The sequence below is a fragment of the Legionella norrlandica genome, assembly GCF_000770585.1.
Lineage (GTDB): Bacteria > Pseudomonadota > Gammaproteobacteria > Legionellales > Legionellaceae > Legionella > Legionella norrlandica.
On record NZ_JNCF01000007.1, the window covers coordinates 1 to 57,671 of the forward strand.

The following is a 57,671-nucleotide window of genomic DNA, read 5'->3' on the forward strand; positions in this document are numbered from 1 at the left end:
AGAAGAATTAAACAAAGTTATTCTAAGTAGACTAAAGAAAAAATTACCATCTATTGAAGAAACAATGAGGAGATTAGATAAACCATTACCAAATTCTCTTTCCAACAAAGAAGAAATGAAAGAGAGGATCCAAACCTATATTGAGCAAATGGATGTATATTCCAAACTAGCAAAGCAATATGATCTTTCTGAAGAAACCAAACAATTAATGCAACGATTAAAAGTGCAAGTATTACTTAACACTCATGATTTAAGTTCGCACAATCCTGATGAAATTTGCCGTATAGGAAATTCTGAATTTGTTAATCTATTAAGAGACAATAAAGTGCTTGATTTGTATGCCAATGCGGTATTGTCATCAGAAAAAAAATGCACCGATTTATTCCGCCACGCCTACGATAAACTTGGAGAAGAGGTAACCAAAAAAGCACTTTGCATTGCAGAAAAATCCAGCGTCTTAGCCGCCCAGGATTATATTGTTTTGGTACAAAACTATTCTCCTGAAAAAGCAGAGCCCTACTTTACTCGAATACAATCCGGAGAGGCTTACGAAGGGATAAAAACAGATTTTAGCAAAGAATGTAAAAAATTATTACAGAGCCTAAAGGATTCTGCCTGGGGGATAAATGATCTCTATCTGAATGAATTTATAAATGAAAAATCCGATCTTCTGGAAAATTATTCTGATCTCCTTGCCTATAGCAATTATGAAAAGCTGTATCAAGAAATTCAAACTGTATATGATGTAATGAATTCACCGGAGATGAAAGCAGTAAAACAGGAAGTCGAGCGGTTTGAACGAAATGCTCAAAATCTATTTAGTATAGGAAATCAAAAGAAAGCCAACCTTATAAAACAGGCGGTCTTCAATGTGCCCTTGCTAGAGAGAATGCACGTTTTTTCTAACACAGAAAATCCACTCATTCAGAAAGTAAGAGAGGCTTTAGCATTTAATAGAGGAATTATATCAAGAACTCCAGTGCATCATGGTGAGATTAATGAAAGCAAAGCGGCTACTTCATTTCATAATGTAAAATCGAAACTGGTAACGGTAAAGCAGGGTTCCGGAAATAATCCAGAAGACCCCAACACGGTGAAAAAAAATATATAACATTAAGAAACCAGCATTTCCAATTCATAACATTCAATTTCGCACCAATTTTTGCATATGAAAATTTATGAACTATATTTTATATACAGATGATAGCCTATATTTGAATATTTTGGTTAATATTTACTCCCATGTTGGGAGATTTGTATGGGATCCAGCCAATAAAGAATAGGTAATTTTAGAAATAAAAGAGCAAAGGAAATGTTATGTTTAAACGAATTGCATTATTTCTTGCTACAAACTTAGCCATTCTCTTAGTGATTTCTTTCATACTAAGTTTATTTAATGTTAGTCCATACCTGACACAATATGGCTTAAATTATCAAGCTCTGTTAATTTATGCCTTAATAATTGGTTTTACCGGCTCATTTATTTCTTTGCTCATTTCTAAATGGATGGCAATTCATGCGTTTAGTATTCAATTAATTGAAAAACCAGCTAATGAAGTAGAATCTTGGCTAATGACTGAAATAAGAAATTTGGCGAAAAAAAGAAATATTGGGATGCCTGACGTGGGTATATATGATAGTCCGGAGCCTAATGCTTTTGCCACTGGATGGAATAAAAACAAAGCCCTTGTCGCTGTATCGACTGAGCTACTGCAAACGATGGATGCAGAAGAGATACAAGGCGTTTTAGGACATGAAATTTCCCATATTGCCAACGGTGACATGGTTACCCTCACTTTAATCCAGGGGGTAGTTAATACTTTCGTAATCTTTTTTGCACGTATTGCTGCATTTTTTGTGACACAATTTTTCAGAAGGGACGGAGAAGAGAGTATCCAAGGTGGTTTTGTTTATTACGGGGTTGCCCTTATATTTGAATTGCTGTTTGGAATTCTTGCTTCACTGATTGTTATGTGGTTCTCCCGTTATCGGGAATTTCGCGCTGACAGAGGCTCAGCGCAATATGTAGGGAAGGATAAAATGATAAAAGCCCTACAGCGTTTACAACAACTTATGGAGAAAGCACCAACTGATGATCGCGCTCCTGCGTTTAATACTATGAAAATATCGGGCCACAAAAGCTGGCTTGCCCTTTTTTCTAGCCATCCCCCACTTGAAAAACGCATTGACGCTTTACAAAAATATAGAGAATAGTTCTATATATAATCGCTCAATCATATAAAACTCGCCTAAATAAAATAGGATCAACCGGAGTAATTAGGGTTAATATAAGCTATCTTTAATAAAAAGATTATTAAAGATTTAATAATCAAAATCTGTAATGATTTAAAATTAAGCTATTACCATTGAGCGGCACAAAGGAGAAAAAGATGTTCATTGAGCCACATAAGATTCAAGAACAATTACAAGGATTTCTTGAATATTCTACTTCTATGGCGTCTCTGTGGTTACAAGGTGTTGATAAAAACCTTGAACAAACAAACCTTATTGCTCAATCTTTAATGAAATTAAATCAACAAGCCGTTTATCCTTCCCCTACAATTTTTAATGATGCTGTTGAATACGCTACTGATTTTATGCAACGAAGTATTCTGTTTTGGGATATCCTTCACAAACGAGGTAATCAGTACCTCAAACATGAACAGGAAGGACAACCACCAGTCCTTATTTTTTCCTATCAGATACTCATGGATGGCCGAAGCTTTGAGAGGCCAGTCAATTATGCTCTGGTCGAAATCATTCCTCCTGAAGGCATTCTGATTGATCCTACCAAAAGGCCTTATGTAATAGTTGATCCTCGAGCTGGTCATGGGGCAGGAATTAGCGGTTTCAAAGACGAATCACAAGTAGGAATTGCTTTAAGAGCAGGGCACCCTGTGTATGTTGTGATCTTTTTCCCTATCCCGGAACCCAACCAGACTCTGATTGATGTGACAGCAGCTCACGAAAAATTTCTAAATGAAGTGGCCATACGTCACCCCCAAAGTCCTAAACCATGCGTAATTGGCAATTGCCAGGGGGGATGGGCCATTTTAACGCTTATGGCTGCAAACCCAGACGTTGCAGGTGTTGCTGTGGTCAATGGAGCTCCTCTTTCTTACTGGGGTGGCGAAAATGGTAAAAACCCCATGCGTTATATTGGAGGCATTTCGGGAGGAAGCTGGATGGCTCAACTGGCCGGAGATTTGGGGAATGGCAAATTTGATGGGGCAAATCTGGTCATGAATTTTGAGATGGCTAACCCAAAAATCACTTACTGGAAAAAATATTACGATCTCTTCGCTAATCTTGATAAAGAAGAAACCCGCTTTCTAAATTTTGAACGTTGGTGGGGTGGATTTTCTCTCCTGAATGCGAATGAAATGAGGGGTATAGTTGATAATTTGTTTATTGGTAATAAATTGGTCCATGGCAAAATCCCATTAGGAGAATCAGGAAGTAATCTGGATTTACGAGATATTAGCGTACCCGTCATTATTTTCTGTTCTGAAGGCGATGCCATTACACCGCCTCAACAAGCCTTAAACTGGATTGCAGACCTTTATTCAAACACACTGGAAATCAAATTAGAAGGACAAGTGATTATCTATCTTATACACCAGAGTGTTGGCCATTTGGGTATTTTCGTCTCCAGTGAGGTCGCTAAAAAAGAACATAACCAGATTATTGATTTATTAAATTACATTGAGCATTTGGCCCCCGGTTTATATGAATTGAAACTACACGAAATAAAAGAAAATCGGGAATCGCCTCCCCACTACCTAGCTCATATTGAAGAACGCTCTATCACTGACATTAGTAATAGACAAAAAAATAGCATCGCAATATTTAACCTTGTTCGCATGGTATCAGAATACAATGCCATGAGTTATGACTTATTCATGGGCCCGATAATTCGCAATCTCAGTAATGAATTTACGGCGGAATTTATTCGAAAATTACATCCGTTGAGGCAGAATCAGTATTTACTAAGCGATCTGAACCCTTTTTTATATCCAGTATCGTGGGTTTCACCTCTTATCCGACAAAATCGGATAAAAATTTCTGAAAATAACCCCTTTTTAGTACAGCAATTCTATTTCTCACAGTTCATTAATTCTTTATGGGACTTTGTAAGCACATCTCGTGATAGCTATGCTGAGTTCATGTTTTATGCGATCTATGGCTATCTTCAGGTATTAGCACCATTTGACCCGAGAAAGGACATGATAGTTCATTACTCTGAGAAAGATTATAACCAAAAAGTGACCCAATCGATTATTGCTCATATAAGTGATGGCGGTATAGCGGATGCTATATTGCGAATACTGCTCTTATTAGTGAAAACCCAAGGCTACATTATTGGTGCGAATTTACCTAATGTCATTCAAAAATTACGTGAGTGCGAGGCACTTAAGCATTTAGATAGGAATGGGTTTAAGCAAATTATTCATACGCAGACTATATTGATAGAATATGATCCTGAACTGGCATTTAATACCCTGCCTCATTTATTAAAATCACAAGAAGAATGCTCAATAGTAATCCGAACTATTGAAGACATCTCAAAATCTCTAAAAATATCCCCTTCTGAAAAATACAAAGAGAAATTTGAAAAAATAAAATGGCTTTTGGAAAATAAGCCTTGATATTGTCGCATAAATCGATATTTTATTAACATCTCCTCCAAGAAAATAGATTTTTTTGGGGGAATAGTGTAAATTATGTCTATTTTAACCAAATAATAGCTTATATGATCTCAATAACTACTTATTGGCAACAATTTAAAGACTGCATTACTCACCTTCAACCATCTGAGGGAAATAAGGAATATTCCAATCAAATTGCCGTTGCGAACCATTTGATCGAAATTGGGCTAACAACAGAACAAATAGGAATTACTGAAATCCAGCATATAGGGGATAAACTGCATGACCAAGCCAAACTATTCGGATATCGAGTATCATTCAATTCTCCTGAAAAAAAATATGAGTTTTACTTACCCAAAATAACAAATACTGAAACCCTGGTTTTTGCAACCGTTTACTATCAACATCTTGCCAATTATGAGAATGTCGATTACCAAGGATCCATCTATTGGTTTAGGAACAGAGTAATTGCTGGCGTCAATGAAAAGAAAATTCCTACTCGGGCTCAGTCAAAAGCAATGCTCGCAGAAATTAAAAACTACTGCACCACTCATCATATTTCTGTAAACGAAGCTGAGTTTTTTAAGAAAGAGACAGAATCCGCAAAAGATTATACTACAAGGTTATTTCAAATTTTTAGCCCAGACGCGGTTGTAAAAAATGAATCAAATGAGCCAACAAATTTAAATCAACCTGACGAATTAGCAAAGCTTGGAACATCGCTTGAAGCGTTAAAGAATAAAAGAAAGCGCTTAATTACACAAATGGATTCCTTTACACAAAAGCTGGCCGAATGTCATCAAACATCAGCAAATTATGTAAAATTGAACACAGAATGGAATAATAAGTGGTTTTTTACAAAATTATTTTACTGGATAACCTCTTGGTTTTCTCAAAATTCATTACTCAACAATTTAAAAGCTGCCCATAAGCAAGTTGTTACAGCCGAAGATGCTCTTAACCAAGAATTTTCTCCTTCCAGCACTGCTGAAACCTATCGAGCTGAATTAAAAAAACAACTGGAGGAAATAACTGTTGAGTGCAACAAAGCTCAAGAGCAAATAAGTCAATATAAACTAAACCAATTAGAGATAAAATTAAAGCAATTAGAACAAAAACAACAAGAAAAAGAACAAAAAACAATTACTGCTGCTTTAGAACCAATAAAAACAATAGAGGCTCCTGAAATTCCAGAAATCAAGCCAAAAACTAATACTAACAGTAATGGCTCAATTTCCAATTTAAGCCATTGTTATAGTTTCTTTAAAGAACATATGCCAAAACCAGAAATTTTAGGGGCTATCGCTGCTGCGGGCGCAGCAATTGTAGTTCAAAATTTTTTATAAACTAGTATTTTAAAGTAAATTGGCAATCCAATGCGGTTGGTAATAGTTTACCCTCAATATCTCTTGTCTCATAGCTAATCACAGCATCCCAAGCCATGAGATGCCTCCTCCGCCAACTCTTTACCCCGGTAACAAAGTATCATCTTTAGGCGGAGGTGGGAGAGTACTAAAAAGAGCGGCATATAATAAAACGAAAAAAAGCACCAAGAAAACATAAAATATGATTTTTGCAATTAAAGTGGACGTGGATTGAGGTCCTTTATACCAATGGATCCCGGCAATGATTGCAATGACTAAACAAATGAAAGCTCCAATTAACATGCTCGATCCTTATCAAACCCAAGATCCAATTTTTAGTCAGGCTTCGTAAACCTCACTGCAATGGAGTTATATAAAGCAATCTATATGTTAATTATACAATAGTTTCTCATTTTATACTTATTAGCATTGGTTCGTCGTGGAAAGATCCTGATGATTGATTGGGCCGTATAGGATTCGAACCTATGACCCTGAGATTAAGAGTCTCCTGCTCTACCAACTGAGCTAACGGCCCGTATTACCAGGATATTTTGATAATTTGGATTCGGAATGAATTGTCAGCATATCCTAAAATGAACTAGCGAATCTAATCGCTAGTTCATAATATAGTAGCATATTGTCAATATTATTGGCTATATGCGGTACGATTTTTCAAGAACCTCGCAATGACGATCTTAAAAAAATGTACTGTACAGGAGGGCATTTTAATAAAATCGTAACTCCCCAGCTTGCTCCGTTCCCAATGACTTGAGTGGAAAATAGTTTAACATCGTTTTTTTGTATTCATATAGGCAAAAAACTTAATTAAATCATCCAGATCATTATCGGATAAAGATTCTATATCCGAGCCGCTCATCCGTCCTTGAGGAAGAGAGCGAACTGATTTTGGATCGCGTATAAATTTTTTCAATACCGTTATTTTTGGATAATAATTCAATGGATTTTTAGGACAATTTAGGTCTGGACCGATACTGCTTTTCCCTATGTGATTAATAGAATGACAACCTTCGCAATGACTAATATACAATCGGTAGCCATTAAGAATCGAACGATTCGTTGTTCGTGGTGGAGCAAGGACGTTTTTATAGTCAAGCTCTCGAGTAATTTTTATTGTAACGACACTCCATGCCCAATACTCATTCGATATATAGGACCGCTCAGGATGAAGCCAAATAACTTCGTAAGGCCCAGCATTGGTTCCTGTATGATTATCAATTACTGGCCATTTTGACGCTGGTTCTATAGCCAGCATTGCTATGGAAGCGTTTTTACTGCAATCCATGATTTTAGTTGAGGGAATATACACATGAAAATTATCTTTGGCTATTAGTTCGATGAAATCTTGTTCACTGACATTGAAGGGAGCAAGTAACTTACATAAAGGGATAGCCTGATGATGCATTGTTTTGTTTGGGTATGCCCGGTCGTTATTAATTGTGACTTGTGTCAGTGCTGGATGGGACAGTAATTCAGATTTAGTCAGAATCATCGATTTATTAGAAGTAATAATCCGGAGTTCTGAATCCGGGGCTGTACTTGTAGCTGATGCAGTTCCAAATATTAAACAGATACAGATTAATAGAAAAATGTATTCTAATTCCTTCACTTTATTTCCTTAATTTTATTATATTATTTTGGTAGCTCACTGCCATTTTTAAGTCTCAGCAATAAATCATGCCCAAGTCTTTATTTGTTCCTGCCTTGTTTCCCTGAAAGAGTAACGGTCGTAAAGATTCGTGCCAAGCTAGACCCTCATTGACGATATGAATATAAATTTTCCTAAACCTAATTAAACGACTCTTTTGATCATATTTATATAATTTTTCAAGCTTTTTTTGAATTTAATTGAAGAGCACCTGGAGAGAGTGGGAGATACAAGTGAAACGTATCTGTCATCATTGTTAAAAAGTGTACGAATGCGGCTTATACTGAAAAAATTATTGCTTGATTAAAGAGCATTTGTTAATGAATGGTTCCTATCGGGCATAGGACAAGATTTTTCGCTATGGAGGAAATGATTACTAGACAATCTTTCTTGACTTTCTCCAGAACAATAATAATTTTTAAATCTCATAATTTAGAATTATAATTATTTTTTGCATGGATATCTTTTACCTACAACAGAGCCCCAAATGATTAAATTATTTGATGCCCATCTTCATATTATTGATTATCGTTTTCCCTTAGTTAGGAACAACTCCTACACTCCCCCAGAGTTTACTATTAAAGATTATCTTCATCGCACGAAAGAATTAAATATTTGTGGTGGAGCAATCGTCTCAGGCTCATTCCAGGCATTTGATCAAAGTTATCTACTGGAAGCATTGCATCATTTGGGTCCCAATTTTGTGGGAGTCACACAATTACCAATTACAGTCAGTGATGAAGAAATCATTCAATTAAATAATCAGGGCATTCGTGCCCTTCGTTTTAATATCAAGCGCGGCGGTTCAGAACATATCAGTCAGTTAAAGAATTTTGCTCATCGTGTTTATGAGGTGGCAGGCTGGCATGTAGAACTTCTCATAGACTCAACTGAACTGGCAGAATTAACTGATATACTATTAGAGCTACCTGCTGTCAGCATCGATCATTTGGGATTAGTTGGCTCAGGATTCTCAAACATACTTCATCTAGTAGAACATGGTATCAAAATTAAAGCGTCTGGTTTTGGACGAGTTGATTTTGATGTGAGAAAAGCATTACAGTCTATTGCTAAAATTAATCCCAATGCCTTGTTATTTGGTACAGATTTACCGTCTACCCGTGCCCAACGACCTTTTCTCGATACAGATATTCAATTAATTACAGATTCATTTGACAACAACGTGGCAGAAAAAATTTTATACAGAAATGCCCTGGATTTTTACGCTTCCAGAAAGGCGGGATGATTTTTTTCTGATGCTTTAAACCTCTTCCTCAAATGCCATCCGCAATGAAATGACATCGAGCAAATCTTTAAGAGTAATAATCCCATATAATGACTGTTTATCCGTGATAATCATTCGAGTAATATTTTGTGTATTCATGATTTGTAAAACTTCAATCACTTTCATATTCCCATCAATAAAAACATCAGAGGAACATTCACGCATAAGATCACGCACTCTTAGTGATGACCACTTTTCTTTGGCAATCGGTTTAATATCATTGAGAAAAATACAGCCAACCAATTCCTCCTTATCAACTACTGGATAAAGCTTGTGATAATAGAGATAAAAATATTTAGTCATAAGCTCATCAATAGTCAAATTACTTTTAACACTAATTGGATTTTGTTTGGCATATTTTTTGATGGGCTCATTGCGAAAAATATCTCTTATAAGTACTTGCTCATAAGAAACTTTGGACATACGCTCAATAAAAAAGCCTAAAACAAACAACCAAAGTCCCGCAATTACCGCTCCGAGAAGAAATTGCATGATACCCAAAATAATCATGGATAATCCCAATACAACTCCTCCTCGGCATGCAATTTTTGTGGCCCATTTTAAATCATCTTTCCACCACCACAGAATAGCACGAAATACTCGACCGCCATCTAAAGGAAAGCCAGGTAATAAATTGAAAATGCCAAGCATTAAATTAATCATACTGAGATAAACGATCACACCAACAATTGGTATCTGCCACTTAAAAGAAAGTGCTACCTGCAAAACTAGAAAAAGGGTATAAGCCAAGCCAATACTGAACAATGGCCCAACAATTGCCATAAAAAATTCGGATTTAGGGTTTGGAGGCATATCGCGCATTTTGGCAATACCGCCAAAGATAAAAAGAGTAATTCCAGCAATTGGAATCCCATAAAAACGACCCACTAATGAATGACAAAGTTCATGTAAAACAATTGAAAAGAACAAGCCTATGGTACCTGCAACCCCCATAATCCAATAAGTTGATTGAGATAGATTAGGGAATCGAAAAGGAAAATATCCAACCGCCAAAGTCCAAGTGACTAAAACTGCCAAAAAAAACCATGACCAATCCAATCGAACCTCGAAACCCACCAGATTAAATAGATGTAGTCCAGATTGATTGTTGATTTTTACTCTATTCATGAGAACTCCTTGTTTGACAGCATCTTTATCACTTTTTCGGCTAAGGCTAATCCAACTACGCCAGCGGCCATAACCGTGCATTCTATACTGTCCATGAGCACTCTCCTGCCAAAACGCATAATTAATTTATCTTATGTACAGGAGTCATTATCACAGTCTTCTGATTGATATAAATAAATTATAAACTGCTTTATATACGATTTGATAATTACAGCTCCCCCGTTGTTACGCCATAAATTATCACAATTCCCAATTACCCCAATATGGCGGATTATATGCCACTTCATGGGTACTTTTTAATGGCGAAACCCAACATGCTAAATGCTCAAATTTATATTCCTAATTGAGAGCCTGTATTTCTACCATAGAAGAACTTGTGATTCCCAGGCGACTTGCAGCCGCATAAGAAAGATCTATAATTCGCGTACTATAAAAGGGGCCTCGATCATTAATACGAACCACCACTGTTCGTCCATTTTTTACATTCTTAACTCGTAGTCGGGTGTTAAATGGAAGCGTAGGATGTGCAGCCGTCATGGAATACATATTGTATCGCTCTCCATTAGATGTCTTATGATGATGGAAGCGTTTACTATAAAACGAAGCTAGTCCTCGTGCTTTATACCCTTTTGCAGATCTAAGAGGTGTATACACTTTACCCTTAACTTTATAGGAAGCTATTTCATGTCCTAGAGGCTTTGTTTTCATACAGGCAGTTAAGCTAAATAACAATCCTATAATGACAAAATATTGCATAGTTTTAATGGCTATTCTCATGCTTATCCTCAAATACCAAATGAGCCTGGAAACATAGCATATTGATTAAAGATTGGCGACCTATTCGTTTAATAAAGATTGTCTACTAAAGGGATGTAATCAAAATTTTATCCAGTTACTCGGTCTAAAATAAAGGATCTTAAAGGCACCCCTTATGGACAAATGATAAAACATACTGACTGGTCAGAAAAACGTATTGAAACATTTAAATTAGATTTATCCACCGATGTTCCTCTAAGTATTTTCTAGAAAATATGTAAGAATAAGATTTGTGATTTGAAATAAACTATTTGTAAATGCGGGCTTCTTGGGAACATACCCCGTGCAATAGTATTCATACTGGAGGATAAAGTGATATGGGATCCTGATCGTTATGTGCTTGGAAACTATATTCAAAATAAAATCAATGAAGCATTCCTAAAAACAATTAAGGTTAAGCTATCTGGAAATATTTTAGATATAGGGTGTGGAGACGGGCAATATACCTACTTGTTGGCCAGGAAGATAAAACACGGCCATATTCTGGGAATTGATAGCTCCGAGAATATGATAAGACATGCCAATCAACAATGGGTGCAGAAAGGTCTTTCCTTTGAAGTCCATAATATTGAGGAATTTCATAGACCGCCATCTTTTGATTTCGTATTCTCTTTTTGGTGTTTACATTGGACAAATATTAATGCTTCGTTTCCTAATATTTTTCATTTACTAAAAAATGAGGGGAAATGGTATGCCGTGATGTCTTCCTTTTCTGATCACAGCATTTTGCAAACCTGGAAGGAATTAGCCAAACAAAATCTCTACAGAGAGTTAACAGAAAAATACATTACCCCAATCAATGAGAAATATTTTTACGACGTGATTAACCTCCTCAAGGAATTACCATTTAAACAGGTGAAACTCAATTTGAAAACCTGCCGTATCCCCCTGCCTCACATCAATTATTATAAAAATTTACTTCTAACCATGCCATTCATAAAAAGAATTCCTTCTGAAATGACTGATGCACTTATTGAAGATATGTTAAAAGCATTCCAAACTATTTGTGCTAGAAAATACAATGGTCGCTTGTATTATGAAACTCGCCCCATATTTTTAGAGGCTATCAAATAATTAAGTACGTTTTGGAGGCAAGACAGTGAATTTAAATTTTAATACAGCTCCCGGCATGAACGTACCAATGGTTATTGCTTCACCTGATAATTTGAAAGTAAGTTCCACTCCGTTATTAAATATTATTTCTGAATACCATGATGAGATAATCAAAATGCTCAATAAACATGGAGCAATTATATTTAGGGGATTTGCCTGTCAAGATGAGGTTTATTTTTCAAAAGCAATAGAATTATGCGCCCTAGGCAAGAGATGCTCTACAAGTGATTATGATTTGCCAAGAACAGTACTAGGGAATGAAATTTACACTTCAAGCGACCTCCCAGCCCATATTCCTCTACCACTACACCATGAAAAACCCAGATCAAAAAATCCACCCAACCATATCTATTTTTGTTGTGTTACTCCACCTCAAGAAGGTGGTGGGACTATTTTTGCAAATGCTGAAAAAATATGGGCAGATATACCCCAAAGTATTCAGGACAAAATGGCTCAATATGGTGTTCTATACAAACAATTTTTTCATGGCCAATCAATAAGATATCATTTATTAAAAAAAATCCTGGGCAATCATTGTGCTCGAAGTTGGTCTGAGTATTTTGACACAGAAGATAAAATCCAAATAGAACAAAATTTAATCAAAAAGCAGGTAAAATGGAAGTGGATAAATCATAGTAACGATTTAATTATATTAAATAACTTACCTGGAGCATTAAAACACCCTTTAACTAACAAAACTGTCTGGTTTAATTCGTCGGCTTATTTAAATTATTATTCAAATTTGAATTATGGTGAGTTAAAAAACTTGCGTTCTTTTAAATACTGGGCCAGCAGGTATCTCATATTAAGAGATATGCTTCCCCTCGTCTGTCATTACGGTCATGGCCAAGCTTTTTCTTCAAAAGAAATATCAGAAATTAACCAAGTGATTCAACATCATACTTGTGTTTTTCATTGGCAAAAAGGAGATTTTATGATCGTCGATAATTTTACCTTCATGCATGGAAAACAACCTCATATTGGAGACAGATTATTGTATTCCTGTATGACGGCTTATTAGGGTGGCCATTTTGACCTAACAGTAAGAGCATTCTAATATGCTCATATTGGATTAAAATGGCACAACCTGCTGTACTATACTTAAGGTAAATAGACCTTCCAGGTTAATTTGTTTATACTCAAATTTACTCTCTATTATGGTTGTTTTTTATTATAACTCTTTGCCAAGACAAATAATTTTGCTGCACACCCAGGCACATTCAGGAGCATTGTAAGTGGTAAACGTAACTATGAAAAACAAAGCAAAAGACCTTTTGAATGAACCCATCGCTATCATTGGAATGAATTGTCAATTTCCAGGGATTGATTCTGACATTGAAGATGTTGATACCTTTTATGAAATGCTAATTAAAGGTCAAACACCAATTAGAGAAGTACCTGAAAATCGCTGGAATATTGAAGAATACTACGACACAGATAGAAAAAAAGCTGATAAAATTATTAGCAAAAAAGGGGGATTTTTAGATAATACTCATTTATTCGATGCTTCCTTTTTTAAAATCTCTTCTGCAGAAGCCAAACAAATAGATCCCCAGCAACGTCTTTTTCTCGAAGTAGCCATTCGAGCTTTAAATCAGGCCAATATCACATTGAACTCATTAAAAGATTCCAATACAGGGGTTTATTGTGGGATTTCCACTCATGAATACAGCCAGCTAAACTATAAAGACCATATCAAATTCAATGCTTATACTCCCATTGGAATAGCTAATAGCGCTGCAGCAGGAAGACTCTGCCACTTTTTAAATTTAAAGGGCCCCAGTATGGCTGTTGATACAGCATGCTCCTCTTCCTTCACAGCACTCTATCTTGCCGCAACCGCATTGAGAAACCAGCAATGCGATATGGCGATTGTTGGAGGGGTTCATCTTAGTCTTTGCCCTGAAAGCTTTATTGGTTTAACGAAGGCCAATATGCTATCCGCAACCGGCCAATGCAGCAGCTTTGACAGTAAAGCAGATGGCTTTGTTCGCAGCGAAGGTTGCGCAGTCGTTATTGTTAAACGTTTAAGTGATGCGATAAGAGACAAAAACAGGATTTATGCGCTTATTAAAAGCATGGTTATCAATCAAAATGGCGATGGCACAGGACTCGCCGCCCCAAATATCAATGCCCAAATTGCTATGCATCAGGCTGCATTAGAACATGCTAATTTAGCCCCAGATGAAATCGATTACATTGAAGCTCATGGAACAGGAACTCCCATAGGTGATCCAATAGAATTTAATGCGATCCAAAGTATCCATCAAGGCCAGCATTCTCAAAACCGCCCCCTGATTGTAGGCGCATTGAAAAGTAATATAGGTCATACTATTTCATCGTCAGGCCTTGCCTCTTTAATTAAAGTACTTTGCTCGTTGAACAATGAAACCATTCCCCCTAATTTACATTATTCAACCCCAAACAACTCGATTGATCCTGAAAGTATTCCTGCTATTTTACCCATTACACCAATATCTTTTCCCAAATTGAAAAACAAAAAAAGATACGTCCAAGTGTCCAATTTTAGCTTTACCGGCACAAATGTTAGTGCCATTTTGGAAGAGGCCCCGGAGCAAGAATGGTATGAGTCAAATCAGAATGACACTGAACTGAAATGCTTTGTTGCTTCAGCCAATAGTGACTATTCATTGAAGCAAATGATGATGCGTTATGTGCATTATTTGAAGAATTCGTCTGCACCCCTAAATGATATATGCCATACTTTGCTTAATTGTCGCGACCATTACAAATTTCGTTGTGCGATTATCGTAAAAGATAAAGAAGAATTAATTAAAAAAATAGAGTCAAAAGATTATGAAATAAAAAAGGTTGTTCTGCAAAATGATCATAAAATCCTATCCAATGATGCCAATCAAATTTATGAAGCCTATCTGTCAGGTAGGCATATCAGCACTGATAGCGAAAATACTTCTTATAACAAGATTGACTTACCACTCTATTATTTTGACAGAAAGCCCTATTGGCATGAATTAAGAAAAGATGTTAACAACAATTATTGGCTGGATTCTTTATACCAACAACCTATAGAACAGCAAATTGAAACCATCAAAGAAGAGCTTATATCACAAATACAAACTCTCTTAAAAAAAGAGAATCGGCATGGTAATAGCGTACTGCCGCAAGGAATCGAGAAGAAACAAACAATTACTATAAACGAACATCAGGATTTGGAAACCCTAGGTTTAACCACACCCTTATTGGAATCCCTGGATCAAATTCTGCAGGACAGGTTTTCTCCCAGGTGCAAAATACCTTCTCTCTTATCTTTACGCTATTTAACCATAGACAAATTGGCAAGGCATTTACAAAAAATCATTATGCCTCCTGTAGTTTACCGACAACCCTCCATTAATGTGCTCAGTATTGAGCCTATCGCAATCATAGGAATGAGTTGTCGTTTCCCCAAAGCCACTAATGTGGATGAATTTTTATCTCTATTAGAAAACGGTGAAAGTGGCATGATCGATATTCCTTTAGAGCGATGGGATAACGAGAAATTTTATGACCCTGATTTGGATGCCCTGGGTAAATTGTATATTAAACAATTAGGGTTTATTAATAATGTAAACCATTTTGATTCAGAATTTTTTAATATCAGTCCCCGTGAAGCCAAGCTCATGTCACCCCAATTGCGTGTTTTCATGGAAACCAGCTATCACGCTCTTGAAGACGCCAATCTATCTCTTGATAGGGTTAAAGATAGTAATACAGGGGTTTTTGTTGGTGTAGGAACTAATGAATATCCTAGAGTATTAGCTTACCAGGGTGTTACTCTAGAGGATTTAAATATCTATTTTGCAACTGGGAATGTTCTCAATGCCTTAGCGGGACGAGTAGCCTATGCCTTTGATTTTCATGGCCCAATCCAGGCAATAGATACCGCCTGTTCTTCGTCCATGACAGCGATACATAATGCCTGTCTAAGCCTACAATCGGGTGATTGTAATATGGCACTCGCTGGCGGCGTGAACATAATACTTAGCCCCGACTCTAACATCACTCTTTCAAAAGCAAGAATGCTATCCCCTGAAAGTCGATGCAAAACCTTCAGTGAAGATGCTGATGGTTATGCTCGAAGTGAAGGTTGCGGTGTTGTTGTGCTAAAGCGCTTGAGTGATGCGATAAAAGACAATGACAATATTCTTGCAGTAATCAAAGGAACATCTATCAACAGCGATGGTAAAAGTGGTGGTTTCACCGTTCCTAATGGTGCTGCTCAAGAAGAAGTCATTTTAAGCGCCCTGGCAAAGGCCAATCTATCGCCTGGTGATATTGATTTTATTGAAGCTCATGGCACTGGTACTCCCTTAGCAGATCCTATTGAAGTTAATACCCTGACTAAAATCTTTAGTGAACATCATAGCAATGAGAATCCTCTTTACATCAGCTCAGTGAAAACCAACATAGGACATTCTGAAAGTGCCTCCGGTGTAGCAAGTGTCATTAAAACCGTTTTGAGTTTGAAAACAAAAAAGATATTTAAACATCTGAATTTCAAGAAACTTAATCCCGCAATCCAATTAATCAATACGGTTATTCCATTAAATAAAACCGATTGGCCTAAGGAACACGGCTTAAGATACGCTGGAGTGAGTTCATTTGGATTCAGTGGTGCTAATGCCCATATAGTAATACAAGAGGCCCCTGACAAGAAAAAAGAAGAGCGTATTCTTCCCACAGAATCTCTCCTGGTTTTATCAGCAAAAAGTAAAGTTTCTCTGGAATCATTGCTTTCAAGTTATCAAAACTACTTATCAAGTACTCAAGAGGAATTTTCTGATATTTGCTACACAGCAGCAACTTGTCGTAATCATTTTATGTATCGAGTAGCAATCAGGCTAATAATGCCACTCAGGCTGCTGAGATCATAGAAAAAAAAGAATACAAGATCTGTCATATCCACAGAGAAAATGAATTAACTCAGCAGCCCGGTACACTTAAAGAACTGCAAGCAGCTTATCAGGACGGATTTATTATACATTGGTCTGAGTTTTATCAATCCATAGGTACCCAATTTGAAAAAGTAAAATTACCTTTATACGAATTTGAGCGGATAGAGCATTGGTTTGGGGATAAAAACAAACTGAAAGATGCCCCCCTTCCCAAGGACTGGTGTTTCCAAACACAATGGCAAAGTGAGCCCTGTGATAAAAGCAATCGCAAGCTACGAGGTAATAGATGGCTTTTAATCGGTCCTAAACACTTGGCTGATGGCTTTAAAACTCAAGGACTGGAAATTATTCTCGAGCAGGAAAAGCATTCCTTTGATAAGCTTGAAGGCATTATTTTTGCCGAGAGTTTATCTTCAGCCTCACCAGAGATTGAGGCCAATATTGACTTCCAAAAGACAACATTAAAAAAACTGTTGAGTTTAATCAAAGAATTAGATCGCAAATCAATTAATTTGCAATTAATAGTCCTTACTACCAATGGAATTGCTGAACTCTCTAATAACAAACACCCTATCAATATCAGCAATAGCTCGCTCATCGGTTTTTGCAAGACGTTGGTCTTGGAATTGCCACAATTTAACACGGTTCTCATCGACCTGGATAAACTGGATGAAGGCTGTTATTCCCAAGTCATTACGGAAATCAATTACAACCATGGTTCACGCTATGAGCACATTATCGCTTATCGTGATGGGAAAAGATTGGCTGCCCGCTTAAAAAGAACTCCTCTGGAAGACAGAAGGCGATTATTGTATGGGATTAAAGGGCGCTATCTTATTACTGGCGGCTGTGGGGGACTAGGATTAGTCACTGCCCAAGCTTTGCTTTCTTCTGGAGCAAGAGAGTTAATTCTCACCTCAAGAAATGTCGATAAACCGAGGATAAAGGACGCTATTAATAAAATAAAATCCAATTACCCTGGCTCAAACATTCAAACAATCAGCTTGGATGTTACTGATAAAGAAAGTTTACGCCATTTATTATCAGATATTAATGCCGATGGTTTGCTAAAAGGTATTATTCATGCTGCAGGAGCTGCTATTAAAGCACCTTTACTTGAACATCAGGACGAAGACATTGATTATTTATTCTCAGCCAAAGTACAAGGCGGATGGTATTTGCATGAACTAAGCCTGGATTGTGACTTGGATTTCTTCGTTGTTTATTCTTCAATTTCATCAGTCTTCGGGAGCAATAAGGAATCCATTTATAGTGGAACAAACAGTTTCTTGGATGCTTTGATCGCAGAACGCCAACGTTTAGGGCTGCCTGGTACCGCTGTTCAATGGGGGCCTTGGGGCGAAGTAGGCATGGCTCAAAAACGATCTCGTGACGAAGGGTTAAAACAATCGCTAATAAGCAACGCTCAGGGCCATATATTGATTAAAATTCTCATCAATGACGAGTTCAAACATGCCACTATTATATCACCAGACTATCTCAAATTTATGCTGGACTTTGTTTCAAAGCCCCTGCCTGCCTTTTATCAACATCTAGAGAATGATCTGAACAATGTAGCGCATAACGCTACTCCAGCAAAAAATCTGTCCCCATGGCTCAATGAATACCTGCAAATCGATGAAGATCAACGATTTAAAGCGTGCCGAATGATGGTGTCTGATATTTGCACGAAAATCCTCGAACTATTAGATCATGAAGATTTAAATGAAGAGGAAGGATTTTTTGAACTCGGTTTCGATTCTCTGATGATCACCGAATTAGCGAGTGAACTAAAGAAAAGATTGGAGCCTGTCCTTAAAGTAACTGTAACAATCGGCTTTAACTATCCTTCAATAAGTAAACTGGCAAAATATATTGAATCAGAACTCAATAAACATTTAGTTACAACACAAACTCCAAATTCTCCTTCCAAACCAGTGGATGATAGTATCGCGATTATAGGTATGAGTTGCTTGTTGCCTAACGCACCCGACATTGCCTCCTTTGAAAAATTACTAGAGGAAGGGTTGAGCGGTATTAAAGACATTCCGAGAGAGCGTTGGGATAATAGCCAATATTACGACCCTAACATGGAAGCACCAGGCAAATCCTACGTTACCAAACTGGGATTAATCGAAAACATTAAATATTTTGATGCCGCCTTCTTTGGTATTAGCCCTCGAGAAGCCAAATTAATGGAGCCTCAGCAACGTGTCTTTCTGGAGTGCTGTTATAAAGCATTAGAAAATGCCAATTATCCCTCTGAATCTTTGCGTGGTAGTTTAACCGGCGTATTCGCTGGAGTTGGCCCTAATGAATACTATGCCCAACTGGAAAAATCAGGATTTTCCAATGAAGAACTTAGCGCCTACTCCATCACCGGTAACGTTTTGAATCTAATACCTGGCCGAGTGGCTTACACCTTTGACTTTAGAGGCCCGTCAATTAGCGTAGATACAGCATGCTCTTCGTCTTTAGTTGCGATTCATTACGCTTGCCAAAGTTTAAAAAACAGGGAAATTGATTATGCTCTTGCCGGTGGGGTAAATATTTTACTCATGCCAGAATCTAATGTGACTTTGTGTAAAGCAAAAGCGTTATCACCCGATGGTCAATGCAAAACCTTTGATGAAAAAGCAGACGGCTATGTCAGAGGTGAAGGTTGTGGTGTGATACTTCTAAAAAGACTCTCTGAGGCACTACGAGATAATGATACTATCCTAGCCGTTATCAAAGGTTCGGCCGTTAATAACGATGGTAAAACCGCCGGCTTAACTGTCCCTAATGGCAAAAGTCAAGAAGAGGTCATGAAAAAAGCTCTGAGTCAAACCGACTTATCAAACGCTGATATCAGTTATATCGAAGCCCATGGCACAGGAACCCCATTAGGTGATCCCATTGAGGTCGATGCGATCAATAAAGTCTATGGGTATCAACGCAAACAAGACAACCCTCTTTACCTAGGCACCGTTAAAACAAATATTGGGCATCTTGAAAGTGCTTCAGGAGTAGCTGGTATTATAAAAACCGTGATCAGTTTGCAAAAGAAAACCATATATAAGAGTTTGAATTTTAATAAATTAAACCCCAATATCAAACTGGACGGCACTCGTCTCGCTTTAGAAAAAATAAATTGGAAAACTGATAAAAAACTCAAATACGCTGCAGTGAATGCTTTTGGTTTTAGTGGCACTAATGCACATGTCATTCTCGCTGAATTTTCGAAAGAAGAAAAACCTAAACAATCAAGCTCCTCTCAAAAACATTTGCTGGCTATCTCAGCCCATTCTAAAACCGCTTTAGACAAATTAGCCCAGCGATACCAACAGTATCTAGAAAATACTGACCATAGTTTTGGTGACATATGCTTTACTGCAGCCACTTGTCGAGAACATTATACTTACCGTTTAGCCTTAACTGCTGAAAACACCGTTGAAGCCAGCCGTCTGTTAAGTACAGGTCAATTCGCATTGTCCTATAATGAAAACATTACTCTTGACTTACAAAATGATAGAGCACTTAACTCTCTATTAATGGATTATCTACAAGGCAAAGCAATTGATTGGAAATCCCACTATAAATCTCTTAAGGACGAGTTTATAAAAGTCTTGTTGCCTAATTATACCTTCGATCAAAGCGAATATTGGCTGGATAAAAAAAGTAATGGCACCCCCCTTCATGGAGATGAACAACATCCGCTTTTAGGACAAATGCTTGCCATGCCAGGAAATGAATATCTGTTTCATCATAAACTGGATTTGGACAATTTAACCTATATCAAACAGCATAGTGTTTTTGAGAAAGTGATTTTTCCAGCGACTGCTTATATTGAATCCGGTTTGGCGGCGGCAAAATCCATATTCCAATCTCAGGCTTTTCAAATTGAGAAGTTCAACATTGAACGTCCTCTATACCCTAAGCAAGGCCAGGATTTTCAATTACAAGTCAAACCCAAAATAGAAGGACAATATAAAATCAACTTGTTCGCTAAACAAGAAGACAGCTGGCAAATTTTCTGCGAAATGGAAATTCTTGCCAGACCTACATCAGTCCGAGAATCCATTAACATTGATGTACTAAAATCATCTTTTAGCAACAAGGCAGAACTTTCTGATATTTATGAGCAATTTCAAAAAAATTCGTTATTATATGGCGAAGAATTTCATGTTCTTCAAGAGGGATATGTCCAAACAAACAGCGTTCTCACCAAAATCGCCTTAACCAAAATAAGCCATGGACAAGGCTATTATTTTCATCCTGTTTTGCTTGACGGTGCCATGCAAAGTATTCTGTTATTCAGCATGAAGGCAGATGACAATACTAGCTTTAATGCTGAAAAGGCCACCTATATACCCTATGCCTTCAAACGCATGACCGTTTTCCAGGAAGCACCTCGAAGCCTATGGGTGCATTTAACTAAACAACATACTGAAGATTCAAGCGATCTTTGCATTAATATGAACTTATATGAGCAATCCGGTTTATTGATTGCTCAAATTGAGGGTCTTAAATTGAGGCAGGTAACGCGAAGACATTTTGTTTCCTATGAGTCTACTTTAAACCATCTGTATTACACCGGATGGAACCTTCTCAATGTAGAGACTGTGCCTCAACAAGAAGTCGTCCCTGAACTCTCGGTCATTACAAAAAACAACACCAAAGCTAAAAAAATACTAGAGAATCTTAATTATCAGATGGTTGAAAATATCAACCAATTGGGAAATATTGAGAATAGCAATATCGTATTTCTATTTGAGCAAGGACAGTTTAATGACCTATTTCACTGCTGTCAGACCCTATTTAGATTACGCCCCAAGAGCTTTGTACTGGTTACAGAAAATGCTTATGCCATTCAAAACCACGATCAAGTCAATCCTTACCATACTATGGCTTGTTCTTTTTGGAAAAGCTTTCGAAATGAATGTGAGCTCAACAAAAATTATGCAGTTGATTTAGGTTCCAATAACACTTTGTCCACCGCTTTAATGTATTTATTTAATACTGATACCTCTGAAACTCAAATAGCAGCCAGAAACTCACTTTATCTACCCAGATTAAAGAAAAAACAATTACCTGCCCCTTCTCTTGACCAGGAGATGTTATTGAGTAGTAACGCCAGTTACCTCATTACTGGAGGGACAGGTGGACTATCGAAGCCATTGATGGAATACCTTATCAGAAGAGGCGCTAAACACATTAGAATTACCAGCCGCTCTCAATGCCCAGATGACATAAAAGAATTAATAGAAAGTGCCAAACAAAAACAGATTCATATTCAACATTATAGGGTTGATGTGGGAAATTATCAGGAAATGGAACATCTCATTGGAGAAATACAGAAAACCTCCACCCCTTTGAAGGGTATATTCCATTTGGCGGGATTGATTCAAGACGGCCTCATTGTCAATTTGAATAACGAGTCGATGCAACAAGTAATCAATGCTAAAATAGATGGCGCTTTAGTATTGCATCAATTAACCCAAAATATCCCATTAGACCTATTTGTCCTGTTTTCCTCTTCGGCTTCTTTGTTAGGCGCTAAAGGGCAAGCAAACTATGCTGCGGCTAATGGATTCCTAGATGGTTTGGCTCATTTAAGGCAGCAACAAGGCCTCCCAGCCATTTCTATCAATTGGGGGCCTTTCCGCGAGCTGGGAATGACGGCCAATCTGACTCACATACTTCAACATTATGGTTTTATACCATTAGAGAAAGACAATATCGATATTCTTGATGTGCTACTAAACAGTAAATTGCCTCAAATTTCGCCTTGCCCCATGAATTGGGACATTTATTTCAAACATACACCAAAACAGATAGGATTATCCGGGCTGGTGAAGGCAAAACCATTACCTGATCGATCTTTTCTGAATACTCTTAGACAACACTCCAAAGAAGAAAGCATCTTGATATTATCACAGGCTTTACGTGAGATTGCGGCCGATGTATTAGACTTGGATGATATGGAACAGATTTCAGTGCATCACAATTTATTTTCAATGGGCATGGATTCTCTTATGTCCATGGACATCAGGAATCGTATTCATGATAAATTGCAATGCCAAACTCTCAGCTTACCTATTGAGTATTTTATTAACACACCTACCATAGATAGAATTGCCCGGTACATTTCAGATGAATTAGAACGTGTTTTTGATACTCCCCGCGATAATCGTCCTTCTGAAAACTCCCCAGAGGGAGAAATCGCATTATGTGACTTTCAATATGTATTCTGGGCACTTAATAAGCTGGATTACTCCTTTAATATTGGGATACAAGTACAATTACATGGCAAACTCAATAAAGATTATGTTCAAAAAGCTTTTGATTTTATTGTGAAACAAAACAACGTCTTCTGGACTCACTTTAACAAGGATAAACCGACGCAAAAATTAAATAAATTGGGTCAATTTGAATTAGTTTATCAAGATATTTCTATGAGTCACGAAACAAGTGCGCTGAATAAGGCATTCCAGAATAATATATTGCACCACATTTCACTAACCAAACAACCATTAATTAAAGTGTATCTTTATAAAATTAATAATGAATTACATGAATTACATATTGTAATACCCCATATCATTGTGGATGATGCCTCATGCGAAATAGTCTTTTGTCAATTCAAAAACCATTATGAAAAACTTATTCTTGGCCAAGAGTTAGTACCTCTTCCTTCAAAAGGCTCTTATTTTAATTATGTAAGACAAAATAATAATCATTATCAAAAAAACCTAAAAAATAAGATTGATTTTTGGCAGCACTACAATAAAGGCTTTAAAATGCTAACTTTTAGCAGCAAGTATCATTTATCAGATACATCACAACAAACAAAGCATTTATTTCATTACACTATTGATCCTCAATATGCTGAAAAATTTATAAATTGGCATAAAGCAAAAAATATAAATGTCAGTACTGGATTGATTGCTGCATGCCAAATTATTTTTTACAAACTAAGCCGTCAAAACAAAATCCCGATCATTTTAATTCACAGTGGTAGAGAAGGCGGGGAATATAAATCGACCATAGGTCTGTTTTCAGAATATAAAAGGATAAACATCACATTAAATGAGAATAGTCGATTTATAGACTGTATCAATACTATCGAAGAACAACTTTTAAAAACTGCGCCTTATCAAAAGTGCTCACATCTCATTAAAGACAGTGGCTTAAAAGGTTCAAGTTTATCTTTTAGCCAGTATTTAACTTGGGTGTTCAATAAGATGTCTTTGCTGAAACACTTTAAAGAAAGTAAGCTTCATTCGATTATCATTGACTATTATATAAAATACTTAAGCCGCTTAGTCTCCTTCAAAAAAAGGACTTCCATGAAGCAGAAGCTGAATCAAATACTTAAATTGAGTATGTCACTGCAAAAACCAGAAAGATTAAGAGTACTGATTAGCGTGACGCCCAGTTTCTTTGCAAAAGAACGTCCTGATATGAGCTTTGCCAATCTTAATTACAGCTATCCTAACCATTTTGGGTGTATGGACAGGCCAATAGGAAATAGAACTCTTTGGATCTACTTCTCCAAAAATCAGTATGGCCAATATCAAATTTCCATTAATGCCCCCTTAACAACAGAATGTAAAGATAAAATTGGAAATGGTCTTAGCCAATTTATTACAACATTGGTAGACAATGATCATTTGAACATTGCTGAATTAATGCAAACAATGGAAGAAACGGATATTAAACCTTTTGTATAATTTTGTATGCTGGAATTTAGCCAGGCGATAAGATGCATGTTATGAATGAATATCAGGCATAACCCCATAGGCATCAAGTAGAGAAAAGTACAAAACCAGAATTCTAGCATTCTCAATAACAAATTGTTTTATTTTTCCTTATACCAAGCGCTTAATGCAATACAAAAAACCAAAGTAGCTATCACAACACCCAATGCAATAAAAATTGGTATTTTAAACCAATATTCAATAAGCATCTTAAAGCCTATAAATACTAAAATAAAAGCAAGACCATGTCTAAGAAAATAAAATCGTCTATGTAAATTGGCAAGCAGAAAATACAAGGCACGCAATCCCAATATTGCAAATATATTAGAAGTAAACACGATAAAAGGATCATTGGTTACAGAAAAAATAGCCGGAATACTATCCACAGCAAAAATAAGATCACTGACCTCGATAAGCACCAAGACCATAAACAGTGGGGTAGCATGCAATAATTGATTTTCAAAAATAAAAAATCTCTCCTTATGCAGCTCCTTAGTGATTCGCAAATGATTTCTCATCCAATGGAGTAAAGGATTCTTAGAGAGTTCTGGTTTTTCATCAGCAAAAACAAACATTTTGATTCCGGTAATCAGTAAGAACAATCCAAAAATATAAAGAACCCAATGAAATTGATTGACTACCCATATCCCTAACAAAATAAGGATTAGGCGCATGACGATGGCGCCAAGTACGCCATAAATGAGCACTCGATGTTGATATTTCGTGGGGATGGCAAAATAACGAAAAATTATAAGAAAAACAAAAATATTATCAAACGATAACGATTTCTCAATGAGATATCCAGTAAAGAATTCTAGTGCCTTCTCATTAGCTACGGAGATAGTAAAATTCTCAATAAGGTACCACCAAAGAAGCAAGTTAAAAATAATGGCTAACGTAAACCACAATATTGTCCATATTAATGCCTCTTTTGAAGTAACTCGATGTGCCTTACGACCACCTAATAGAAACAAATCGATGATTAACATAATGGCTACAAAAGCTAAAAAGCTCAACCACATCCACCACTCGCTGATTGTAGTCATTTAATCCCTGTTCCACGTCTTTGTTTATGATTTTTAATATTCATTATAGCCTACTGAAGATCCATGCTCTTATTATCGAAGCATTCTAACTGACCTCTATTTCGATCCATAAAAATGGTATTTTTTTAATTTTTTGTATAAATAAAACACAAATTTGTATTTTTTTTATATACTTCTTATATAAGATTAATTAAATATGTGGGGAAGATATTTCCTCAAGGAAAAGTGTTTATGGGTGCTGCAAAACAATACTTTTCTTCAGAAACCCAAGTAAAATTGCATTTCCAACGAATGGCACAGTTAAATAACACCCCTCCCCTTACTCTTCAAACACAAAGCGTACGATTAGATTTTATTCAGTATTGTCTTCACCAGGGCAAAAACTTGCAATCCAGTACCCAATCTTTAGATAACTATCTTAAAATAAAAAAAACCTCTGAAGAAGTAAATACCTTAGAGCCGCTCTCGCAAGGAGATGTAAATCGTAAAAAATTATCCCTTCTTTTTTCTCATTTATCTGCATTTAATTACAATATGGAAGGATTAACTATAGAACCAGTTGCTGTTGCAGATTTGATTAGGAAAATGCAAGACATTAACCGGATGACCGATCAAGAAATTGCTGTGTATCTGGATAAATTAATTGGAGAAAAAATACCTGGGCATGAAACAATGTCAATTGATGGTTTTTTAAATAATGTTCATACACTATATCAAAATGAAGGAGTCAATTTTCATTGCTATCTACGTGAAAACTTTTTTAATCCCCTAAAAGCAGACGCTCTTAAAAAAGCAGAGCCTTCGCTCAATTATTTTATGCCCGATTTATTTTGTCAGAAGCATATTAATACCTGTGAACTGGTTACAGCAATGACTGTCTTAAAAAAAATTGTAACTAATTTTAATCAAATGCAGGCTATTTGTCTTGATAGCACTCTTCCCATAGAGGTTACTAAGGCACAAACGAGAATTAAAGAATTAGAACAACAATTCGAAAATTATTTAAAAAATCCTGCTGAATTGAAAGCAAGCAATATAAAAAAATTAGCACATGACTACCAGAAAAACGTTGAAAAGATTCAAATTGAAATGGAGAAAACATTGGGGAAAAAACTTATTCCCGAGGTAACTCCTTATCTTAAAAAATATGATAACCACACCCTCTCCACAATACATCACCTGGTTACGACCAGAATTATCCCTGACGCTTTTGATCTTGGAGAAGAGGAACTTAAGAATATGCTTAATATACTTAAGGATAAATGTACACCATTTCAAAATGAAGTACTCGGTGCTCATCTACCCATGGTTATCGAAAAAGATATAGCAACTAATTTACATAAAAATAATACCAAACCAAAGGAATTCCTAAATGATTTGAAACAACTATTTCTCTATGGCAAATCAAGAGCATATACAGATTTTATTGTTTGTGGTCATGCCTTAGTAATGGACATTTGTAATACCGGTGCCTTAAAAATACTGGAGCATCGAAATGCCAAGAAAGAAACAACTACCTTGTCTCATAATGGTTTGAAAGATTTGGGAATTCCAAGTGTACATAATAAACTCTATGTTAGGAAAAAAAGACAGTGAAATAAGGGACTTATTGGAGGTGGAAAAAAATTTAAAAGCAACACTTAAGGCGGAAAAGCCTCAAGCTTCTCATGCAACCTTTCATCGAATTAAAGAAGAATTTCAAAAATTTAAAGCTGGGATCGTTGGTAAAAATCGAGAGCCCGATAAACAAAAAATCATTGAAAACGATAGTAATGCGTCAAGCAGGATAAGAAGGCCCTAAGATGAAGGAGAAGTCTTCAGTACAGCGTTCATCTGAACAATACCCAGTCCACCGTTTGTCTTTCTCCCCACAATCAATTGAACATCAAGAAATTGCAAGGCTTGTGTTCTATCGTTTTTATAAGTAACTTTTAAGGGCAACGTAATTTTCCATTGATTAATTAGATCTTCGACTAGTCGTGGCTGTCCGTCAATTTGACTGTTCATAGTGAGCCTTTGGGTTTTGATGGCAATGATATTGCCTGATTTATGCATAGCGGCATTAAATTCAATCCATCCATTTTCCGTATAACAGGATTCTAATTTTTGTAACTGAGCTTCTACAACCCGATGATCGAAAGCAAAGGACTGAATTGTAGCCTGTTCTGCCCAGCGCAAAAGGATGTCTTTATCAATTATTGTTTCTGGAGAAATTTTATAGTCACAAGAAATATTGTCTTTTTGTTTTTGCTTATTTAAATCTATTCTGGATTTTACTCGGTAAACCAATGACTTGATATGAGTAGAGGGTGCCAGAGCTGATTTTAGGTATGGTAACATTTTATGCGAAGATACTGCATTTCTCGGCTTATTGAGTAAATCATCTATCATTTGCTGATTTAACGTTACATTAATATCAAGGCGTTGTGTTATCCTTTCTTTATCTTTTTGATAGACTACTTTAATAGGTATTTTAATATCCCATTGATTCTCCTTTAGTTCGATAAGTTTGGGCTCACCTTCTATCTGAGCGCTTACAATTGGATTTTGATTGCTAATCGCATTCCTGGGTACTGATTTTTGCATTACAGATTGATATTTAGCCAAAATTTCCCTTAAGGACCATTTCATTTGAGAAATAAAATAATCCCTTGTTAATTCAGAGTAAAATTTTCCCATCTGTTTTAACCAGCTAATATCGAAGGTTTTATAATTTGTTTTAAAATCATTGGGTATTATTTGGGCACAAGCAATAGCATGAGTCATTCTACTTTGTTCAACTAAAGCAATACCCGTGATTCTTTGAGATTCTGGGATAGGAAATGATAATCTTTGTGCCATCATGTGACCTGGCTCTGATAGTGTTTCGTTTGATATCGGTGGAATAGCATCTATTTTTTGTCTCGATTTATTAAAGACAGCATGTCTTATCAAACGTTTCCTTGTAATCTCATCTTTAGAGAACAAAGGCTCTAAGAAAGACTTTGTGATTTCCTTTGCAGAGTCGAAACCAGCTGCTTTTCTCTCAGCAAAGATTACAGCAACACTTTTAATTGCTTCATTGACTGGAGTTATTTTTTGAGACAAAGGGGCTAAACGAGGCGTAGCTATCATTTGTACGATGCCAAGGCTATCTGTATTTTTCCAACCTATTACTAAATAAACATTGAGGAAATGAATCACTTTTTTTTCATCATTTTGATAACTCACTTTAAAAGGCATTATGATTTTCCATCGATTATCCCTGGCTTCAATGATTTGAGACTCACCATCTCTCTCACCTTTTACTATCAAATTTTCTGCTTTGATGGTCTCTATGTTATTAGATTTACGCAAAGCATTTTGCAATTGCTCCCACCCCTTTTGGTATAACAAGATTGCAATTTATTCAATTGAGTATCCAGTGATGCAAAATCTAAATTAAAGGATTGAATAGTGGCATATTCTGCCCAACTCACAATAATAGCCGGATCAACATGTGACATTTCAGGAGAAATTTTATAGTTACAATCGATAAAATTTGATGAAACAGTGTTCTTTTTTTCAGCACTCAATAGTTCATTAGTTTTTATTGCAATGGTCTTATTAATTGTGTCCTGAGAAAATATTTTTGTACTCAGTAAAATAAGAAATAGGCTATAAAATAGATGTTTTGCCATACACCGATTCCTTTCTGATGCGTCTATCTCAGACAGTATGCCAATAAGAAACTTTTATGAGTATTTAAATAAAATTTTAATTTAGTATTTTGGTCTTGATTGCCTAGTTTTTCAAGGTCCTAAGCAATAAAGCAAAAATAAAGTTCCAAAATAAAGAAAAAGAGGTTTCACTATAAAATTAATAATGACAATGAAACGTAAAAACACATCGCCAGACAACCATAAAACATGGGCTACGGATAAAAGCGGAAGAGTTTGGTATTGAGGAGTAAGATACAATAATACTGTTACTATTTTTATCAAGTAGAGACCGGTTAGCATAATGAACAAGGCCATCAAATGCCGAGCCGCATAGAGAAGAGATAAAAAGAAATCCTTTTTCATAAATTATTGCATCAGTCCAATCATTATTTTTAAATTAATTAATGGAAAATACGGTTCCCAGATTATTTTTTAATGCATTTTGAAAAACAACTTCAGCAACACTTAAATCCTGAATAGCCAGACCGACTGATTTAAACACCGTTAGCTTATCTTTATAGTCAGTATTTTTTTCTAATAACCAGTGCCCTATTTCAATGATTGATTCCTGTTGTAATTGGCCTTCTCCTATAGCACTGATAATTTCACCTGATTCCGCTAACACGGCTTCCAATTGATCAACGATAACAATCCCTGGTTTTAAAACATCATTTCCAATTTCTTTCATAGAGGGGCTATGGGAGCCTATCGCATTAATATGCGCATGTGGTTGGATATCAGCAAAATGAACTAATGGCTCTGTACTATTAGTTGCAGTACAAATAATATCGGCTTCCTTTACTGCTGATGCGATAGATGAACAGACCCTTACGTCAAATTGATTTTCGAATTCTTTTGCAAATTTTTCAGCATTTTTAATATTACGCGACCAAACATACACATGCTGAATATCACGTACAGTTGAAACTGCCTCCAACTGAGTCCTTGCTTGCGTCCCTGCCCCAATGAGAGCGACCTGATGGGCATCATCACGAGCAAAATACTGGGTTGCTAACCCAGAAACTGCTCCTGTTCTTAAGGCTGTCAAATAAGCAGCATCCATTAACACTTTGGCTTCTCCAGTGGTTGCATCGAGTAGCATAATAAAGCCAGTAATAGAAGGCTTATTCCTAGCTGTATTGTTAGGGAAAATAGAAACCACTTTCAACCCCAATGCTTTTTCTTGAGTAAGAAAACCTGGCATAGTCAGCATTAATGCCTTTTCTTCTTCAATCGTAACACCAGTTCTTAAGGGTAACTTCACATCGTGACGCGCCAGTTGAATAAAAGCACTTTCCATAGCACTAATAGCTTGTTTCATGGAAATGCACTGCTTCAAATCTGCTAAAGATAATATCCTAAGACTCATGCTAATACCTTATGATTTATAAATTGAGAGATGGCAACGATTATAAAAGCTACCCCTATAATAAAACAATCACTACTTATGGCTTTAAATCAAATAGGGGGGTTCCTGTTTTCATATCAAAAGGAACAGAGTAGTGCTCATGAATGATTTTCCATTTTTCATCGATTTTGCGATGTACCATTGTACCGCGCATCCATCCTCCCTGCGCTTCGTCTTTTTCGTTGGTCCCGCCGCAATAAGTCAAATAATAGGAAACTGCTAAATCGCCATCAACCACAGTCTCTAGCTCTTGTACTTCAAACAATGGAGCACCCTGGCAGAAAGAGAGGCATGTTTCCCAATGCCTTTTATAATCATTAACTCCTTTAAACTGGAGTTGAGAAACAGCATCAAAAGAACGAATATTTGGAGCATATTGGGACATGATTTTATTGATATCTTTAGCATGCACTCCTTTAACATAATCTTCAATAAGCTTATGAATTATCGCCACCTCATTTTCCCTATGAGTATTAGAATTCATGGTCATCTCCTATATACGCTTTCTTCCTAATTTTACTGCAATGAGGAATAATTGTTTCGTCAATAGCACTCGAATCCTCTTGCGGAAAAGTATAATTACAGTTCTCTGCCCTACCTTTTTATCACACTGCTCACTGCAGTCAGTCTAATGAATTGTTGATTTATAAGAGTATAGTATAAACAATCTACACCATTCTCAACTTTTTATGGTTTAACCAACAACTCAAATTGAAAAGTAGAGTTAGTTCCTTTCTGTACAAAGCTGTTGGAGCAAACAAAAATATGAAGCCATGGGAATCGGGTCAAAATAAACTGATGCCTACGGTGTCTGGTTTACCCTGCATCGTCCGATAAAAAATTCCCGGCTAGGTTTTTCATTTGCAATACGACACTGCGGCTTGCTAACATGAGTTCGATATAAGCAAAATCGGAGGTTTTGTTTATATCGAACCAGATTATTTGAATTAATTATTTAATGACATTCTACAGGGTTGTTGAAACTCAAATTCTTCCAGACGATTCTTAACATCCATATAAATTTTAGGATTGTGCTGAGACAGGCGTGAAAATATAGCCTGAGAGAATTTTTCCTTTGCATGTTCTCGGTTCTCTGCGTCTTCAATACGGCATACTTCATTAAGTAAATCCCAAAACTCTCTATAATGTAGCTGCATGGGTTCCCATTCGGATAAGCTTCTTATATACATATCTACTTTGCTAGCATAGCCTTTTATCCTATCGAGCAAATTAACATGGTTTTCCATCATTTTTGTATCGATTGGTTCTAATATATTGTATGGTTGGGCTAGAATCTTACAAAGCTCATTATAAAACACAGCCAAACCTAACGTATTTTTATCAACCCTAAACGATATAATGGCAGCTCGAATCTCATTTAACTTATTTATAAAATCTGGAGGCAATTCTGGCATTGAGGTAATATCTCTTAGCCAGACCGGACTCTTTTTCCATCGATCGATTGGATTGCAAACTAATTGCTTCTCCTTTAATTGCTTCTTAATTTCCATAAATTGTTGTTCACTAATAGTTGGTCGCATAGTTTCTTCTCTTATTAAATTAAAATTCAAAATATACCCAAAAAAAATTTAGGCATACCTTCTAGAATTAGGGCAGTTATTTGTATAGAAACCTAAAGTTGTCCAGACCAAATGATATATTATTTGACAATTGATTTCAAATAAATCAGACTGATCTCAATTTAAAAATTAAGAGGATTAAATGATCAGAAACCAACTAACCTATTGACTTCGATTACAGATTAAAGCGGCATTCCCATTCCTGGTCCTTCCCTTTCTGGCATTTTAAAATGGCTAAAATCTTCTTTTGATGCTTGGAATTCACCGCCTTGATAAACACTACCATTGCCATTGTATAATTTTCCATCGCCATTAGAATATGCGAGAACTTTATTTGTAGCGCCATCAACAACAATAAAAGATCTATTTTTTTCAGCCTGATCTTTAAAGAAATTACTGGCAGCTTCTTGAGAAGGAAACGATAAATGAGTTTTCCCATCTTTTATTTCAGGTTCTTTATACCAACTTTCCTTACTATAAAGTTTTTTATAGTCTTCAATAATTGGATCCAGATCTTCACTTCTAACTTCAACCTCTTTGACAGGACCTCTTTTCTTTAATTCTTCTTCCATTTGCTGACTATTCATCTGCAAAAATTCCAGATATTTGTTCTCAAGCTTGATTCGCTCCAGCATGTCCTTTTGATTTAAAACTTGCAGTTCTTCCTGTTTTTTCTTTAATTCAAGCAGTCTTTCAAGTTCTTTTTGCTTCGCACTCATTTTAAATACCTCTCACTATCATTTGAACTAAATTTTAGATTAAAAATTTGACAAATCTTATTCTAAATTTAATTTTTTACAGATTCCTTACAATAATAGAAGAATTAATTTTCCAGGAGCTCCTAACCTTTAACACAGATAATAGGAATTAATTGAGCTACCTTTTTTGCCAATCCAGACTGCTCGGCAGCATCAACAATAGAATCAACATCCTTATATGCTCCAGGAGCCTCTTCTGCAACGCCTCGATATGAGCCGCTGCGAATTAAAATCCCTTGTTGAGCCAATTTATCTATAATATCCCTTCCATTCCATTTTTTCATAGCTTGATGCCGACTCATGGCACGACCAGCACCATGGCATGCGGAACTAAAAGATTTTTGTGCGGAGCTCTCTGTCCCTACCAATACATAAGAACTGGTCCCCATGCTGCCACCAATAATCACAGGTTGACCAATATGCGATATAGCTTTCGATAATTTGGGGTGACCAGGGCCTAAGGCACGAGTAGCACCTTTACGATGAACAAATAAGTGCTTTTGTTTGCCATCTATTTCATGGAGTTCTTCTTTGCAGGTATTATGTGACACATCATAAATAAGATCTATTTTGGTACCAGGCAAAATATTCTGAAATACTTCTCTCATAAAATGAGTAATAATTTCCCTGTTAGCCAGCGCACAGTTAATTCCCGCCCGCATAGCCCCCAAATAATGTTCTCCTAATTGCGACCGAATGGGAGCACAAGCCAGTTCCCTATCAATTAACTTAAAATTACGATGTTCTGCATCAATAACCATAGACCGAAGATAGTCTGTGCCAATTTGATGCCCTAATCCTCGAGAACCACAATGAATACTAACCACAATGTCCCCTTCTTGCAAATCTAAGGCATTGGCCGTTTCAGAAGAATAAATTTGTTTCACTTCCTGAACTTCCAAGTAATGGTTACCTGAGCCTAAGGTACCCATTTCATTCTTTTGTCGTTTTTTGGCTTGTTCAGACACATAATCAGGAATAGCCCCTGCAGCACAGCCATGGTCTTCAATACGCTCTAAATCAGCAGGTTCACCGTAACCTTGTTTTACTGCCCATTGCGCACCACCTCTCATCATATCATCCAACTGTTTTATCGTGAGATGAATACCACTTCTGCTTCCTACACCAGCAGGAATATGTGCAAATAACGCGTCTGCGAGACTTGCCTTGACAGATTCTAATTCGTCTCGCTTCAATCCAGTAGATAAGAGCCTGACACCACAAGAGATATCAAAGCCAACACCACCTGCCGAAATTACTCCCCCTTCATCTGGATCAAAGGCAGCAACACCACCGATAGGAAAACCATATCCCCAATGCGCATCAGGCATGGCGTATGCAGCAGAAACAATTCCAGGCAAAGTTGCTACATTGGATAATTGCTCATACACTTTCATATCCATGTCAAGAATCAGCTGTTCCGAAGCAAATAGAACCCCAGGAACCAGCATCTTCCCATGTCTTGGTATTTGCCATTCAAAATCATTTATTTTCTTCAAAAGGCTCAAATCCATTATTTTTTCACCTTAATCCTTATAAGATTAGGAGTCCTAATCATATAGATCCTATACATCCACTACACACTGAGCAATCCAGGTGTTATTTTTTTTGTGTACTTTTAATTCAGTATAGGTAGCTCCTTTCACCTCGACAACTGGTTGATGTTTTTCTTGATTGATTTTTTCCCCTTTAATAGTAGCTTCCAGGTTTAATTCATCGCGTTTTATATGGAACTCACAAAATAACATATTATGAATTTGCATATTATAAATCACAGCATTTAACCAATCAGTAAAAAGAATTTCTTCATTAGGAGCTTCACAATGTATTTTTATCGATTTGATCGGCTTAATGCGTTCCGAATCAGTAATCACATTAGTTAATGCCAATGCACCCATTTCAAAAGCATCGATAAGCGTAGGTCCCACTCCGCGTATTCCAATATCTGCCTCATGCGTAAAGTGTTCCCAGTATTTCTTTGGTAATAAGAGTTTTTTAGCTTCCGCTAATGATTGCAATTCCTTTTTGGTCTTCATTAGTATTTCTTTTTGCTCCAAGGGTAATTTTTTTCCAGCTCGGTTGATATAAAAATTCAGCATAGACATAGCGGATTGATAAGGAGTGCCTTTGCGCCTATTGCTCTTTAATGCGGAGTTCAACAAGGAAGCAGCAATTTTTTTAGGGTCATTCCAGGTAAATACTCCTTTCTCAAGATCAAGCGCATTACTCGTCTCTGTTATTTTTTGTGACCAATATGTTTTCCGCATTCCTTCCATAAGGTAAGTTTCAACATAGTATTAGTATAGCTATATTTCACACCTATTTTATTTGGAACGTAAACTTTACCTGAAGCCTCATCATTGCAAGTGCCCGCTAAACCGATGGGCTGGCGCAAGAATATCCCTAAACAATCTATTAACCCAGCATATAGGTATTGGGAAGTTTCATTTCTCCAGTCACATTATCATTTACGACAACCAACGACACTTCGTAAGTACCCGCAGACAAATCCTTGCGCAGAATAGTTCCAGAAAACCCCGCTAAATCAAGATGATTACCATCCTGCTTAAAAGCAAGGCTGACACTTTGTTTTTGTATTTTATTCATACTATAAAAATAGGTTTGAGACCCTGTTGCCAATTTTAAATACACCTCCCCCTTTCCAGCATCCAAACCAGGGATATAGGCCCATCCTTGTACAGTAATTTTATCCGGCTCAATCTTGAACTTATCAATTTGTCCATTCACTGCGAAAGCCTGTTTAGGGATCTTAGGAAAATTCACTTGATGTGCTGTGATTTGAAAATTGACCAGTGGATAGAGCAGATCACGCTCCACTTTTTCATATACAATAAGGTCAGGATGATATTTTTGAATCAAATCAGACAAATTCCACGACGTATTCCCTGAATGAATACGTACAGTATTGTAGAAATCATTATGAAAATAAAAACTTAGAGACTCAGAAAAGCTATCGCCTATTAATAAACAGGTTTGTTTATTTTTTATGGCTTTATTAATATTTTCATATGGCGCAACAAGTATTACTCCATTGGGATTACCTTGGAAGTCTGTTAATTTAGTTTCTTTCCCAGCAATGTCTCGACCAAATAAATCTATTTTTAAATTCGAAACATCAGGAAGGGGGTTGTTTGATTTAATGTGTGTAAGTTGTAAAAAATTGGTGAGATCAGAATAGGTGGTTTGCCGACGTATAAAATTAAATTGCAATCGCCTGCTTTGCAGCCCTTTTTTCAGCATATAATCGGAGATCGCTTGATAAGCGGCATAAGCTCCAAGATAATTCCAATGGCTATCTCCTTTTAAATAAAGATCACCATACTGCTTACCAAGAATGTTTTTAGCTTCGATTTCTTTTTGTTTCAGATTAACAAAATCAATACCATTAGCTAACATAGCTTCCTGCAAAAGTTCCAGCCTATTTTTGCTGGAACCTTTATGAATATTATTTGGTAAATATTCAGGATAAATCTCCTGTTTGTCAGGAGCAATTGCGACCAAAAAGGGAATATTATTCTGACGTGCTAGATCATTCATCTGTTTTAAAACAGACAACTTAAGAAGTATCTCTTCCTCTGTTGGTTTATTTTTCCCTGTGTATTGATCAATGGATGCTGCGTAATCATTGCCTAAAAATAACCATTCCTCCTTACCTAAAATAGCTTGTCCAGGCTTTATACTGGTACCTAATTTATAAACAACATTGCTCCAGAACTTGCTCAATGAGGTGATAAATAGAGCTCTATCAACAAACCAGTTTTCAATACCTTTAAAATCAGTACGACCAATTTTTTTAATATTGATAGGTGGCAGTTGATACGGCTCTCTATTTAAAAGAACTCTAACTTCTTCAGCTTTTTTTCCCAAAAACATACCAATCCCTGGTATAAAAATTATCAATAGAAAGGCAAAGATTACAAAATGGTCGGAAGCCTTGGAAAAAATGCGCATAATCAAAACCTAAAATAAAGAAAAGGGTTATATGAATTAGTACTTAATAACAAAATGGAAATAAGTAAAACCAGTATACCCAAAGCATTGCTGGATTGTTTATAAGTCATAATCCAATTTTTGTTTCTTTTTAGAGTTAGGCTATCTTTTATCCTGTTATTCAATCCTAATGAAAGGATAATGCCAACAACCAAAGCAAAAACCAGGATAATATTGAGGCATCCGGCTATGATATCCAAGTTGAACTCAGTAGGAGCAAACATCGTTTTAATAAATTCAAATGCAGACTGAAGGTTTTCTTCCCGGAAAAACACCCAACCAATGATCACCACTAATAGAACATAACCATGACGAATGACTTTAGGTAATTGTTTTAAGAAATACCCAAAAGAGGTTCTCTCCAGGATAAGAAAAAAACCATGAAATAATCCCCAGATAATAAAAGTATAATTAGCACCATGCCACAAACCACACAAACCAAATACGATGATCAAGTTGATCTGCGTTTGAAATTTGGATTTATAGCTTCCGCCAAGAGGTATATAGAGATAATCCCGGAACCAACTGGATAATGAGATATGCCACTTCCGCCAAAATTCCTGAATAGATAGAGCATTATATGGGAAATTGAAATTTTCTTTATATTTGAATCCAAACATCAAACCAAGACCTATCGCCATATCAGAATAGCCAGAAAAATCAAAGTAGATTTGTAAGGCATAGGCTATAGCACCAAGCCAGGCTACAACAAATGTGAGCTCATTTGTGGGTAGATAAAATACATAATCAGCAAGCTTCGCCACCTCATTGGCAATAAGCACTTTTTTTGCCAAACCAAAACAAAAACGCAAAATCCCATTACGAAGACCTGCTCGAGTTATGTATCGATGATAAAAAGAATGCCTTATGTCGGCATAACGAACTATTGGTCCTGCTACTAATTGAGGAAAAAACGACACATAACAAACGAAAGTAACAAAATTGTGCTCCGCCGGAACTTTTTTCCAATAAACATCAATAACATAACTCAACGCATGAAAAGTGTAAAAACTGATCCCCAAAGGCAATACTATCTTGCTGATCCCCATGATATTCAAATCGAAGACACTATTCAGGGAATCAAGGAAAAAATTAAAGTATTTAAAATAGATTAGCATCGCAAGTGAGGCGGTTACGGAGGTCATTAAATAGATTTTTCGTTGTTTGGGGTTTTTACTGTTCTCAATAAACAAGCCACACAGATAATTTATAAAAATACAAGCCAGCATAATAAACATATGATCTTTCTCACCCCAATAATAAAAGGATAAGCTAAAGAGCATTAAAACAAAATTTTGCCACTTGATATGTTTTAGGCAAGCAAGATAAGTCAGGTTTAGGCACGGAAGAAATAAAAAAAGAAATATTAAAGATGAAAAAACCATTCTATCTCCGTGAAGGCTATTTGCTGAATTGATTCATTGTCTTAAATGTTAATAAAAACATTACGGTCATCAGTGAAACGCATTATAGGGAACTGTTATTCGTTGTGCAAATAGAACACGATAAAAAGACATTAGTAATACACAAGATAAGATATGATTTTTGGGAGACCAATATATCGAACCATATGCCAAACGGGCAAGGAGCAAGCCAAGTTTCATGGTTTACTCCCCATGCGAATATTTATCGTGCCATTTTTGCAATAGAACGCCGAGCAACTTCCCCGGCCTCATTACCTCGTATAGGAAGAACATGCATTTCATTCCCATCTTGCGTCATTTTTCTTACTGGCGTCGCACGATGTACCAAACCAATTGATTTTGATTTTTTCTTTGGATCTATATACTGATTACCCTGTTTATAGCAATAATTGGCTTTGGCATGACCATCTATATCAGGAGCAAACTGTCCTTTTTTAAAATCAACAACCATCATTTTACGATAGCTATTCTCTTTAGGATAATTATTTTTTGCCTTCTCACCATAATAGCCACACTTAATCAGGTACCCTTCAAATTTTTTCTCCCACGAATCATGTAAACCACGCCTTAAAATAGCATCGTCAACTGGGTTTTTCTTTCGTCTTAAAATAAAATCAAAAAGCTCTTGGAAAAAGGTTCCCCTATGTTCTTTCCTGTATTTTTCTCTGTGTAACTTGGGAGAAATTATTACAGAATAATTCCGTTTATCTCTTGGCAAACTAAAAAAAGCCTTCCCAGTATCCAAATCCCATTCTGACCCCCATGTTCCTAATTTAATCAAAGGAAGACAGAAAGTAGAAATTATTCGTGATAGGATATTATCTCCCAGGGCACGATTAAAAAAATCACGCCCAACTTGTGCTGTAGAAGCAAAAGTCCGAGATACATAGAGCCCACCTAAAGTTTGTTTTTCATTGAAATTGTCCTGCTTAGGCAATTTATGGAAATGTGCCGCAACATGACTAGCAATACTCCCCCCCAGAGAAACACCATGCAAAACAATTTTCGAATGCGGAACGCCCTGATCAAGCAAAGATTGAACTTGCGCAATACCCGCATCAATGAGATCTTGTGCAATCTCTACCTGTCCTTCACTATTTAATATTCCAGGGTAATTAAATTGAATTGCAGTGACAGGTAAACCGTCTTTTTCATAACAGAGAAGGTTTTCAGCTACCATCTTATGGTCTTGCTGAAAACACCCGCTATTACCACTGAAATAGATTACATGAAGATGATCGTGGTTATTATGTAATTTAACCAAACTATTTGATGCAATCACGGTTTCGAGCTTAATATCATTTTTACGCAGTTGTATTTCAACTGGTTTTGATTTAAATCGAATAGCCCCTTCGCCATTTTTGTATACAGGTCTGTAGTCTCGTAGTGCTTTGTATTGTTTATGTAAAATACTATCAATAACAATAATTCCACGTTGGTTTATTGGATCTATGGTTGGTTTTTTTGAGCCAGCAGGAAAAATCAAAGGACCTAATGTTTTAGCTAAAACATTGGATGGAATGGTCTTATAATGTTTATTTTCCTTGTTTGCCGTATATGCTATGATTCGTCCAACAAGGCCGCCAATCAATTCAGTATCTAAAAGAAAATACCTTATAAACCACTTTAATTTATTTTTTGAGTCCTTAAATCCTTCAAAAGAGTTGCCACTTGCCATACTTGGAAATTTTATGTGCGAAAATAAAGTTGAAATATATGCATGTTGTTTGTTTAAAGAATCCTTTGTGATTTCTTGCTTATCTTGTATAATTTTTTTAGTGTTTAGAGTTTCATTACATTCTATTGCTTTTAGATAAAAACGCCCTTCTTTCCTGTAAAGTTTTGTTTCCTTATGTATGATTTGACCTTCTTTTTCTTTAGTGTATCGAATTGTAATATTATTATATGCCTGTATTTTATTGTAGATAATCTGAAATTCTTTAAAATTAATTGCCATTCTGAGCTCCACATAAATAATTCCTAAATTATATGGTGAAATACTTATTAAAATATTAATACCACTAATTTCACCGCAATAAGCCAACTTAATCGCGTGGTAAAAAGCTACCCACCACTTCATCGATAAATTATTAACCCTAGAAAAAGCAGTAAAATTCTGGCTGTGAATATCTAGATTACCTCTTAAGCGATTTATTTAAAATAGGCCCTACATGGGGGGACGAATTGAAGCACCGACCGATGTTTTCTGATGTTTAATGCCTAAATTGGGCACCCTTAGAGTGTCAGCACCCTAATCATCAATAAATAAATTAAATCGATGTTATATAAATAATATATTGTACTAATTAAAAAATATGGCTTATTTTGAACAGGTCATTCACACAGGAGGTTATATGATGTTTAAGAAACTATCTGCTTTATTTTTATTTTCTTTGTTGTCTTGTTCATTTACAGCACAATCAGCTCATGCCAAGCCAACCATAGTGCTCGTTCATGGTGCTCTTTTTACAAGTAATGGATGGTTTGAGGTACAAAGCCATCTCCAAAATGCAGGCTATAATGTCGTTACAATGGATGTTCCTGGAAGAGCTGACGATGGAATTGCCTACAAAGATGTCACACTTTTACGAGCAGTAGATAAAGTATGTCAGGTGGCAAATTTACAAAAAGGTTCAGTCGTATTGGTAGGGCACAGTCAAGGTGGTGCGCTCATTACGCAAGCATTAAATAAATGCGGCAATAAAGTGAAGGGGTTGGCCTATGTAGCTGCTGTTGTACCATTGAATGGCGAGAAAGCGTTCGATAGTTTAAGCTCAACAGATCAAGCCAATTTTGAAAAAGATGTTACTTTTGATGAAAATAATGCCGTATTTCTTCTAAATTATGAGGGGCCAATTAAAGAAACATTTATGGCTGATGCAACGCCACAGCAATTTAATCGTGCTCTGCATAACATGGTTTCCGAACCCGCTAATATTGGAAATGAAGAACTTCATTACCCAGTTAATGTCTTTGAAGCGATGCCCAAATTTTATATTGAAACCACTGAGGATCAGATCGTTTCACTTCCAACGCAACGTCGCTTAGAAAGCAGAACCCATTTCAATAAAATTTATTCCATGCATACCAGCCACTCTCCCATGGTGTCCAAATCAAAAGAATTAGCTCATTATCTTATGGAAATTGTTGACTCACTATCCAGTTGATATATCAAACTCTTTTAAATCAGGGATTCTGAGGAATCCCTAAATCCTATGAATTGGGCACCATTCATTTACCCATAAAAATAACTTACTTCCAAGATCACAGCCCCAACCAGCGAATAAAATGATTTGTTGTTTTTAATTTGGCGGCAGGCCTTGTTTCGAAATCTATATTATAACTTTTAGCAGGTTCTTGCATAACCCGAGACGTATCAGAATTAGGATGGATTTCTTTAATCCTTCCCATATTTACAATTTGCATTTGAGTTTCATAATATCCACGTACCATAATAATAACTGGTATTACAAAATTAATTTCTTCTAAGCCCTCTCGGTTCCCCTGAAGAACTAATTGATTAAATTCTTCATTGCTCAAGGCAATATATTCGACCTTATTAATCTGGCGTCTTAACATGCGGGATAAAGGCGCCTTTGAGTGGAAAATACGTTCATAATTATCAGCTGACATAGTAATAATAGGTTCGTATTCCTCACGGCTGTTATTTTTATTGAGATCGACAAAGAGAATATCTTCCCGTATTTCATCTTCAACAGGAGTTTGAGTTCTAGAATCCTTTTTATAAGTGATTTGCACAGTTTTTGGTTTATTACAATTCAAAAATTTGGATTTACCAAACCACTCATCACTTGGATAATAAATAATCAGCAGAGAATTATTTTTTATAGTGTCAATTATCTGATTTTTAATTGTCAACGGCACAGCAGGACAACCCCAGCTACGACCCGGTCTGCCATATCTTTTGATAAATTGTTCGTCCATATACCATCCACCGTGCATCACAATATATCGGTTCATCGCATTATCATTAAACTTGGCATCCAAACCTATTAACCGCAAAGATAATCCTTCTCGTCCATAATATGCTTGTTCAGTTTTATAAACACCTATGCTACTGGCTTTACTATCAAATTTATTTGAAAATTTATCAGTTAATAGGGTTCCTGATTTTATGCCATGCGATACGTAAGTGTGAAACAATAATCTTTTCTTGTCTAAATCAAATACCCATAGCCGCTTTTGATTGGAAGGCAAAGAATAGTCGATAACAGTTAATATATTATTTCTATCCAGGTTATAAACATTAGCACATTGAATTGTGGTTAGCACTTTTTCAATAACAACAGGCTGAAGTAATGTACCCTCCTTTTGCAACATCATTTTTATTTCATTCAAAGGCATCTTAATGGGAGGGATCTCACTATACAAAACACCCATCACAGATTGGGCCTTGGACGCTTGAATAGAAGAGGTTGAAAAACTAAATGATGCAACTGCTAATGACCATAGCAGATAAATAATCATAGTATTTCCTTGATTCAATTGATCTTATATTTTTTTATTCCTGTCATCATTAATATAGAACACAATAAAACATTGTGCATATTTTTTTATGTTGTTGGAATTAAATTACTCTAATCAGGACCAGAATATCGACAGCTGAAGACCAAGAGATCGACAAATTCTTGGCCCAATTGACATAGAAAATTGATTTAAAGTTACTGGGGATCAATGCAGGGGAAAAAAAGTTCTATATAGAGCCCTTATTGATTGGATGATAGCAGAATCACTACATCCGGCATAATCATAAGGGCTCTGCTATGTTGGATAAGATCCTCAATTTTTGGTAAAAACAACCTAATACGTTCAAAATGAGAATAACATTCCGAATTCTAAAACCCATCCAAGACAATTTTGCCTCGAGACGTGCCGTCTTCCAACAAAGCATGGGCTCTTCTTAAATTAGCAGCATTGATAGTCCCTAAATTCTCAGCGATTGTTGTTCTAATTTTACCGGCATCCACCAATCGGGCGACTTCCGTCAAAATCTCATGTTGCTTCATCATATCAGGTGTTTTGAACATGGATCTGGTATACATCATTTCCCAATGGATAGAAATGCTTTTTAATTTAAACAATTTAATGTCTATGTCCTGAGGATCATCTATCAAAGCAAATTTACCTTGGGGCTTCAGAAGATCCACTAATGATTTGGCATGTTGGTCGGTATGAGTCAAACTGATCACATAATCCACTTCTGAATAATGTAAATTCTGTAACTGAGATTTCATATCCTTGGTGTGATCAATCACATGATGAGCTCCGTTATTAAGGATCCATTGAATTGATTCAGGACGTGATGCTGTTCCTATTATAGTTAAATTAGTCAGTTTCCTAGCCAACTGCACTAGAATAGATCCAACCCCACCCGCAGCCCCGGTAATTAATAAAATACCCTTGTCTTCTGCTGATATTTGCAACCGATCAAATAAAAGCTCCCAAGCGGTTAAACTCGTTAATGGCAGGGCAGCTGCCTCTTGAAAACTTAATGATTTTGGTTTTTTCGCTGCAATTCGCTCATCAACCAGGTGAAACTCACAATTAGACCCTGATCTGGTGATATCACCGGCATACCATACTTCATCACCCGGTCTAAATAAAGTCACATCCGATCCCACTTCAACGACAACCCCAGCGGCGTCCCAACCTAATATCTTGGCTCCATGAGATTCAGGCTGAGTATTGCGGCGCACTTTAGTATCGACAGGATTCACAGCCACTGCTTTAATTTCAACTAAAATATCATGACCAGTTGCTTTAGGTTTCGGGATATCTAAATCAACTAGCGCTTTATCATCTTTAATGGGTAAAGATTGGTAATATCCTATTGCTTTCATAATTATTATTCCTTTAAAAATATCAAAGAATTCCTTACATCTATTACATCATCGGGAAATTTTTTATCAGAGCAGAGTATCAGTTTACAAGAAAATCTCCTATGCAACAATCGATAGTATCTTCTGATCACCAAAAGAATTTCAATTTTAATCTATAATTGAATTAAATTCTTGGGAGCTTTTGCAATAAACATTGAAGGGAAATAATGGTTATTTTAAAACATTTACTATTTTTGCTATTAGGATTGATACTCTTTGCTAAGGAATGCCTTGCTGCTGGATTAACTTTAGAAAGTCCAGCATTTGCATCAAATGCGGCTATTCCCCAAAAATACACGTGTAATGGATTAAATTACTCTCCTCCTTTAATTTGGCGCGATCCCAATGTAGGAACTCAATCCTATGTGTTAATAGTTCATGATCCCGATGCCCCCAGTGGTAATTGGATACATTGGGTATTGTTTAATATTCCTGCTCAAGTAAAACAGTTAAGCGAAGGCACTTCTACGCCAGCTGGGGCCACGAGCGGGTTGAATAGCTGGAATACCACAGGGTATAGTGGTCCTTGCCCACCTACAGGCATACATCATTACTATTTTACTCTTTATGCCTTGAGTAACTACCTCACTCTTGGGTCAGATGCTACAGTCCAAGATGTAGTAAAAGCTATGCAAGGTAACATTATAGATAGTACCGAAATAATAGGGCTTTATGGTAAAAATTAGCCCTAATAAATAATCGACCTGCAAAACTTGCTATCCTCTGGTAGTCCCACAAGAGGTTCCTCAGATGGCATTGTGAGAACTCACTCTCTAATGCATCTGTTTTGCTTGATGAATCATTGATAATAATTTCTTATCTTCTTCATTTAACATATCCTCTGAATAATGAGGATTTAGTACATACCACCATTGCCTATTAAAATATTGTTGTAAATCAGGTGATTGAAATTGTCGCCCATATTGTGCAAAGACAGTATTGCGCAATAACCTTAATTCTTTACTGCTCATCTTTGCCAATTTGCTAACCGCATCCTCTGTATTCAACCAGGAGTAAATCATTTTATAGCGAACATAGCTTATCCCTGTAAATAAACAGAGTGATAAATCGGATTTAGGTTGAAAATGAAGTAAATCCCAAACATATTTTCTGTTTTTCCCAGAACCTGAAATCTTCATTCCAGGCGGAGTTGTTTCGAGGTAATCTGCCTTTGTATCTATCTCAGAACACAAACGTGTCGGTGTATTGGGGATGATTTCGAGTCGTGTGTGTCCAATGGTATTGTTCTGCCAAAGCGCTCCCGTCTTTAAAACATAATGAACCCAATGATATCCCATAACATCATAGGTAGCACCAGTAATATAATCATGGTGAATTTTAACTGTTGCCAATGGAGGAAATGTTGCTTGCCAAAAATACGCATCTTCATAATATAATCCTTTATTTTGGTTAGGCGCTATGTTTCCTCGTCGCGCTGAAACCTGCTTATCATCCACTGTAACCAGAAAATCATAAACCAATGCTTGACCTGCCTTAGTTGTTTGCCCTGCTGGCAAAGCAATTTCAGAATTCCCATCATTGATAGGAAATGGAAAAGCCATTGAAATAGTGACTTCTTTCTTTGAGGTATTCTTAAAAGTGAAATTACAATCATAATGCCAAGAACCATTCATTTTAGTTCCATTCAATTCCTCTCCACTTATTCTGATTAATTCACTCACCATCTGAATATGAGGTTGGGATATAGGGATTGGCAAAGATCCCCCTCCACCTACAGCAGTATCATTGGCCAGAACGCCTTTATTTAGTAAGAATACTACACTAGCTACAGCAAACATCCTTTTTTTAGATGGGTTACATTCATTGCGCATCATCAAGCCACCCTGCTTTTAAAGTAATTTAGAATACAATTATATTATTTTCTTATCAGACCAAGTTGCAAGAATACCTAATATCAAATTAATTGACTTACCACTATAGTTCTCGCACCCGCTCTTTTCCTGAATTCCATTAAATAAATCCCTTGCCATATCCCTAATAGCAACTTATTCTCCTGAAAGGGGATAGTTAAAGAGGAACCGCATAAAATTGACTTAATATGAGCAGGCATATCATCTGGTCCTTCCATATCATGATGATAATGCTGGTGTTCGGGAACAAGTTGAGTAAAAAAATGATTCAAATCAATTAGGACATCAGGAGAAGCATTCTCGTTTAAAGCCAGTGCCGCAGACGTGTGTTGAATAAATAAATGCAATAAACCCGTTCCTCTTAAGGTAATTTTTTGCATAACGTCATCAGTAATGAGATGCGCTCCATAGGGTTTCGGAGAAATTTGGATTATTTGATGTTGTATCATAGACCCCTCGTCTCAATAGGGCAAAATATAAAAGAGGCGACCCCGAGGTTCCCACAAGTACCTATGCATAGTACACAAGAATTCGAACGTACTGGTAAGCCATTACTTTCTGCAATAGAACCTCAGAAAAATTCATTATAAAACAGCAAGGTTTCTCTTTATAGTCATAAACTAATAAAATCCCTGGAATAAAATCTCCTACTGACTTATTCTAAATAAAATAAACCGGAGCGATTAAGGGTAATATATAAGACTGTATTCAGGAATTCATATGAAAAAAAGATTTTTTAAAAAAGAAAAAATCAAGGATTCTGAAGTATTAGCATCTCAAGAATACCTTATTCAAGTCCCCTCTGACATAGATAATGAGCAAATGCGCCTTATGCCAGCAGGAGGAGAAGAAGATCAGTATGCTCGCATTAAACACATGTCTAAAGTAATAAAAACCCATGATGAGTTAGCCATTATCACGACGGAAGGAAATAATTTACCTGATTATTGGCTTCAGGTATTTACTGCTATAGAGGAAGGGGATTTAGCCAAAGCGCTTGCACTTTTTCATTTAATACCCCAAGAGGATATTATTTTAAGATCATTAAGTACGGTGCATTCTGAAGATTATCTCTATCAACTTATCAAGTCCTGCATTCAAGCCCAACAGTTTGGCTTTAAACAACTAAACGCTGACATAGTCATTACTCCAAAAACTTTTGAGGTTTTAATTAAAGATTGTGCGACCACTTTGTCTCATCCTGCAAAAATCCACTTTTCTTTTGGCTTGCCCACTCATCATGCCTACACCCAAATGGGGAGTGGTTTTTGTCTTATCAACAAAACTGCCCTATTGATAAAACATAGCGAACTAAATTCCAAAACACCACTTAAATTTGTCATTATTGGAACTGATGTAAATCGAGACAATGGATTATCTGACATTCTAAGACGCTCCTTTTCTCATCTCCCTATTTGCCATGTGGATGTCTTTGATTCCAGAGTATATCCCCAACAGGACTTCACTTACATTAGTACTGAGTTTAATTCAAGAGGTGTTGATGTAGGGAAAAATATTCGCTGTTGGCAACATAACAATTTAAATTATTATGGGGTGGATTTAAGTTTAACTCCCAGGAAATCAGTGGGCGTACACCCAGCCCTTCTTTTTGCTTTGCATCAATTAAAAGAGTCGCTTAAGGAAGCAAAAGAAAAGGGATATAAAATTGCTTTATTCCTTCCTACAGGATGGGATTCCCACGAAAACGAAACGGCTTATTGTGGTAAATTCGTTGAAGGTCGTATGATGGGGAAAGTTGCTGCTCATAAATTTCGCTTTAATGATGATGATCTCAGCTATTTCTATGAATCTCTATTCACTTTATACGATAAGAATAAAGAATACATCGAGACTATCTATTGGAGTTTAGAAGGGGGGTATGATAGGCTGATGTATGAAAGAGGAATAGAATTGCTTTTACAATTAATTGATAAACAATTAGTTCATCAAAATTCTAGTTTGCCTAATATACGACACTAATTACTCTTTTTAGAAAGTAGACCAGTACTGAGCGCAGCACATTATCCATCTTCAAAAAATATAGTGTTAGGACTCATTATTGCTCCAGTCTTAATCTTCAACCACAAATTAAAACATTGTTGTAAATCATATGGACAAGTGGTACTCTTGCGCGGAATTAAAAACAACTCAGGAGTAAATAACATGATGTTTCAATCCAAACTGGCAACTGTTTTTGGTGCTTTAATTCTTGCTGGTTCTGTCTTTGCTTCTCAGCAAAGTGCCTGCCCTGATATCAATGCAATCAAAGCAGAAGGCCTACCTATGGCTGAAGAAATCGGGCTAAATTTTTATCTCGCTTATAACATTAGCGATTACAGCACATCCTCTGTTTGGGGATTTTTCATTGCGCCCATTGAAGCTGATTCAGAAGAAGCCGCATTAGAAACATCTAATGAAGTATTAAGCAATATGAATGCTCCTGGAGTACCTCATCAACAAGGTGATGATATTATTTGCAGTTATGACACAGGCACTCCTAATTTGATTGCGGCCGCTATCAAAGATAGCTCTCAAATTTCTCCAATAAAATTAAAACAATACTTTAAAAACATCCGTTAATTATTCGCCCCTTTAAATCCCCTCGCCTCTCTTAGAGGGGATTTGTTATACCTTCCATTGATAAGCGTTTCAGGGTGCTTAACTTGAATCTTGGTGGAATCAGTTCGCATATTGATGTTTTAAAGCCATTTCAATAGTAGGCCACTTAAACTGAAAACCCGCTTCCAAAAGCCTTTTAGGCTTTACTTTTTGCCCATGATTAATGAGACAATCTCCCATTTCACCAAACAAAAGACGGATTACAAACGCGGGAGTCCATAATAATAATGGTCGATGTAACGTTCTAGCATAAGCACTGGCAAATTCTTTTTGCATACAGGGATTCGGTGAAGTAACATTTATATGCCCTTTCATCTCAGGATGATTTAATAAAAACCGATACGCATTAACCAAATCCTCACTATCTATCCAGGAAAGATACTGCTTGCCATCTCCAATAGTACTTCCCAAACCACAGATAAAATTAGGATACAATCTCCCTAAAAAACCTTTTCCTTTTTTTAGGACAACCCCAAAACGAGTAGAGGTTACTGATAAGTCTGCTTCTTCTGCTTTCTGTAATGCTTGTTGCCAACGAACCCCTATTTCACTTAGATAATCCTTTGGGTGCTCAAAATCGATTTTCGTTTCTTCAGTCAAATCAGTCTCATCTCCATTTGTTTGCATACCATAAATTCCTACAGCATTAGCGCAATAAATATGGGGTTGGGCATTGTGTTGCAAAATCCAATTAATCAAGGTTTCTGTTGTTTGAACTCTTGAGTTGATGATGTCTGCTTTTATTTTTGGGGTCCACCTAGTTGCAATATTTATGCCACATAAATTGATCACAACATCAAACCTGTGAGCATCCTGATGATTTAGCTCATCCCAAGATAGAAACAACGCTTTTTCTGCAAAAAGCTGTTCCAATAAGTCTTTGTTACGCCCCAACACTGTAAAATGGTGCTCCTTCCCCATTCCCTGGATCAGTTCTTGCCCTATTAATCCAGAGCCTCCTGCTAATAAAATATTCACAATGAATAAACTCCTATTGGAACATGCCATTTTGATAAATATAGACTTATCAACTCAGGTTGTCATTAGACAAACTTTAGAACCTGCAAAACTACCCATATGGAAGATTATTTTCATGCTATATCAAAAGGTCTGAAGAAAACTTCCTCTTCACTATGTTTACTATTTTCCTTATCTAATTGCTCAGACGACTGGGGATGTAATCTTAATTCGATTTCTTTGGTGATGGTTTCCAATCTTTCCCTAGTAAAGAATCCTTTTTTCTTTAGTCCGATTTGATCGGTTTCATTTAAGCTGAGTTGATTTTTTAAATGCTCTTTCAATTCTGGAGACAAGGAATCACTATTTTCAACTTCTATTTGACTTGCTTTAATTTCAGTTTCATATTGTTTCTCAAATTCTTCTAATTGTTGCTGGGCTTTCCGAGCCTTATCTATCATCCGTGCGGTATCTGTTTTAAATATCTCATGAATATTTTCGGCAAGCCAATTGGAAAGTCTCACTAACCAATTATCATTTTTCTCTATAAAATCAGCTAATTCATCTCTGGCTAATTTATCTTTCTTAAGGGTTTCTAACTTACTCTTAACTTCCATTTTAATTTTCTTATACCCAACCAATACTATACCTGTTCCATCTATTGCTTTTGTAATTTCGGCAAGATTTTCTGAAGAGGCATTGGCCAACAACTCTTCTAATTCAGGATTATTACTTGATAATTGCTTATATTTCTGAGAAAGCTCTTCGTATTTAGAGTGTAATTGCTGTGTTAACATTCTTATCTGCTGTCTTGCCAGTTCTTTAAGGAGAGCTTTTGCTTCGCTATCCTGTGTTGAAGGAACATAATCCGTGACAGTCTCCTGAATATCTTGAGAGGTAAGTGCACGATAAACCACAGTGGTTAGAGAGGTTACCCAACTTGCTCCATAAAGCAATGCGGCAGAAACATTTTGATAAAAACCCGGATTTCTAATTTGTTCTATTTTTTCTTCTAGTAGCGTTTTTAAATCACCTTTCTTCGCTACATCCATAAGGATATCAAAGGCTTGCTTATTGCTATTTACCAAATCTAAAAAATATTGTCTTCCTGTTATCTTTTTGTCGTTCTCTTCTACCGCATTCAACAAACTCTGAATTGTTATTATTTTTGCGCTAATATCACCCTTTTCTTTTCTTAAATTAACAATACTTGTTAAGCATTCACTAGCTTCTTTCACACCATCCTGCAACTTACCAAGCTTTGTGCTGCTGTCGCTATTTTCACTGAAAATGATTAGGAAACGTTCGTTCAATTGATCTTGTATGGTTTTTTCTTTTTTGCTTCTATCCAGCGATTTACTGGCTTGCTCAGACAGGAGTTTATCCAGTTTTTCAGCTTTCTTTTCTGTTTTATTCAATAGATTGTCAAGAATTTTATACATTCCTTTAACATCAATGAACCAACTTGCTAATCCTTCATTTTTTTTCAAAGACCTTTTGGAAGTACTTAACATGAGGTATAGAACAAAAGTGAGCTCCTTAGCCAATTTAGGATCTGAATAGATTTCCCTATCTAACAATTGGTTAATTCTTAAAATTAAGCCATCGACTTTGCTTTTTACATTAGAGGTAGGATTAATATAGGCTTCGCTCAATATATGACTTAATTCAGCGAGTAAATCCTTCTCCTCTTTAAACGTTTCTGGAATTTTTTCCGTAATTTCATCAATGGTTAATTTACAATAAAGCAAGATGCCCATAGTACGCCTGTTATAAGCATCCAGTATTTTAATTTTCTCAGAATCAGGGTTTACTATATCCTCCCATAACTCAGCTAAAGAAATAAATGATTTAACATACTGGTCAACTAATGGAACTGTATTAATATAAGCCCTTTCTTTTCTAGCAGAAGACTCCCCTCTCCATTCTATAAATCGCTCTTCTTTACTCTTCATAACAACCCTAATTTTAGTTACCGCTCATCCTAACTACAAAATTGATTATTTTTATGTTGTCCTGTTTTTAATATATTCACTAATTATTACCTAAACATTTAATAATAGCTATTTATAATAACAGCCAAACTCAATCATTTTGTCTTTAAATAAACAAATTGACAGGGTATAGAAGTTTACTCTACTAATATAAGTCATTATTATTTGTGGTAGAGTTTCAAAAAATCGAATATCACTTCACGGTGGAGATATACAGGATGGTTGCTCAAAGAGAACTTTATATTTTTACTCTAATTGGATTACTTCTAGGAATAATAGTTGATATCCTGATCCGGAATCACAATACCACAGTCTTTATCTATAGTGTTATTACTCTGTTTAGTATTTTGTTTGCCCTTACTTATAATAATATTCACCTATTGCGACTGCTTGGCACCAGTTTTCTTCTTGCCTTCTTTTTATCAATCCCCTTATTCCCTCTACAGATTAATTACTCGATCAGGGACTATATTCATTTTTTTACTTTTTTTCCTGGATTACCTTTTTTTGTTTACGTAGCTCATTGTTTTCACTATGCTTTCCATCATGACAACACATGGCGAGTAAGTTACAGCAGCTTATTTGCTGCGGTATGGAATACCATTCCACTCTTATTTATTGCTTCCATCTTTTCCTCATTAGCTAATTTACTCATTGTGCTAGGGGCATTTGTATTTAAAACCGTTGGAAGTAATTATTTATGGGATTTATACTTTTATAATCATGATTTCAAGTTAGTGCTCAATACAACCTTATTCTTTATGGGATTGGGTGTCGGGCAACAGAACATCAATATAATTCATAATATGCGTTTTTTACTACTTAGAATTATGTATTATCTGTTTCCTCTCTTAGCAGCAATCAGCATCCTTTATTTTATCTTATATACATCCCATTCCTTTTCTAGCGGAAAGGAACACATCAACCCCTTGATAGTGTTAATACCATTAAGTATAAGCGGGATAGTATTCTTCAATGCTTATTTCCAAGATGGCAGCATTAAATCAGATTATCCTTCATGGCTAAAAATATCGTTACGAGTATATCGAGTTGTTTTATTTTTCCTGGTTTCTTTGATGACTTATAAGATTCTTTCAAATTTCTTATTAGACACTAATACTTTCATTTACTTATTGGTTACCCTGCTGTTTAGTTTGGTTTATGCGATCACCGCTTTTTTAAATGAAAACAAGGAAAAGCAATGGATTTATTTAGGGAATATTGGGACTGGAATATTTTTTGTCGTCGCATTATTTTTCTGTAATCTCCCCTACTTACATTTAGAATTCACCATTGGAAAAGGGAATATCATTCAGAATATGGTAATCCCAGCCCCATAAAAACTTAAGGTATTGTCACCCTCCGCGAAGAACCACTCTGCGGGGTGTGACCGCGCATTAATACAAGAATATTTCTAAGTATTCTCTTTTTGACATGAGCCCCAAAATCATAAAAGCAAATCCTGGTATAACTTGTGTGCTGATGTTCTCACTCATTGCCTGTGCTCAGGAAAAATTACTCTAAAACCAGGTTCCAAAATCTGGCCTAAAGGATTTTGTGAGATTTCACTAGATAATACCGATTTTCGCAATTCTATTAAGCGTAGAAAATACTTTTTTAATCCCAGCTTCGTTGATATGGATTGCCTCAAAAAATATTGATAAATTTTAATTTGTTCCCTTAGTTTTTTAGAATCCAACGGCTTTTCACTTAGGAAATCAGCTAATTGCCGAGCCCCCCGAGCTGACTCTTCATTCTGTCTTAAATTAACAATAAATTGTTTAACCCACCCTTTATCATTCGCTTCAGCAGTTTTTGGAATTAATGTTAGTAACTCACACCGTTCTGTTGAGAACACAGGATTTATAAAATCAATCATTAATACAGCTTGAGCAAATTGCTTGCTAATTATATGGTGTTGAATGAGTTGCCTAATCGCATCGAGATCCGCCTTGCCCTTCACTGGCGTAAGCCATGCGTGATCAGCATCGCGTAAAGAGGTCTCGGGGAAGTGCATATTAAACTCTTCCAGCAACTGATTATATTCTTCATCAGAAACAGTTAAATCGATATTCCCCAATAGTGGATTGAGCCAAAAAGATGAGGGAATCGACACATTCATTTCTCCTGAATCAGAACTAGATTCTAAGTTTATTTCAGTGGTACAAAATAAAGGCCTTAATTGTTCTTGTAATGATAATTTTCCTTGAAATTTGATCATCTTTTGGCTTTCAGATAGACGTTTCATCCCTTTTTTTACTTCATTAGCGAAGAAACTAGCGTCTTTAACTTGCTCCAATAAATCACTAACATCCTGATTAGGCCTATTAGGGGTTAGAATTAACAGGCGATTATTGGCCCACCAATCATTATGGGGTAATATCATTTCTTTAAGGATAGGCCACCGAGTTATGGCATGCCGAGCATCGCATCCGGTTACCAAAATGGTTCTCTCCTTCCGGGCTTATTCTATATAGCCAAGTATTATCTTTATAAGCGTCTTTTGAATTTCCTCTGTAAAACCATCGTACTCCTCTATTTTCTGCGCCTCGCAATTCATAAAAGTTATAAAGCTCCTTTTGAGAATCCCAACTAATTGCTTCAATCAACAATTTATTTTCTACGGGTTCTTGATCCAAAATAATTTCATTACCTTGTAGCCCAGTAAAATACCCTAGAAAAAATGCTCCCCGATCTATAAATTGATTATTTGGCAAACGACCATGCACTGATTCAAAAAAACTAAAGCTGCCTTCCTTCGGATTATTTCTCCCACGATTTGCAACCATCCCTATGACTTCTTCTAATCCATTGAATCTCATAGTATTTCTCAATTCCTGAATAGATTGAGGGCATATTTCAGAGTGAGATAATAGGTAATATAAAGGGTCAGATAGCTTTTTATTAAGAGGTTGTTTATTAAAATAGACTGTACAAGTAGCATGGGCTATTGAAGAAATAAATAATAAAGCCAACAATATTTTTTTCATTACCAACATCCTTTTAGAAAACAAATTGATATCAAGCCAATAGTCTGAATTTGATGGGGTCGTAATCCAGGAATTAAAACACAAAATTCTGAATTCCCGATATGCTTAATTCAGGCTACATAATAGTAAAAGAAATCTACTCAGGAATAGGTCTGACATTTCCTACTTTTGCATTTTCTTCTATAACTTCGTTAACAAAAGCATTCCCATAACCTATCCAGGCCCCTTTTTTAATTGTTGTTCCGGGACCAATTTTGGTAGACATTCCCACAAACACATTATCTTCAATTACAACAGGTGAAAGAAAAAGATAATTCCCAACGTCGGAGTGGCAGCTAATGGATACCTGACTGGCTAGTGTAACATCTTCCCCAATAGTGATTAGAGGGCAATCAACAAAATCAATATCAAATGAATTCATGACTCGGAATGACACCTTAATTCCTAACGCACGCCAGTAAAAATATTTAATAATATTAAAGGATTGTAATAAATGAATAAGACCAATAATTTTCGCGGCACGTGACAATGCAAAATGACAAAACCAGGATAACATCTCTTTATTCAATTCCCGTTTATACCGACCCGGCTTAAGTCTTGGCAAACAGATTCTGATGAGTGCAATAATAGAAATAAACGAAAATAATAACACAAAAGGAGAAAGTACTAAGACCAGCCAAGTTTTTGAAAATCCATAATATAAAAACAAACCTGTGGAGCTAAATGCCACCACACTGGGCATTAAGCTAAACAAAATAGAAATTAAATCAATAAAAATAAGCGTGGAAGTAGTCAATTGACTTTTCTTAATCGGTGCTTTCTTATTTTTGGCTTTTGCTTTCTTTTGCTCTGCCATCGTATAGTTCCTTAAAAACAATAGACGCGTCCAGTATCAGCCTCTGACCCCTGGCTTTCCCCTAAAAATTTAGGTGCATTGGACTTTTTTTGAGGAAACTATACTAGCAAAAATAAACAAAAGAATGAAAGACATTTAGAGCGTGTTGAAATGACTCTGGCTGCCACTTTCATGCCAGCCAGGAAATAAGCTAGCTCACCATTCCAGTATTACCTAACCCCATAATTAGGGTCAGGTAGGTAAGGTAATTTAATCAGTTACTTTTTGGTTTGTAACTATCCGTATATTGTTGTCCTAATGCTTTAGCTTTATTGAGATCCTCAGGATTCATAGATTTCTCAAGTTCGGTCACGTTGGTGCTTGCTTTTTCAAAGCCATTATTCTTAGCAGCTATAAACCAAGCGTAAGCTTTTATAGGGTCAGCAGTTACACCAATACCGTCTCTATAATAAACACCCAGTTGATTTTGAGCTTTCCCATAACCCTGTTCAGCAGATTTCTGCATCCAAAACACAGATTGTTCAAGATTTTTACTGACTCCGTCGCCATAAAAATACATGTCTGCTAAGTTATATTGCGCTGTGGGATTGCCGAGGTCAGCACTTTTTTGATACCAGAAGGCTGCTTTTTGCAGATCCGTTTTACCCAACTTGCCTGAATCGTATAAATAACCAAGTTCTAATTGGGATTTAGGATGTCCTTGATTAGCTGCTTTCTCAAAATACTCAGCTGCTTTCGTCAAATCTTTAGGAACACCATCCCCTTGCTCGTACATCAAACCAAGATTGTATTGGGCACTGGCATTACCCATATCAGCCGCTTTGGTATACCAATTTATTGCCTCTGTCTTGTCCTTTTTACCCCCTCCGCCAGTATCATAATTATAACCGATGGCCAAAGCCGCATTGGAGTTACCTTGATCTGCCGCTTTTTTATACCAAACCATAGCCGCATCAGGATTCTTAGGAACACCTGTCCCAGTATCGTACATATAACCTAAGCCATATTGACCATCCGCGTTATTTTGATCAGCTGCTTTCTGATACCATTCAAAAGCTTTCTTGTAACCTTCAGGAGTATTCTGGTACCAATAGAACCCAGCCAATAAGACCTGAGCATCAGCATTTCCCTGATTTGCTGAAGCCAGTAATAATTGCTCTGTTTTTTCTGGGCTATAGGTAACACCTTGTGCATTATAATACATCTTACCTAGCAGATATTGTGCTTTGGCATCTCCCTTATCCGCTTCAGGAGACAGCAGAATAAATGCTTTTTCGTAGTACCCTTTATTGTAAGCCTCTTCACCTTCCTGTGTAGTCGCGATAGCTGAAGAGTGTATCAATGTAAACAAAGAAAGGGATAAAATATATTTTTTCATGTCCATGATATTTGCCTTATTTTTATGAGCTATCGTTTTAAATTATATAACATATTTTTATCATTGCATTTAATTTGGATTCAAAATGGCTTGCTTTTTAACAAAAAGAATATATTATATGCCACCAATATCAACTAATAGTGAGATAATCATGCTACATAATACAATACCAAACGCGTCAATACCTGAAACCAGCCTGCAAGCATGGATGATGCTTACTTGGGGAAATTACCATATCACAATAAATCGCTTTGTTTCAGTGTTTCTGAATGCCTTTAAAGATCATGGGGGCACTCTTGGTTCTCTCCAAGTAAAAACAGAAATCATACCAGAAGAGATAGACGCAATAAGAGAGGAAGTAAAAGCAAAAACCTTATCCGAAGAAATAAAAGAAAAAATAGAAACAGAAATCGCAAAAGAGATAAAGAAGATAAGAAAAAAAATAAAAACAGAAATCGCACCAGAAAAGATAGAAACTATAAGAAAAAACGTAGAAACAAAAATCATACCAAAACAGACA

42 protein-coding genes, 1 tRNA gene and 2 pseudogenes (1 of these 45 running past the window's edge) are annotated in these 57,671 nt (G+C 36.3%); 16 read left to right on the forward strand and 29 right to left on the reverse strand.

Translation table 11 applies throughout. From position 1 onward, the window contains the following. The 4 genes from OK13_RS14525 to OK13_RS02860 form a co-directional block, all read left to right on the forward strand. The coding region (locus OK13_RS14525) for a hypothetical protein (protein WP_035887481.1) at positions 1-1,111 on the forward strand (1,111 nt) is incomplete at its 5' end. A gap of 206 nt (positions 1,112-1,317) precedes the next feature. Further along, positions 1,318-2,214 (forward strand): protease HtpX, encoded by an 897-nt coding sequence (gene htpX, locus OK13_RS02850; RefSeq protein WP_035887483.1) that lies wholly within the window; start codon positions 1,318-1,320, stop codon positions 2,212-2,214. A gap of 176 nt (positions 2,215-2,390) precedes the next feature. Then, positions 2,391-4,649 carry a DUF3141 domain-containing protein gene (locus OK13_RS02855; RefSeq protein WP_035887485.1) on the forward strand — a complete coding sequence of 753 codons (2,259 nt, stop codon included), beginning with the start codon at positions 2,391-2,393 and terminating at the stop codon, positions 4,647-4,649. Positions 4,650-4,753: 104 nt separating this feature from the next. After that, entirely contained in the window at positions 4,754-5,995 is a 1,242-nt protein-coding gene (locus OK13_RS02860; protein ID WP_035887487.1) for a hypothetical protein, read from the forward strand. 120 nt (positions 5,996-6,115) lie between these two features. On the opposite strand, the gene OK13_RS02865 is transcribed toward OK13_RS02860, so the two are convergent. The 3 genes from OK13_RS02865 to OK13_RS02875 form a co-directional block, all read right to left on the reverse strand. After that, positions 6,116-6,316 carry a DUF1328 family protein gene (locus OK13_RS02865; RefSeq protein ID WP_035887489.1) on the reverse strand — a complete coding sequence of 67 codons (201 nt, stop codon included), beginning with the start codon at positions 6,314-6,316 and terminating at the stop codon, positions 6,116-6,118. A gap of 159 nt (positions 6,317-6,475) precedes the next feature. Further along, a tRNA-Lys gene (locus tag OK13_RS02870) sits at positions 6,476-6,548 on the reverse strand. Between the two features lie 249 nt (positions 6,549-6,797). Next, complete coding sequence (locus OK13_RS02875; protein WP_035887491.1) at positions 6,798-7,640, reverse strand: cytochrome c family protein; 843 nt, start codon at positions 7,638-7,640, stop codon at positions 6,798-6,800. Positions 7,641-8,166: 526 nt separating this feature from the next. Here OK13_RS02875 and OK13_RS02880 point away from each other — a divergent pair. Further along, positions 8,167-8,925, forward strand: coding sequence for an amidohydrolase family protein (locus OK13_RS02880; RefSeq protein ID WP_035887493.1), 759 nt, complete (start codon positions 8,167-8,169; stop codon positions 8,923-8,925). A gap of 15 nt (positions 8,926-8,940) precedes the next feature. Here OK13_RS02880 and OK13_RS02885 read toward each other — a convergent pair whose 3' ends face one another. Both OK13_RS02885 and OK13_RS02890 read right to left on the reverse strand, forming a co-directional pair. Next, entirely contained in the window at positions 8,941-10,092 is a 1,152-nt protein-coding gene (locus OK13_RS02885; RefSeq protein WP_035887495.1) for a site-2 protease family protein, read from the reverse strand. A gap of 339 nt (positions 10,093-10,431) precedes the next feature. Then, on the reverse strand, positions 10,432-10,869 hold the full coding sequence (locus OK13_RS02890; protein WP_035887498.1) for a septal ring lytic transglycosylase RlpA family protein: 438 nt from the start codon (positions 10,867-10,869) through the stop codon (positions 10,432-10,434). A gap of 351 nt (positions 10,870-11,220) precedes the next feature. On the opposite strand from OK13_RS02890, the gene OK13_RS02895 reads away from it, so the two are divergent. The 3 genes and pseudogenes from OK13_RS02895 (at position 11,221) to OK13_RS02905 (ending at position 24,652) form a co-directional block, all read left to right on the forward strand. Continuing rightward, complete coding sequence (locus OK13_RS02895; RefSeq protein ID WP_035887500.1) at positions 11,221-11,982, forward strand: class I SAM-dependent methyltransferase; 762 nt, start codon at positions 11,221-11,223, stop codon at positions 11,980-11,982. Between the two features lie 25 nt (positions 11,983-12,007). Beyond that, the gene (locus OK13_RS02900; RefSeq protein ID WP_035887503.1) at positions 12,008-13,042 is read left to right on the forward strand and encodes a TauD/TfdA family dioxygenase; all 1,035 of its coding nucleotides are present in this window, start codon (positions 12,008-12,010) and stop codon (positions 13,040-13,042) included. A 214-nt stretch (positions 13,043-13,256) separates the two neighbouring features. After that, positions 13,257-24,652: pseudogene (locus tag OK13_RS02905) on the forward strand (SDR family NAD(P)-dependent oxidoreductase). A 128-nt stretch (positions 24,653-24,780) separates the two neighbouring features. Here OK13_RS02905 and OK13_RS02910 read toward each other — a convergent pair. Next, complete coding sequence (locus OK13_RS02910) at positions 24,781-25,725, reverse strand: TerC family protein (RefSeq protein ID WP_035887506.1); 945 nt, start codon at positions 25,723-25,725, stop codon at positions 24,781-24,783. 231 nt (positions 25,726-25,956) lie between these two features. Between OK13_RS02910 and OK13_RS02915 the strand changes: the two genes are divergently transcribed. Both OK13_RS02915 and OK13_RS15055 read left to right on the forward strand, forming a co-directional pair. Further along, entirely contained in the window at positions 25,957-27,321 is a 1,365-nt protein-coding gene (locus OK13_RS02915; protein WP_241480366.1) for a hypothetical protein, read from the forward strand. Positions 27,322-27,340: 19 nt separating this feature from the next. Next, positions 27,341-27,526: a hypothetical protein gene (locus OK13_RS15055; RefSeq protein WP_241480368.1), complete on the forward strand. Its 186-nt coding sequence runs from the start codon at positions 27,341-27,343 to the stop codon at positions 27,524-27,526. On the opposite strand, the gene OK13_RS13825 is transcribed toward OK13_RS15055, so the two are convergent. The 13 genes and pseudogenes from OK13_RS13825 to OK13_RS13830 all read right to left on the reverse strand — a co-directional run bounded on the left by OK13_RS13825 (position 27,523) and on the right by OK13_RS13830 (position 40,543). Beyond that, on the reverse strand, positions 27,523-29,073 hold the full coding sequence (locus tag OK13_RS13825; RefSeq protein WP_241480370.1) for a DotI/IcmL family type IV secretion protein: 1,551 nt from the start codon (positions 29,071-29,073) through the stop codon (positions 27,523-27,525). The two genes, OK13_RS15055 and OK13_RS13825, sit on opposite strands and share 4 nt — an antisense overlap. Continuing rightward, the gene (locus OK13_RS15060) at positions 29,040-29,384 is read right to left on the reverse strand and encodes a hypothetical protein (protein WP_241480371.1); all 345 of its coding nucleotides are present in this window, start codon (positions 29,382-29,384) and stop codon (positions 29,040-29,042) included. The genes OK13_RS13825 and OK13_RS15060 overlap by 34 nt, the downstream gene beginning before the upstream one ends. A gap of 111 nt (positions 29,385-29,495) precedes the next feature. Beyond that, entirely contained in the window at positions 29,496-29,768 is a 273-nt protein-coding gene (locus tag OK13_RS02930) for a hypothetical protein (RefSeq protein ID WP_035887508.1), read from the reverse strand. A gap of 34 nt (positions 29,769-29,802) precedes the next feature. Then, positions 29,803-30,774, reverse strand: a complete 972-nt coding sequence (locus OK13_RS02935; protein ID WP_035887510.1) for an ornithine cyclodeaminase family protein — start codon at positions 30,772-30,774, stop codon at positions 29,803-29,805. A gap of 76 nt (positions 30,775-30,850) precedes the next feature. After that, positions 30,851-31,297: a YybH family protein gene (locus OK13_RS02940; RefSeq protein WP_035887512.1), complete on the reverse strand. Its 447-nt coding sequence runs from the start codon at positions 31,295-31,297 to the stop codon at positions 30,851-30,853. Between the two features lie 463 nt (positions 31,298-31,760). Further along, the gene (locus OK13_RS02945) at positions 31,761-32,354 is read right to left on the reverse strand and encodes a hypothetical protein (RefSeq protein ID WP_052117539.1); all 594 of its coding nucleotides are present in this window, start codon (positions 32,352-32,354) and stop codon (positions 31,761-31,763) included. A 221-nt stretch (positions 32,355-32,575) separates the two neighbouring features. Next, positions 32,576-33,112: a hypothetical protein gene (locus OK13_RS02950; RefSeq protein ID WP_035887514.1), complete on the reverse strand. Its 537-nt coding sequence runs from the start codon at positions 33,110-33,112 to the stop codon at positions 32,576-32,578. A 122-nt stretch (positions 33,113-33,234) separates the two neighbouring features. Further along, positions 33,235-34,665 carry an RtcB family protein gene (locus OK13_RS02955; RefSeq protein WP_035887516.1) on the reverse strand — a complete coding sequence of 477 codons (1,431 nt, stop codon included), beginning with the start codon at positions 34,663-34,665 and terminating at the stop codon, positions 33,235-33,237. A gap of 51 nt (positions 34,666-34,716) precedes the next feature. After that, positions 34,717-35,169 (reverse strand): archease, encoded by a 453-nt coding sequence (locus tag OK13_RS15980; protein ID WP_338151665.1) that lies wholly within the window; start codon positions 35,167-35,169, stop codon positions 34,717-34,719. Continuing rightward, positions 35,146-35,418, reverse strand: a pseudogene (locus OK13_RS15985) (DUF3175 domain-containing protein); the annotation flags it as partial. The pseudogene OK13_RS15985 and the gene OK13_RS15980, both read right to left, overlap by 24 nt. 148 nt (positions 35,419-35,566) lie before the next feature. Further along, complete coding sequence (locus OK13_RS02965) at positions 35,567-37,123, reverse strand: alginate O-acetyltransferase AlgX-related protein (RefSeq protein ID WP_035887518.1); 1,557 nt, start codon at positions 37,121-37,123, stop codon at positions 35,567-35,569. A 2-nt stretch (positions 37,124-37,125) separates the two neighbouring features. After that, positions 37,126-38,400 (reverse strand): MBOAT family O-acyltransferase, encoded by a 1,275-nt coding sequence (locus tag OK13_RS02970; protein ID WP_241480374.1) that lies wholly within the window; start codon positions 38,398-38,400, stop codon positions 37,126-37,128. A gap of 388 nt (positions 38,401-38,788) precedes the next feature. Beyond that, positions 38,789-40,543: an alpha/beta hydrolase family protein gene (locus OK13_RS13830; protein ID WP_160264728.1), complete on the reverse strand. Its 1,755-nt coding sequence runs from the start codon at positions 40,541-40,543 to the stop codon at positions 38,789-38,791. Between the two features lie 397 nt (positions 40,544-40,940). Between OK13_RS13830 and OK13_RS02980 the strand changes: the two genes are divergently transcribed. Beyond that, positions 40,941-41,753 (forward strand): alpha/beta fold hydrolase, encoded by an 813-nt coding sequence (locus OK13_RS02980; protein ID WP_160264729.1) that lies wholly within the window; start codon positions 40,941-40,943, stop codon positions 41,751-41,753. A gap of 97 nt (positions 41,754-41,850) precedes the next feature. Here the strand turns inward: OK13_RS02980 and OK13_RS02985 are convergent, their stop codons facing one another. Then, positions 41,851-43,074, reverse strand: a complete 1,224-nt coding sequence (locus OK13_RS02985; protein ID WP_035887527.1) for a murein L,D-transpeptidase catalytic domain family protein — start codon at positions 43,072-43,074, stop codon at positions 41,851-41,853. 368 nt (positions 43,075-43,442) lie between these two features. Then, positions 43,443-44,447, reverse strand: coding sequence for a zinc-binding alcohol dehydrogenase family protein (locus OK13_RS02990; RefSeq protein ID WP_035887529.1), 1,005 nt, complete (start codon positions 44,445-44,447; stop codon positions 43,443-43,445). A 206-nt stretch (positions 44,448-44,653) separates the two neighbouring features. On the opposite strand from OK13_RS02990, the gene OK13_RS02995 reads away from it, so the two are divergent. Further along, the gene (locus OK13_RS02995) at positions 44,654-45,172 is read left to right on the forward strand and encodes a YbhB/YbcL family Raf kinase inhibitor-like protein (RefSeq protein WP_035887532.1); all 519 of its coding nucleotides are present in this window, start codon (positions 44,654-44,656) and stop codon (positions 45,170-45,172) included. Between the two features lie 87 nt (positions 45,173-45,259). Here OK13_RS02995 and OK13_RS03000 read toward each other — a convergent pair whose 3' ends face one another. Together OK13_RS03000 and OK13_RS03005 are read right to left on the reverse strand one after the other, a co-directional pair. Continuing rightward, a complete protein-coding gene (locus tag OK13_RS03000; RefSeq protein WP_241480375.1) occupies positions 45,260-46,321 on the reverse strand; it encodes a YARHG domain-containing protein in 1,062 nt (353 codons plus the stop codon). An 80-nt stretch (positions 46,322-46,401) separates the two neighbouring features. Then, entirely contained in the window at positions 46,402-46,806 is a 405-nt protein-coding gene (locus tag OK13_RS03005; protein ID WP_035887534.1) for a secondary thiamine-phosphate synthase enzyme YjbQ, read from the reverse strand. A gap of 271 nt (positions 46,807-47,077) precedes the next feature. Here OK13_RS03005 and OK13_RS03010 point away from each other — a divergent pair, with 271 nt between their 5' ends. Beyond that, positions 47,078-48,337 carry an acetylpolyamine amidohydrolase gene (locus tag OK13_RS03010; RefSeq protein WP_035887537.1) on the forward strand — a complete coding sequence of 420 codons (1,260 nt, stop codon included), beginning with the start codon at positions 47,078-47,080 and terminating at the stop codon, positions 48,335-48,337. 183 nt (positions 48,338-48,520) lie between these two features. Beyond that, positions 48,521-48,937, forward strand: coding sequence for a DUF4949 domain-containing protein (locus OK13_RS03015; protein ID WP_035887539.1), 417 nt, complete (start codon positions 48,521-48,523; stop codon positions 48,935-48,937). Between the two features lie 99 nt (positions 48,938-49,036). Here OK13_RS03015 and OK13_RS03020 read toward each other — a convergent pair whose 3' ends face one another. Together OK13_RS03020 and OK13_RS03025 are read right to left on the reverse strand one after the other, a co-directional pair. Further along, positions 49,037-49,954 (reverse strand): TIGR01777 family oxidoreductase, encoded by a 918-nt coding sequence (locus OK13_RS03020; RefSeq protein WP_035887542.1) that lies wholly within the window; start codon positions 49,952-49,954, stop codon positions 49,037-49,039. Positions 49,955-50,067: 113 nt separating this feature from the next. Beyond that, the gene (locus tag OK13_RS03025) at positions 50,068-51,888 is read right to left on the reverse strand and encodes a purine NTPase (protein ID WP_052117541.1); all 1,821 of its coding nucleotides are present in this window, start codon (positions 51,886-51,888) and stop codon (positions 50,068-50,070) included. A gap of 257 nt (positions 51,889-52,145) precedes the next feature. Between OK13_RS03025 and OK13_RS03030 the strand changes: the two genes are divergently transcribed. Beyond that, positions 52,146-53,267, forward strand: a complete 1,122-nt coding sequence (locus OK13_RS03030) for a hypothetical protein (protein ID WP_035887544.1) — start codon at positions 52,146-52,148, stop codon at positions 53,265-53,267. 152 nt (positions 53,268-53,419) lie between these two features. Here OK13_RS03030 and OK13_RS15065 read toward each other — a convergent pair whose 3' ends face one another. The 4 genes from OK13_RS15065 to OK13_RS03045 form a co-directional block, all read right to left on the reverse strand. Further along, positions 53,420-54,370, reverse strand: a complete 951-nt coding sequence (locus OK13_RS15065) for a hypothetical protein (RefSeq protein WP_241480378.1) — start codon at positions 54,368-54,370, stop codon at positions 53,420-53,422. Beyond that, positions 54,318-54,917 carry a hypothetical protein gene (locus OK13_RS15070; RefSeq protein ID WP_241480379.1) on the reverse strand — a complete coding sequence of 200 codons (600 nt, stop codon included), beginning with the start codon at positions 54,915-54,917 and terminating at the stop codon, positions 54,318-54,320. Before OK13_RS15070 ends, OK13_RS15065 begins: the two co-directional genes overlap by 53 nt. Before the next feature lie 136 nt (positions 54,918-55,053). Then, a complete protein-coding gene (locus OK13_RS03040) occupies positions 55,054-55,773 on the reverse strand; it encodes a hypothetical protein (protein ID WP_035887546.1) in 720 nt (239 codons plus the stop codon). A gap of 253 nt (positions 55,774-56,026) precedes the next feature. Next, positions 56,027-57,157 carry an SEL1-like repeat protein gene (locus OK13_RS03045; RefSeq protein ID WP_035887548.1) on the reverse strand — a complete coding sequence of 377 codons (1,131 nt, stop codon included), beginning with the start codon at positions 57,155-57,157 and terminating at the stop codon, positions 56,027-56,029. Positions 57,158-57,302: 145 nt separating this feature from the next. On the opposite strand from OK13_RS03045, the gene OK13_RS03050 reads away from it, so the two are divergent. Next, positions 57,303-57,671, forward strand: the 5' portion of a protein-coding gene (locus OK13_RS03050) for a hypothetical protein (RefSeq protein ID WP_152571555.1). It continues 441 nt past the right edge of the window; the window shows 369 of its 810 coding nt (coding positions 1-369); the start codon lies at positions 57,303-57,305; its stop codon lies beyond the right edge, outside the window.

Coding starts and splice junctions, on each gene's coding strand:
- OK13_RS02980 (WP_160264729.1), top strand. CDS start 40,941: ATGATGTTTAAGAAACTATCTGCTTTATTTTTATTTTCTTTGTTGTCT.
- OK13_RS02855 (WP_035887485.1), top strand. CDS start 2,391: ATGTTCATTGAGCCACATAAGATTCAAGAACAATTACAAGGATTTCTT.
- OK13_RS03025 (WP_052117541.1), bottom strand. CDS start 51,888: ATGAAGAGTAAAGAAGAGCGATTTATAGAATGGAGAGGGGAGTCTTCT.
- OK13_RS03000 (WP_241480375.1), bottom strand. CDS start 46,321: ATGATGCGCAATGAATGTAACCCATCTAAAAAAAGGATGTTTGCTGTA.
- OK13_RS03045 (WP_035887548.1), bottom strand. CDS start 57,157: ATGGACATGAAAAAATATATTTTATCCCTTTCTTTGTTTACATTGATA.
- OK13_RS02990 (WP_035887529.1), bottom strand. CDS start 44,447: ATGAAAGCAATAGGATATTACCAATCTTTACCCATTAAAGATGATAAA.
- OK13_RS02985 (WP_035887527.1), bottom strand. CDS start 43,074: ATGATTATTTATCTGCTATGGTCATTAGCAGTTGCATCATTTAGTTTT.
- OK13_RS02860 (WP_035887487.1), top strand. CDS start 4,754: ATGATCTCAATAACTACTTATTGGCAACAATTTAAAGACTGCATTACT.
- OK13_RS03015 (WP_035887539.1), top strand. CDS start 48,521: ATGATGTTTCAATCCAAACTGGCAACTGTTTTTGGTGCTTTAATTCTT.
- OK13_RS03040 (WP_035887546.1), bottom strand. CDS start 55,773: ATGGCAGAGCAAAAGAAAGCAAAAGCCAAAAATAAGAAAGCACCGATT.
- OK13_RS02910 (WP_035887506.1), bottom strand. CDS start 25,725: ATGACTACAATCAGCGAGTGGTGGATGTGGTTGAGCTTTTTAGCTTTT.
- OK13_RS03030 (WP_035887544.1), top strand. CDS start 52,146: ATGGTTGCTCAAAGAGAACTTTATATTTTTACTCTAATTGGATTACTT.
- OK13_RS02995 (WP_035887532.1), top strand. CDS start 44,654: ATGGTTATTTTAAAACATTTACTATTTTTGCTATTAGGATTGATACTC.
- OK13_RS02890 (WP_035887498.1), bottom strand. CDS start 10,869: ATGAGAATAGCCATTAAAACTATGCAATATTTTGTCATTATAGGATTG.
- OK13_RS15070 (WP_241480379.1), bottom strand. CDS start 54,917: ATGAAAAAAATATTGTTGGCTTTATTATTTATTTCTTCAATAGCCCAT.
- OK13_RS02930 (WP_035887508.1), bottom strand. CDS start 29,768: ATGAAAAAGGATTTCTTTTTATCTCTTCTCTATGCGGCTCGGCATTTG.
- OK13_RS02950 (WP_035887514.1), bottom strand. CDS start 33,112: ATGAGTGCGAAGCAAAAAGAACTTGAAAGACTGCTTGAATTAAAGAAA.
- OK13_RS02945 (WP_052117539.1), bottom strand. CDS start 32,354: ATGCGACCAACTATTAGTGAACAACAATTTATGGAAATTAAGAAGCAA.
- OK13_RS02965 (WP_035887518.1), bottom strand. CDS start 37,123: ATGCGCATTTTTTCCAAGGCTTCCGACCATTTTGTAATCTTTGCCTTT.
- OK13_RS03010 (WP_035887537.1), top strand. CDS start 47,078: ATGAAAAAAAGATTTTTTAAAAAAGAAAAAATCAAGGATTCTGAAGTA.
- OK13_RS02915 (WP_241480366.1), top strand. CDS start 25,957: ATGGGTGCTGCAAAACAATACTTTTCTTCAGAAACCCAAGTAAAATTG.
- OK13_RS13830 (WP_160264728.1), bottom strand. CDS start 40,543: ATGGCAATTAATTTTAAAGAATTTCAGATTATCTACAATAAAATACAG.
- OK13_RS02880 (WP_035887493.1), top strand. CDS start 8,167: ATGATTAAATTATTTGATGCCCATCTTCATATTATTGATTATCGTTTT.
- OK13_RS03005 (WP_035887534.1), bottom strand. CDS start 46,806: ATGATACAACATCAAATAATCCAAATTTCTCCGAAACCCTATGGAGCG.
- OK13_RS15060 (WP_241480371.1), bottom strand. CDS start 29,384: ATGGCAAAACATCTATTTTATAGCCTATTTCTTATTTTACTGAGTACA.
- htpX (WP_035887483.1), top strand. CDS start 1,318: ATGTTTAAACGAATTGCATTATTTCTTGCTACAAACTTAGCCATTCTC.
- OK13_RS02935 (WP_035887510.1), bottom strand. CDS start 30,774: ATGAGTCTTAGGATATTATCTTTAGCAGATTTGAAGCAGTGCATTTCC.
- OK13_RS02940 (WP_035887512.1), bottom strand. CDS start 31,297: ATGAATTCTAATACTCATAGGGAAAATGAGGTGGCGATAATTCATAAG.
- OK13_RS02970 (WP_241480374.1), bottom strand. CDS start 38,400: ATGTTTATTATGCTGGCTTGTATTTTTATAAATTATCTGTGTGGCTTG.
- OK13_RS02885 (WP_035887495.1), bottom strand. CDS start 10,092: ATGAATAGAGTAAAAATCAACAATCAATCTGGACTACATCTATTTAAT.
- OK13_RS02865 (WP_035887489.1), bottom strand. CDS start 6,316: ATGTTAATTGGAGCTTTCATTTGTTTAGTCATTGCAATCATTGCCGGG.
- OK13_RS02955 (WP_035887516.1), bottom strand. CDS start 34,665: ATGGATTTGAGCCTTTTGAAGAAAATAAATGATTTTGAATGGCAAATA.